The organism is Chitinophaga sp. SVR4-12A, assembly GCF_056754765.1.
The window spans coordinates 1,153,432-1,196,615 of the sequence record NZ_JBPGWP010000002.1 but is presented as its reverse complement, the minus strand read 5'-3'; the positions used below and the strand labels follow the sequence as shown (position 1 = coordinate 1,196,615).

At 46.7% G+C, this 43,184-nt stretch carries 29 protein-coding genes (1 of these 29 running past the window's edge); 15 read left to right on the top strand and 14 right to left on the bottom strand.

What is annotated here, in order from left to right; translation table 11 throughout:
* From ACR9Y8_RS31130 to ACR9Y8_RS31100, 7 genes are all read right to left on the bottom strand, one after another.
* A partial coding sequence (locus tag ACR9Y8_RS31130) for a hypothetical protein (protein ID WP_481217210.1) occupies nucleotides 1-456 on the bottom strand: 456 nt, incomplete at its 3' end.
* Between the two features lie 2,135 nt (nucleotides 457-2,591).
* On the bottom strand, nucleotides 2,592-3,530 hold the full coding sequence (locus ACR9Y8_RS31125; RefSeq protein WP_481217230.1) for an acyltransferase family protein: 939 nt from the start codon (nucleotides 3,528-3,530) through the stop codon (nucleotides 2,592-2,594).
* Nucleotides 3,531-3,890: 360 nt separating this feature from the next.
* On the bottom strand, nucleotides 3,891-4,199 hold the full coding sequence (locus tag ACR9Y8_RS31120) for a transposase (RefSeq protein WP_481217229.1): 309 nt from the start codon (nucleotides 4,197-4,199) through the stop codon (nucleotides 3,891-3,893).
* Between the two features lie 715 nt (nucleotides 4,200-4,914).
* Nucleotides 4,915-6,819, bottom strand: coding sequence for a hypothetical protein (locus tag ACR9Y8_RS31115; protein ID WP_481217209.1), 1,905 nt, complete (start codon nucleotides 6,817-6,819; stop codon nucleotides 4,915-4,917).
* Entirely contained in the window at nucleotides 6,710-9,268 is a 2,559-nt protein-coding gene (locus ACR9Y8_RS31110) for a hypothetical protein (protein ID WP_481217208.1), read from the bottom strand. The genes ACR9Y8_RS31115 and ACR9Y8_RS31110 overlap by 110 nt, the downstream gene beginning before the upstream one ends.
* Complete coding sequence (locus ACR9Y8_RS31105; protein WP_481217207.1) at nucleotides 9,249-10,301, bottom strand: MBL fold metallo-hydrolase; 1,053 nt, start codon at nucleotides 10,299-10,301, stop codon at nucleotides 9,249-9,251. Before ACR9Y8_RS31105 ends, ACR9Y8_RS31110 begins: the two co-directional genes overlap by 20 nt.
* 141 nt (nucleotides 10,302-10,442) lie before the next feature.
* Nucleotides 10,443-10,793: a hypothetical protein gene (locus tag ACR9Y8_RS31100; protein WP_481217206.1), complete on the bottom strand. Its 351-nt coding sequence runs from the start codon at nucleotides 10,791-10,793 to the stop codon at nucleotides 10,443-10,445.
* 184 nt (nucleotides 10,794-10,977) lie between these two features.
* On the opposite strand from ACR9Y8_RS31100, the gene ACR9Y8_RS31095 reads away from it, so the two are divergent.
* The 5 genes from ACR9Y8_RS31095 (at nucleotide 10,978) to ACR9Y8_RS31075 (ending at nucleotide 15,545) form a co-directional block, all read left to right on the top strand.
* Nucleotides 10,978-11,568, top strand: a complete 591-nt coding sequence (locus ACR9Y8_RS31095) for a hypothetical protein (protein ID WP_481217205.1) — start codon at nucleotides 10,978-10,980, stop codon at nucleotides 11,566-11,568.
* A gap of 249 nt (nucleotides 11,569-11,817) precedes the next feature.
* The gene (locus tag ACR9Y8_RS31090) at nucleotides 11,818-12,693 is read left to right on the top strand and encodes an STN domain-containing protein (protein ID WP_481217204.1); all 876 of its coding nucleotides are present in this window, start codon (nucleotides 11,818-11,820) and stop codon (nucleotides 12,691-12,693) included.
* A complete protein-coding gene (locus ACR9Y8_RS31085) occupies nucleotides 12,690-13,241 on the top strand; it encodes a TonB-dependent receptor plug domain-containing protein (protein WP_481217203.1) in 552 nt (183 codons plus the stop codon). The genes ACR9Y8_RS31090 and ACR9Y8_RS31085 overlap by 4 nt, the downstream gene beginning before the upstream one ends.
* Nucleotides 13,210-14,943: a SusC/RagA family TonB-linked outer membrane protein gene (locus ACR9Y8_RS31080; protein ID WP_481217202.1), complete on the top strand. Its 1,734-nt coding sequence runs from the start codon at nucleotides 13,210-13,212 to the stop codon at nucleotides 14,941-14,943. Before ACR9Y8_RS31085 ends, ACR9Y8_RS31080 begins: the two co-directional genes overlap by 32 nt.
* 341 nt (nucleotides 14,944-15,284) lie before the next feature.
* The gene (locus ACR9Y8_RS31075) at nucleotides 15,285-15,545 is read left to right on the top strand and encodes a hypothetical protein (protein ID WP_481217201.1); all 261 of its coding nucleotides are present in this window, start codon (nucleotides 15,285-15,287) and stop codon (nucleotides 15,543-15,545) included.
* A gap of 160 nt (nucleotides 15,546-15,705) precedes the next feature.
* On the opposite strand, the gene ACR9Y8_RS31070 is transcribed toward ACR9Y8_RS31075, so the two are convergent.
* The 6 genes from ACR9Y8_RS31070 to ACR9Y8_RS31045 all read right to left on the bottom strand — a co-directional run bounded on the left by ACR9Y8_RS31070 (nucleotide 15,706) and on the right by ACR9Y8_RS31045 (nucleotide 29,989).
* Entirely contained in the window at nucleotides 15,706-16,296 is a 591-nt protein-coding gene (locus tag ACR9Y8_RS31070; RefSeq protein ID WP_481217200.1) for a hypothetical protein, read from the bottom strand.
* A gap of 1,088 nt (nucleotides 16,297-17,384) precedes the next feature.
* Entirely contained in the window at nucleotides 17,385-17,840 is a 456-nt protein-coding gene (locus ACR9Y8_RS31065) for a hypothetical protein (RefSeq protein WP_481217199.1), read from the bottom strand.
* 241 nt (nucleotides 17,841-18,081) lie between these two features.
* A complete protein-coding gene (locus ACR9Y8_RS31060) occupies nucleotides 18,082-20,289 on the bottom strand; it encodes an alpha-amylase family protein (protein ID WP_481217198.1) in 2,208 nt (735 codons plus the stop codon).
* A gap of 82 nt (nucleotides 20,290-20,371) precedes the next feature.
* Nucleotides 20,372-24,562 (bottom strand): NACHT domain-containing protein, encoded by a 4,191-nt coding sequence (locus tag ACR9Y8_RS31055; RefSeq protein WP_481217197.1) that lies wholly within the window; start codon nucleotides 24,560-24,562, stop codon nucleotides 20,372-20,374.
* A gap of 79 nt (nucleotides 24,563-24,641) precedes the next feature.
* A complete protein-coding gene (locus ACR9Y8_RS31050; protein ID WP_481217196.1) occupies nucleotides 24,642-28,562 on the bottom strand; it encodes an SIR2 family protein in 3,921 nt (1,306 codons plus the stop codon).
* A gap of 269 nt (nucleotides 28,563-28,831) precedes the next feature.
* Nucleotides 28,832-29,989: a restriction endonuclease gene (locus ACR9Y8_RS31045; RefSeq protein WP_481217195.1), complete on the bottom strand. Its 1,158-nt coding sequence runs from the start codon at nucleotides 29,987-29,989 to the stop codon at nucleotides 28,832-28,834.
* A gap of 672 nt (nucleotides 29,990-30,661) precedes the next feature.
* On the opposite strand from ACR9Y8_RS31045, the gene ACR9Y8_RS31040 reads away from it, so the two are divergent.
* The 10 genes from ACR9Y8_RS31040 to ACR9Y8_RS30995 are packed head-to-tail and all read left to right on the top strand — an operon-like array spanning nucleotide 30,662 to nucleotide 43,117.
* The gene (locus ACR9Y8_RS31040) at nucleotides 30,662-32,881 is read left to right on the top strand and encodes a polysaccharide biosynthesis tyrosine autokinase (protein ID WP_481217194.1); all 2,220 of its coding nucleotides are present in this window, start codon (nucleotides 30,662-30,664) and stop codon (nucleotides 32,879-32,881) included.
* Between the two features lie 57 nt (nucleotides 32,882-32,938).
* Nucleotides 32,939-33,934, top strand: a complete 996-nt coding sequence (locus ACR9Y8_RS31035; RefSeq protein ID WP_481217193.1) for an SDR family oxidoreductase — start codon at nucleotides 32,939-32,941, stop codon at nucleotides 33,932-33,934.
* Between the two features lie 45 nt (nucleotides 33,935-33,979).
* Entirely contained in the window at nucleotides 33,980-35,410 is a 1,431-nt protein-coding gene (locus ACR9Y8_RS31030; RefSeq protein WP_481217192.1) for a lipopolysaccharide biosynthesis protein, read from the top strand.
* On the top strand, nucleotides 35,407-36,357 hold the full coding sequence (locus ACR9Y8_RS31025; RefSeq protein ID WP_481217191.1) for a glycosyltransferase: 951 nt from the start codon (nucleotides 35,407-35,409) through the stop codon (nucleotides 36,355-36,357). Before ACR9Y8_RS31030 ends, ACR9Y8_RS31025 begins: the two co-directional genes overlap by 4 nt.
* Before the next feature lie 3 nt (nucleotides 36,358-36,360).
* Nucleotides 36,361-37,410, top strand: a complete 1,050-nt coding sequence (locus tag ACR9Y8_RS31020) for a glycosyltransferase family 2 protein (protein ID WP_481217190.1) — start codon at nucleotides 36,361-36,363, stop codon at nucleotides 37,408-37,410.
* 2 nt (nucleotides 37,411-37,412) lie between these two features.
* A complete protein-coding gene (locus tag ACR9Y8_RS31015) occupies nucleotides 37,413-38,489 on the top strand; it encodes an EpsG family protein (RefSeq protein ID WP_481217189.1) in 1,077 nt (358 codons plus the stop codon).
* A gap of 1 nt (nucleotide 38,490) precedes the next feature.
* Nucleotides 38,491-39,345, top strand: a complete 855-nt coding sequence (locus ACR9Y8_RS31010) for a glycosyltransferase family 2 protein (RefSeq protein ID WP_481217188.1) — start codon at nucleotides 38,491-38,493, stop codon at nucleotides 39,343-39,345.
* Nucleotides 39,342-40,517, top strand: a complete 1,176-nt coding sequence (locus tag ACR9Y8_RS31005; protein WP_481217187.1) for a right-handed parallel beta-helix repeat-containing protein — start codon at nucleotides 39,342-39,344, stop codon at nucleotides 40,515-40,517. Before ACR9Y8_RS31010 ends, ACR9Y8_RS31005 begins: the two co-directional genes overlap by 4 nt.
* A gap of 29 nt (nucleotides 40,518-40,546) precedes the next feature.
* Nucleotides 40,547-41,923, top strand: coding sequence for a phenylacetate--CoA ligase family protein (locus ACR9Y8_RS31000; RefSeq protein WP_481217186.1), 1,377 nt, complete (start codon nucleotides 40,547-40,549; stop codon nucleotides 41,921-41,923).
* A gap of 15 nt (nucleotides 41,924-41,938) precedes the next feature.
* Nucleotides 41,939-43,117, top strand: coding sequence for a glycosyltransferase family 4 protein (locus ACR9Y8_RS30995; RefSeq protein WP_481217185.1), 1,179 nt, complete (start codon nucleotides 41,939-41,941; stop codon nucleotides 43,115-43,117).
* A 23-nt stretch (nucleotides 43,118-43,140) separates the two neighbouring features.
* Here the strand turns inward: ACR9Y8_RS30995 and ACR9Y8_RS30990 are convergent, their stop codons facing one another.
* Nucleotides 43,141-43,184, bottom strand: partial view of a hypothetical protein gene (locus tag ACR9Y8_RS30990; RefSeq protein ID WP_481217184.1) — the final stretch only. The gene runs 553 nt beyond the window's last position; 44 of the gene's 597 nt are visible here — the last part of the coding sequence; its start codon lies beyond the right edge, outside the window — the gene reads right to left on this strand; its stop codon occupies nucleotides 43,141-43,143.

Here is a 43,184-nt window from a genome sequence, read left to right as displayed (position 1 = left end):
CACACCACACACCACACACACCACCACACACACACACACACACACACACACACACCACACACACACACCCACACACACCACACACCACCACCACACACACACACACCACACACCACACACACACACACACCACACCACCACCACCACCACCACCACCACCACACACCACCACCACACCACACCACACCACACACACACACACACCACACACACACCCACCACCACACACACACACACCACCACACACCACCACCACCACCACCACCACCACCACCACCACACCACCACCACCAAACCACCACCACCACCACCACCACCCATGGCCACCACCACCACCACCACCACCACCACCACCATTACATACCACCACCACCACCACCACCACCACCACCACCACCACCACCCACCACCACCACCACCACACCACACCACACCACACCATACACACCATGGCACACACACACACACACACACAAAAACACACAAACAAACCATCCATACACACCTCCATTCACATTACCCCAATAGGCCAGAATCTACAGTATACACAACAAAGGATGACAGTCACCACAACAACACCAATCAAAACCACCACAAACACCCCTAAACACACAAACCACCACCTCCACAACACACACACACACCACCACACACACACACACACACACACACACACACACACACACACACACACACACCCACCCACAAAAGCAAGTTAGCTATTTGCTATTGCAGTAGTACAAACACATGGTGTTAAGATAGAACATCTTGAATTATTGGTACCAGTTATGACAAGTAGAAACTATTTGACACATTCCTAGCTACCCATTTTGGCTGTTGTCTTCTAAACATTCTAGGGGCAGGAAGGGTATAGTTGCTGCTATCAACAGCATAAATGCTTTACCTGGACACTATAACAAAAATGCTTAGCAAAACATAGAAAATCGGGGTTCGTAAAAAGCAGCCTCATCATATAGTTCCTGCTCACCAACTCCGATTTTCTTAAACTTACACAGCTCTTGAGACAGTCCCTTTACCTGCCTCCGCCGTCAGATCCTCGTAAACATTTCTGGCTACTGCTGCCTCAACTCGTCGTACTTGGCATAGAGTTTATCTAACGCATCCACTTCTTCCTCCTCCAAATCTTCTGGTGGCACTTCCTATTTATTTGTTTACAACCTATTCAAAAGCTGTTGCAAAAGGCTTAACTCGCCAATCTCCCCATTTAGCATTCCTAAAAAAACTTCCAAAACCTTCAAATAATTGATCTAGATCAATTTTTTTTAAAAAAACACCTCCTTAGATTTGCTAAATCATACTGAAAGCGGCTTTAAAAGTAGGATAATAGAGAATGTAACATGTTATCCTCAACATCATTTTATTAAAATGACTGATTCCACTAATCAGACTAAATAAGTAAACAGATCATTTATACCAAAATTAAAATAACCATAAAATGATCAATAAAGAACTATTCTATGAACTAAGCGGCATCGTCGCGCGAGACCCAATTACACGTGCCCCACGCCGCATCTAACCCGCAAACCAAACGCTAATACCTGCTATGTCCTGGCACGTGGTTTTATATTCGAAGTCTATTTTATTGAGGACGCCAAGGTTGTTTCCTGGTTCTGGGGCGATGCCGGACTTAGGGGGTGCCATCCCCCTGACGTCTCCCTACAGCACTTTAATAACAAGAGATAAAGCAAAAACTGGCACAATGACCTATGGTCACCTGTTCAAAACCTTAAGCAGAGTTCGAGGACTTCCGCAGGATGTACAGGGAGATCAGGGAGCCATATTCTAAGTCAAAAACAAATATTTGAACAGAAAAAAGGTGGAGTGGTGTAAAACGAAAAGATGTAGGAATAAAAAAAGCCAGAAGACCGTGAGTATCTTCAGGCTCGATAAAGCAAATTATGCATAAGTGATCCCCAGTTATCCTGCCATTTAGTCAATCCCCAATTCTTCATGCATTGCTTGCCATCCTTTTCCAAAGTCAATACTTTCTTATGCAGCTTTTCGCTTTTCTTCTGGTAAACATTGAATACAGGTTGGGTAGAATCTGAAGCCCTTTGTAATATTGTTTGCATTTAGGACATAGTTCCATTTTATTTATATCAAAGTTAAATGCACATTTTTCACAAGCAGTTATCGTATCTTCGAAGGCAAGATATTTAGACCTCCTTTCTTTCCAGTCTTTTCGTATGCCAGGACTTTTGTCCTACTTTAAAATCCTTCCAGTATTGTGCTTGTGCGAATTCTAAGCTAATTTCTCCACTCGCCAGCTTATCTTAGCACTATGACGTCATTATATGGCAACATAAAATTCTTGAGTTATTCGTTCTTAAACCTACTGTCAATTAGACTTGCTGCTAAACGTTTGAGGCTTGCCGCAGGGCTGAAATTCTTGCTGCCGCGCTGCTCGGCAACTGAAACCGATTAAAATTACTGAAGCTGAGAAGTTAACAACAAAACCCAAATAGAATTCGGTCAATCCGGATATTACTTGATAGTAGTACAACTGCCGATTGTTGTTCCGTCCGCCAGCCTTGCGGCAAACCTTTTGTTGTGCCGTCTCGTACTTTGCTTTACATATTCAAATTGACTCGCTTCACTAAGGGAATTCTTACGCCAATCAGCCCAGCAAGAATGTAGGAAAATACAACACTTAAAATGCAGGCCCTAATGTATTTAATAGCTGGTTTAAGCGTTAAAGATTCCAGGCAGCAGTAGTAACGCCAACTACAACAGCAGAATGGGAAATAATAAACGCCGTATCTATTTTCTCTTATTATTGATAAGATAAAATTTGTAAAGTTGAATTTTATCTTAAATAGCTGAAGGAAAAAGCCACAGAAACCAATACACAAAAAGGTTTGGGCAAATGAAAGAGAAACTGATTCCCATGTAATGCCCGAAACAAATTTATTAACTATAGGCGGATACTTTGAAAGAAGATAAATAATCACGCAAAAGTAAGTGGCTGCAATAAGTGAGATGGGAAACCATGTTATTGCCACTTTTTTGGAAAGATCATCAAGCCAATGCTTTCTGTATACTAATAATCCGATTGCATACATGAAAATGTAAGGAGTGATATTAGAAAACTCTATGCCAATAAAATTCTGGCCAAGTGGAAAAAATTGTCGCACTATGATTGTTAGACCACTGCATAGAAGAATAATCGTCAATATATTTACGTGTGTAGGGATATTATCTGATAGACATTTTGAAATAGAAAAATGAGGTTTTATGAATTTCCAATAGCAAATATATACTAACTCAAAAGTTATCAACACCAAAATAAACCACGCATGAGAAGTATACGGTTTAGTGTTTTGTTGTAACACATAACTAAACCATGACAATTGAGTTGTCCTATTATGGATTTCAATATAATATAAAATACTTGGGGCAAGAATAATCATTACAAATAACAACGGTACCACCAGGCGAATTAACCTTGATTTTATAAATTTGGATACCCCTTTTTTCTCTAATGAAGGAATTGTTAAAAAAGCGGAAATGAAAAGAAAAGGCTCATTGAAAATGATGCCTCAAGTCCAGTTAAGGCCGAAAGGAAAATTTGAATTGTGCCAGTTAGTTTTTCAGATGTAACATAGCACCAGCCGCCCATTGTCCCATAACCAATACTAACATGATGGAGTACAACCAGAACAGATAAGAATATCATAAGATTATCTAAATAATAAAGTCGCTTCATTTGCTACATTTAATTGGGTATTATAAATAAACGTCTTGATAAGGGATTTGTATGTTTTCGGCACAACGCTTGTATTGCGGTAACCTTTTTGCGACAATGCAGCTAAATTAGCTTTATTTGTGTAATAGTAATCGAAACATTTTTATGGAAAATAACAGCATTTTCATTCCTTTTGTACCAAAACTGACACAACCCTCTCAATTAGTTTTGCCCTAATGATATTCAATACGCTCATCTTTGGTTTTCCTTTTCCAATCTTTTGGTGGTACTTAGCCTTTAAGACTGGATCGAACCGAACAGCGCAAATGGCAGCCATTGTCAACAAAGTCTTTAGCTTTTTATTCGCAAGTGGGCTGACCAGCGTACGTCCTCTGATACTAGTGCCTGATTCATGCTTAAACGGCGCAACTCCGCAATAACATATCAATTTCCAGCTGGTATCCTGGTTTTGAACAGACGAAGAATTTGTGATCCCAGTTCCCCTATAGTAACATCGTGCTTTCCGAACATGCGAAATTCTATGACCTCGAATACAGCCACACCTTCAGATGTCTGAGGGAATATAAGGAAGATCGCGACTTCTATTATTTTATCAGGGCGCAGCATAAGCTGCGAATAGCGGAGCGGATATATGATATCCAATATCAAGGCCCTTTTAATAACTATATCAAGCTGAAACAAAGATACCCGGCCGTCTTTAATCACGCAAGTGAAGAGCACATAGCTTCTTTTCTCAATATAGCCCCCTGCGAATTGAGGCGGTTTATGCTCAAACGTCCGGTTGCCCTGTTTGGAGGGTAAAGGCGATCAGATTAGGACAATCTATAGTCAGTATGGTAACATCGCAGCATACTTCCAGGTAGAAGAACTAACTTAGCAGCGAGAAAAAGACCACCCCTGGCAGGGAGTCTATTCCGAGGGGTTGTACCAACAAGGTGCAACCTCTTTTTTTTTCATATATCCATCCAAGCAGCGGTTTAAATTGTCTACCCCACTGTTTCGTAATGTTTCACGATGGTATCATAACGGATCATGATCTCATCCACTACCGCCGGCACCACGGCGATGGCTGGATCTCGCCTGTTTAGGCTATGCCGTCAACCCAAAAAAGGTGTTTCAGAAATTTTTTATTAACGACCGCGTCCCGCCTTTTATATCCCCTTCTTCGAAATAGTAAAACCCATTGATCATATGGCTATTTTTGGGATTTTCTGCATCTCCTGAATAGTTGGAGGATAATATTTGCTTTTCCCCCATTGCCACCCAGCAAAGCCGAAGCTTGTTATCGGCAAGATAGCGCAGTAAAGGTCTTTCCTCACCAACAGGCAGGATGGCCCTTCTCCGTTAACAGATGGATCAATACAAGCCTTTTGCCCATCCCGGTCGGTGAATACTCCTTCTTCACGTGCAAATTTAAGTTGCAGGCCATCAAAAAGCCGGGCCGACGGCTTGTAAAATGAGATCGCCTGTATTTTGGAATGGTCCTGCTCTCTTTCCCAAAGGAACGACCGTACTGGCTGATGCAGGTCTGCAACATACTTCCCAGAGGCATGACTATGCAAGGTATAATTGCCGTTTCCTCCGTGGTAAGGCTGCTGAAAGAAACGATAGGCAGGCGACCAGTAATATTCTCTGCTGTAAAGCTCCGTATCTTGAGGAGGCTCCAGTAAACGCTCTTCAAAAAAGTTTACGGCAACGCACCAGGACCTAAACTGCCCAAACTGCTCATCAGCAATAAAGTATGCCTTGAGATCGGTATAAATGCGTTTAACAGGACTATTGTACGGGTCATCTCCCAATTTACGATCTTCAGTTGCGCTGATGTCTATTTTGAGGCATATCCATTCGGTTCCGTTTTCGTCCACCCGGACAAGCTGACGCTGTACAGGAACGATATCACCCTCGAATTTCATCCAGTCACCGTTGGGCATGTCCCAGTCCGGTTCATACTTAGCGACCCACCAGGGCTCGTAGTCCGGTGTACTTTCGTCTTTCATCCGGGTGTTCCTGATGACCATGCTTGGGTCTATATCTCTTACATCCGGCTGCCATGCGCCCTCATATTTGGTAATGCTTTTGGGATCCGCTGGATCATTCATCGTATGATGGTCAGCTACCCTGGCCAATATCTCATGGAAAGCGAGCCACTGGTATTTTTTTCCAATACGTTCTCCCGCTCCTCTTCCCCTTCCGGATGTCTGTTCAGCATCATACTTTCCATGCCGCTCCACATCGTACCCCAGCTCAAAAACGCGCTGTACGCCATAGTTACTTAACTGGTTGGGATTAACATTCCACTCAGCCAGCGTCCTCTGGAAAATATACCGGCCAAAGTCTCCGTACATCTTCATTGGTCTGCCATATTCAATTGTCATGGAATCAAGGATTCGGTTCTGGCAATAATAATACCTTGAGTGACCGTCCTTTAGTTCATAAGCCGCATCTATTTCATCATTTGTGGGACATTCGGAGATGGGGATACTATTATAAGGCGGCCGCGTCCTATTGACATCGAACGGCAGGATCAATCCCTGTTTCTCCGCAAAAGCGATTACACCCGCGGCATGGTCCCGAAGCAGCAGATTAGCATAAACCTGCGGTTGGTCGAATATCTCCTTATAAATATACACGCATAATTCGCTCAAAAAATCCAGTTTCGACGCTCTCAGCGTACAGCCATAAGCCACGCAAAACAATCTTTCGTACACATATGGATCATTAACCTGTTCAAATTTGCGAAGTAACACAACGATCAGATGTTCCCTCTGTTGTAGCAAACAAATAATGGCCTTTGTGGAACTGTCACGGATTGTGCGATGGGGGCTGACCAGGAACCAGGAAAGCGTTATCGCCGACAGCAGTATGCTTTCATCACTGATATTTTTCCTGGGCTCATCCTTCCATGCCCAGTCGATGATACGTTTAATACCCGAATTTTCCGAGTTATAATTATCGGTAAGCCATTCCAGGAAAGCGGCATCCCTATCTGGGAGGGATACCGGCATCAGTAGCTGATGGAGGTAGTCTGCATTGAACGGATGGCCAGGAACAGCTGAGATCAGCAATATATTGTCGAGAAAAGCAGCAACCATACCATGCTTTTTGAAGGCCACTTCCCGAAGATAGGTGAGCAAGGCGTTGTCGTTCCCTTTTTGGAAAGCTATTTCCCTTGCGCCAGGTAAAGCTTTTTATCAGCGCATCCGGGATAACATTGCAGCCTTTGAGATGAGAAACCAGCTCAAAGAACTCTATACCATATCGCTCCGGTACCTGGATACTTAGTGCCTCAATTAAGCCGCTGCGCTCCCGGCACTTTTCACAGTCCTCGAACAGCTTAAACAATTTGCCCCCCGGCTGAAAACAGGACTGAGGTGCATCACCAAGGTCCCTGATGAGAAATGCAGCAACGAGGTGGTCAAGAAATCGCTCGTATAAAAAGAAAACGCCTTCTTCCACACTTCCATCATCCCGGCTGAAAAGGTTCTTTGCCAATACCCCTTCATCTACCAGCAAGGATGTGAACAAGTGAGCATCCGGCACAACCCTTAGCTCCGGCAGATCCCTAAAAAAGTACACTGCCTTGTCATAGGGCATATAACTGGCGCCGTCCGCGTAAATCTCCCTTGCAAAAGCTTCAATACATTTCCGGACAATATTGATGTTGCCATCGTAATGCAGCTTATTTGCCAGCCGCGCATTGATACCTTCAAGAAAAAAATTAAGGATGACGGATATCCCCTCATAGCCCACCGGTATCTCGTGAAGGCCCTTGGCAGCAAGCCCGCTACAGAACAGCTTCAGAAAAAGTGGACTTCTGAACTCAGGGTGCAGTAACGGTATCCTGGGCTTCTTAATATTATAATTATCAAAAAAGTAATCAGATGCCTCATGCTCCAGCTCTGAAAAGCCATAATGGGTTAGGCTTTCTGCCAGTCCATCGTCATAAATAGACTGGTCAACCAGGAGGCGGTGATAGGAGGTCCTGACAGAAACAACGAGGCCCAGGCCGTCATACCTGGCCACTTTCTCGATAAAGCTCCTGAGGCGGCCCAACCAGGTCTCTTTCCCATTGCCTTCATTTATAGCATCAACGATGAGCAATATACGCTGGCCAAGTAAATGCGCTTTTACATTCAACTGCCCCAGGAACTCGTCCTCATTGACAGGCAGTTGATATTGGCGGTGAAGTACCTGGTACCAGGGGTTTTCATTGCCTACAAAATGCTGTCCGAGCAGCAGCAATGACTTTTGCCCGGCAGCGGCCCTTTTGGTAGCAACATCTCCCAACAGGTGACTTTTCCCAAACCCCGCCTCTCCTTTCATTATCAGGAAAGGATGGTTAGCAAGGGTACATGTCATAGAATCAATAAAACGGCTGAACGCGCCAATGGCATCCTGCAGCCTATAAAGATCGTTAATTGCATTATTATAAGGGGAAACCTCGTGCTTCGCGGCAGCTTTGCCTTTCTTTCTTTCTTCCTGCGCTGAATACAGCTTGTCCAGGCAGTCTTCAAGCATCGTTGTCATCTTATCACACCTTTCCCGCAGATCTTTAAAATCTATTGGGCTGAACCCAGTGTAAATTGAAGCCAGGTAAGCTTCCCTGAAACTCAATGCAAGCTCATCCAGCACGCGTTTCTGATGTGCTAAAAGATCCTGGTTAAAAGCAGCGTAAGCGCTGCGCTTGTGTTTGAAGATCCGTTCAAGGTATCCATCAAGTTCCTTTTTGAAAGCCGGGTTACGTGAAATACCATTGAATATTTTTCCGATTGGCAAATTGAAATTCAACTCCTTTGTATATCGTCTCCCTAATGCCGCTATCGCCGCAGCGAGGTGGCTATCGAACCAGCTGTCTGTAAAGAAATCCGGGTTATATTGATAGATATCCCTGGTAAGTATGTTAACCGGCAGGCCAAGCGCCGGCAGTACTTCTACACTGCAAAAAAGCAGTTGGCCATTATCGCCCGTGTCAGGAACTTCCTGCAATATACCTGCGCAAATGACATCTTCCCTGTCTGCCAGGAATAAGCCGGATCCCGAAAAGCCACCCATCCACTCTTTCCCGTGCGAAAAGTTGCTGTTCACAAGATGCGACTTATCAATTATACCAAGAAATTGCCAGGGAGACGCTTTGTATCTCTCAAGATAGCTGACGCCGGGTTTGTTAACCGGGTCCTCCTTTCTGCCATACCGGCCACGAAAAAAGAATGTAGGGCCCTTCCTGTCGGGCATTGCGGAGAAATAGGGAAGTATGAAGTCAGACAAAGCCCCCGCACACTGCAGCGTTAATAATACTATATCATATTCCTTGGAAAATGCCGTATCTTCATTGACCGAGAGAACGCAATGCCGGTTGCCCTTAAAATCTGTAACCACCCACTCTTCCTTCTTAAAATCCTGGTCAAGGTGCTGTCCATATATGTTATGAGCGGCGGTAAGAACGTATAGCGTCTTATTGATTGTAAAGATAACGCCTGATCCGATGAACTGTTCGGTCTTGTGAAGGCTTGCCGTGGTTTTCTTAACTTTCTCTGAAAGCATTTGATTCAGTAAAATTGAAGGTATTCCTATGTTCTACATGAAGGTTCCATGCGGTTTCCTCTTCCGGGCTTATAAACCCGGACCTGTCGAGATCATAGTTCAAATAGATATATAGTGGTTCCTTGTGGCTGCTTCTCGCATATGCTGCCAGCCTTACAATTGTTTCCCGGTCCGGGTGGTAGTATGGTCCTGTGCCATCCGTAGAAATAAGGTAGGACCTGCAGTCAAGGATTGAGAACAGATCTTTGGACGAATTATGGCGGCAGCCATGATGGCTGATCTTCACCAGGCCGACCGGCAGCTTCCTTTGTGGAGACCAGCCTAAACGCCTGAGCTCCTGGCAGACCAGGTCTGGATTGGCATCTCCCATAAACAACATCGTATGACCTGAAAAACGGGCAATAAATGCGATAGAGGAAGAGTTTACCAGGTCTTTCTTCCACTCATGCACAGTTTCTTTCGCATCGAGTATCTCCTGGTAGGAACGGCGCTGAACGCCGGGCTTACCCACCCTGCCGTTATCCGAGGCTTCTTTCAGGTACTGCTGGTAGAGATCATGTGCGGTCCATTCCCCCATAAGCGCCTGCAAGACCTCAGGAGCAGGAGATAATACCTGTATTGACAGCCCTCCTATATTGAGGATGTTATCGGGGGCGAAGCCACAAAATAGCCCCTTAGCTGTTAAACCCTTTTCATGCAGGCATTTGTCGAGCAGTATTCCGTGTTGCAGGCTTACTTTATCGCCGGCAGGTGGAGCAAGTACAAGAGCCGGAGTGTTCATATAAACGTCGAACCCTGCTTTCAGCCTTAGTTCCCCATCCCCGAGCAGTTTAAATAGCCCGCCCAGGTGGTCATAGTCAACATGGGTGATGATAACTGCATCTAAAGCACCGGTTTTTCTGAGATCGTCCTTAATATGACGATATGTGCCGCCGGTCCCGGCATCAAGCAGCAAATGGCGTTGATGGTCATCTTCTCTCCAGCTTAATAGAAAACTGTCACCTTTGCCAGCCGGATAGGATTTTAAGATCATGTACAGTAGCAAACTTTAAGGATTGCTAATTTACGCTATTGTTATGAACCGGGAAACCGGCGTTCTTCATTTAATATGCCGGAACGCTCATGGATTGTTGAGATACTGTAGCTGATACCAGTATCAGGGAGAAATTACATTTTAGGCGTTACCTTCCGGCGCCTCACTAAATAGCTCCGGCTGCTCCACTAACAATTCATTATACTCTTGATACAATTTGTCTAAAAAGGTATCTATGTCGTCCGGCTCTAAATGATACGCTTCATTCAACCATTTTGACCGTTCGGTCCGAAGGGTTTCCTTACCGGATTCCATAATGTAAACTTTGCGAGCTTCCGCTGGAAATCCAACCAGGTCCAGTACGATATCAAACAGGCCCATATTATCCAGGTCCTCGATCGAGATACCCGCATCTCCTAATCTATACCACACTGTTGTCAGCGTCACGTGCTCAGTCATTAGCTTCTTTATTATCGAATGATTGTGATGCATATAAGTGATAGTTTGAGGGTTAATGGAATTAACTTTAACGGGTTGTATGAAAATATATACGGAGATCCAGCCGATATGGATGCTGCATGACCAGGAATATTCAATATACGAAAAGCTGGTCCACCGGGATTTTACCCCTTTTTTTACTTATATTTAACTAATTAACACCCCAAAAAACATAAAAATGTATCCAGCAGGTTCTATTACTTTTCTCGTGAGTGAAAATCATAGCCAGGATGAAGAAATTTCCGATGAAATGGCTTACAAACTAGCCCAAAGCCTTTCCGATTATTTTACCTTCCAACTAGCAAAACACCATCTTGACGGAATCATTGCTGTCACGGGGATAAGGGTATACCGTGGATGTATCACAATAGTCCTTACCGTCAGTATGATAGCTGCAACAGCAGGAGGAGGAGTCTTACTTATTGAGCTCCTGAAAAATTATAAAGATGTACGAGAAGGGATCAATATGATCCTTAAAGACATGAAAAATTTGAAGATCTGGGTCAAAAAAGGAATTTTGAAGAAAAAGAATGCGGAGCCCCGGCAAAAGCCAGAGCCTTTTGAGATCATGTTTCAGCAAGCTATTGATCAGTATAATAGTGTTCCGCCGGAATTAAGGAAATTCTGGTCGGCAGGACAAGAGATAACAGTAATGAACAACAAAGGGGAGTATTGCAAATACACGATGGCAGTAAAAAGAGAAGACATCAAGCTGCCCGAAGAAACGCCTGTAATAGAAGAACACAAGAGCAAACCCCTGGCAGAATAATTATCAAAATAAAGCACCTTTAACGGTCCGATTCAGTTTGACGAGTGCATTACCGAAATTTCACTGCCCCACCCGGCTCTCCAACTCGTTTACAACTGATTAACTAATTAAATCGTACCTATTGTCTACATTTAATTGTTGTAAGAAGCACCAACATTATCACCGTGTAAGGTTTACGCTATAGCAAACATGCAGTAATATTTACCATTAGAGATGAAAAAGTGCAGCCAGGCCAAAACCACTATATGAATGCAACGCCTGTTCCCCAAGTTTAGCATTATACTTATTCTAATAGTCATCCCGAAAAGCGCGCTGTTAGGTCAATCACAGGCAACATCACCTGGGGAAAGGAGCATATCATGCACTGCCAATAATATCAGGATAAAGGACTTTTTTGAAATCGTCTGGCAACAAACCAGGCTGCAGGCCTTTTATAACGATGAACAGATCAATAGCTTCGAGCTTATTTCTGTCGATTTTAAAAACGTGCCGCTGGACCAGGTCTTAGCAGGCCTAATTGGTAAACGGGGATTTGGGTGGGTCTACCGGGAAGGGGCCTTTCTCATCATCCCAAGGAAGAAAAGTACAATAGATACCCTGAGCTCACTTATAATTGAGCCCACCAGGTCAGTATACGGTAAAGTGGTAGATGAAGATCAAAACCCGGTATATGGAGTTTCAGTGATCTGCGAATCAGCCAGTACATTAACAGACATACAGGGAAAATTCCTGCTCGCCAATGTGAGAAGAGGAGCTGTTCTACAGCTAAGGAAGCTGGGCTACAAGCCTGCGTTTCTCTGGTCGTATACTGATACGCCTACTATCCGCCTGTCCACATTTGTAGCGCCGCTCAAACCCGTACACGTTAACGGCATACGGCAGCGCCTCTCTACAGGCTCAGTGAATAGTGTAACGCATAAGGACCTGGATGACGAGCCCGCAAATAATGTGTTAAGCGCTTTACAGGGAAGAGTTCCCGGATTGTATATTAACCAGTTGACAGGTTTACCAGGCGGAGGCTATAACATCCGCCTGCGGGGTAAAAACAGTATAGAAAGCTCCTCTGATCCCTTGATCGTTGTAGATGGGTACCATTTCCGCTCGTATCATTCAACGACTATTTGATCAATAAAAATGAGGCGGAGCTTGGGGCCTACAGCGTTGCCAGTCCTTTAAACCTGCTGCCGATCAATGATATTGCCAGCATCGATATTCTAAAGGATGCTTCCGCCACCGCCTTATACGGAAGCCGCGGAACCAATGGCGTGATAGTGATCCATAGCAAGCGGCCAAAAGAATATGAGCAGAAACGAACCATCAATATTTACTCCGGCATTGGGAAAGCATCCCGCCTGATCAAATACCTGGACACTAAACAATATGTTCAGATGCGAAAGGAGGCTTTTAGAAATGATGGCATTGATCCCGGAAAAGATGACCCTGATCTGACGCTATGGGATACCACTTCAGCCTATACTGACTGGCAAAAGAGACTGATCGGGAACACCGCGCGGATCACAGAAGCCAGTATCGAAATGAAGGACGGAAATGCCCGGACCGGCTTCCGGCTAAGCGGCATGTACAGGAGGGAAAGTACCGTCTACCCGGATCCGAAAGTTCCAATACCAAAAAATAAGCGGTATGGGGCAGTGGTATTATCAATCGAAGAATAAAAAGCTGCATGCGGATCTTTCTGCCAGCTATGTGGAAGACCAAAACAGGTTACCCTCTAAGGATCTTACTTATTTTGTCACCCTGCCGCCCAATAGGCCCAAAACGCCCGCTACCTTTGTTGATCACGAGGGCTTAAATTTTTTACCCGACAACCCCGACGCCTACTTCCTACGGGAGTGCCTTGCTGCATCACGCAATACCCGGCCCGTTGTAAGCATTCGATATGAACCTGTAAAATCGATGGTCTTTGAGGCCAATCTGGGAGCAAACGACCTCCACCTGCAGGAGATAAAAACAGTACCGGAAGAGTCCAACGCGCCACAGGCCAACAGACCAAAAGGTACTTCTCTGTTTAACTATAGTGCCTATCATAATGCCCAGTTAAATGTACGGGGCGCCTGGGAAAAAGATTTCGGGAACGAAAATGTCAACATTTTAGCCGGCGTCAGTTTTCAAAAGGACCGGCAGCAACAAAAAAGCGTTTATAAATACGACTATCCGATTGGGAGTAACCTGGCAGACAGCTCATTAGCGCCCATGGGAATGACGATTACAGCGATCGACACCACGTTCTATTTCCGGTCTTATTACCTGCAGCTTGCGTTCAGGCATGCCGGGAAATATATCCTGAGCTTAGTAGCCAACCGGGACGGCTCCACCAGGCTGCCTGCTCCGGAACGCTATGCCACCTTTGGCTCGCTAAGCGCAGCCTGGATCTTTTCCCGTGAAAGGTGGTTGAATAAAAGCACAATATTAAGCTATGGCCGGGTTCGCGGCAGCTGGGGCGTATCGGGGAATGACCAGTATGTTATGAACATTGAGCGTGACACGTATATGGACAGGGGTAGCCTGCCTGCTTACACTTACAGCAAGGTGAAGACCCGGTTCTCACCAAGCTATACCTGGGAAAGGATCAGGAAATCGGAGCTCGCCCTGGACCTGGGATTTAAGGATGACAGGTACCAGCTCACCTTTTGCTATTATAACAATCAAAGCACAAACCAGTTAGTGACCGCCCGCTACCAGGTGCTGGGTGCAAGTTTGCCTGAAGGCCTGCAGGCGCTACGCTTCGATGCGCCATATGCCTATTTAGCCCAAAACGTTCGCGCCGTAGTGAGCAACACAGGTTTCGAGATAGAGCTGGAGGCAACACCCGTCAAAACGGAGCATCTTACCTGGACTGCTTCATTCAATATAAGTTTTCCCAGGAATAAGCTCAGATCATTTCCTGGTATTGACAGCTCCACTTATAAATATTACTACCAGGAGGGAATGTCAGTGGACATGCTCCGCAATTTCCATATGACAGGCGTCGATCCCCGGCTCGGCTATTATACTTTCACCTCGGCCTCCTTCGAGGGGCCGGGGAACAACGATAAGGTATATGGAAAAGAACTGGGAGCCGTTTATTTCGGAGGTTTACAGCATAGCTTAAACTTCCGCAGGTTTGAAGTGAGTATGCTCATTCGCTTTGTCAAACAGCGAAATTACGATTACTTATATGCCTTTGGAGACAAAGCGCCAGGCATGATGGCCAATCAGCCGGTGACGGTCCTGGACCGCTGGCAGAAAAAGAAGATCAGGCTACCGTACAACGCTTTACAGCTAGCGGCTCATCCCGTTCCGCCAGGGCCTATACATTTGCACTATTCGGTGATCAGCGGATCATCGAAACCAGTTTTGTCCGGCTGCAGTCCTTAAGCTTTGGGTATTATCTTCCAGAAAAATTATTAAAGCCTGTTCGGCTGAAGAGCTGCAAATTCTATTTACAGGGTTATAATTTATTTACACTAACCGGTTATCGTGGAAGAGACCCGGAAATAATTGCCGATTCAGAAACATACCCTACACTACGGATCACGACGCTTGGAATACAATTGTCATTTTGAGACCACCTTTAGTTTGCTGCTCCTTACCTATTTGCTCCTCCCGCACCTGCTGATGTATTTACTATCAGGCAGCCCTGCCTTTACACCGCTGTAATACAGTGGTTGCCCTGTATGCTTGATGCTTTTTATTTAATCACCCTAAATTTTAAGTCTATGAAAAAGTTCCGTTTTAATGTTGCCACTGCCATCGCCTGCCTGGCATTGGTATTTACGCTCTGCAGCGCTAACAGTAGGAGATTCGTCAACGCCCGCTACACACAAAGTAACCAGGGATCGTTTTGTAACACCCCTACTACCCTGCCATCTGTCTGCACACCGGCAGTAAACCTGCAGCTGTGCACCACGGCATTTGGTACGCTTTCCCGCACCTGGTACCAGGATGCATGCCAAACCCCCTATTACAGGCAGCCTTAAGCAGCGCCGGTGCCATCTCGCGAGGATAGCGCCCGGCCGCTTAAGACGCCCGGTTAACTTTGGTTTAATTCAAACAGGGTCCTGGTCGTTGGCTGTATATTGCCAGCGACCATGGCCCCTTAAGCGCGGTATTGCCGGGATTTCGCTTTTTTGCCAGATACTACCTGGCGCCTGCGGCTTTCCTGATATGGATCACTCCCGCGGCGTCCCTGTAATATTCAAGGCCGTTTATCGTCGTAAAGAATTTCAGGAAATTTTCCAACGACATGGCGGGGTCCAGTGTGCCGCTGCACGGGATGTTGGCAATCTCCACCTGGTCCAGCACTATGCTGCAATTGTATAAGTGCTGTGCTGAATCGATCACACGACGTATCTGCCACCCATAGAACCCGTGATTTAAGTGTTCAGGGGGTTGCGGTGCTTTTGGCTGGCGCAATAAAGCACAGGCGCCGGTAACAACGAGTGCGCCTATTATCAATATCAACCAATACGTCGTCTCGCTTCTTTTACGCTTTACGTTGAGATCTTTATAGCGCAGCTGCTTGTATTCATACCATTTTCTGCAATATTTGTCTTTTTTGATCTTTCTGGCGAGGTAGCGTTCATCATAGTCCGTAGCCACGCCGTCAATCTTCTGCTGCAGCACATTTACAAATTCCTCTTCAACCCGGGACAGCAGTTCTAAGATCTCCACTTGGGTATAGTTTGAAATATCTTTGTCGGGGCGCTTTTTCCAGAAGGCGATTTTCATATATGGCAATAATTATGAAAGTTTCCGTATAGGGTGTATGACAGAATATAACCGAGGGAAAAGAGCTTTTAAGATCTAAAGCTGCATGCAGGAATCTGCTGTAAAGGTAACGGGGTTGGCGCCGGCGCTCACAAATGCGATAGAGGTGTATACCATTCTCAAACTGCGTGTAGTCATATAATTATGTTATTTTTTTAACGCTAATGTAAAATTCCATTGCCACCTGTTTAGTTAATGATTCATTAACAGCCTATTATTTATAAAACATGCAATCCACAAGCAAAATCATTATACAGTTTCAATTAAAAACATAGGTTTATTAACGTTAGTATATTCGTGCTATCAATTCACTACAATATGAATCCCCTTAGCGATTATTAATGCGCCGCGCATGTTCCAAACGGTAACACTATTGCAATCGGTTGGCAGGCATGTATAAAGGCTGGTCGCTAATGAGCACTTAGATGTATAAGCTGCAGTAGCTGCCACTTTTGATCACAGCTATTTCAACTTAATAATCTGGCTGTCATGTAAAGCGTTTAATTTATCTATAACTGATAAGTACATGTAACGTACTACTCAAAAAGGTAGAATTTTTTTGTTGGTATGGGAGGAACAATCACTTATTCGAGCGCGTTAATGCCTGGCTAAGGCCCGGGTGGGAAAACCAATATAACACAAGGTAAAGCCGGCGAGCCTGTGTTGAAGAGAATCACAACAATATGCTGGCAACGGGCTGGTCCCGTAATACAGAATAATAACATTTTTGGTGCGGTATTCAAGGTAAACTGCACTTTTTTAAACACCAGCTTACCCCAAACAAGCGTACGTGTGCTCTTTAGCAGTTAACGTATCTATTACCCTAACGTTGGTATATCTTCCCTTCAACATGAACAGCGGAAATACATCCTTCACATAAAAAAACGCAAGAGCAATAGTTAGTATTTCTAAAGGTTTCATGCTATTAAAAAATTGGTCTTTTCGAACATTGTGTTGACCATATTACTTTAAGTTTCTGAACATCCGGATAGTCAGTTACATTGGCACCTGTCCCTGCATTAGTACTCTTCCCTGCCTGCTTTGCCCATTTAATCCGCTTCAAGCGGCAGATGGATCCGATCTAATATCAGTGTCTTGAAATCTTCGATCCGGGCCTTGTTTTCAGCCTTGCTGAAATCCTTGTTAATATCTTTCCAATTGCCTACATCTTCTCTTTTCTTAGCCGCCACAAAAGCAAGGTTTGTATATCCCACATACCGGCCTTTTCGAACCCATGTCAACATTATTTCATCCCTGTTTTTATTATAAAAATAAATATAATACCAATAGGAAGAGGAATCACGGCGCCCATCAGCAAATCTATAGCCTTCAGGAACCACTAACAAGCTATCGTGTGCCTTCAGCGATTCCAGCATATAGATTAACGAGTCCTCTGTAATCTTATACTTATACATTTGCGCATAGGGAAAGCTGCCGGCAGAAATTAAATTACATCCGTAAATCTGGGAAATAGCTATAAACAACAGGATAGCAAATTTTCTCATGACCAATTAGTTAATTGATGCTATTATTTGAGTGATAATGGTGTGTTATTCACTTCAATACTACTAAGGTAATAAAAGAGACCAGGTATACCAATTGAGTAATATTTAGGAATGTAGCCAGGCAATTCAGAAAAGGCAGTGTCAAGGAACAAGTAAAAAGCAAGAAAAGGTTCCTTTTTGCCATAGACTGTCCCAGGTCTTTGCTCCCGCGGCATAGTCAATTTGCCATTTTACAAATAATCTAATGCATCGTAATACTGACAAGAAATCCCGCTATTGTGTCCAGCTGCGCCTGGGATACGCTTAGCAACAAATGCTTGTCCACCCATTTCCAGTCATCATATACATACTGCCCCCTTACATTGTGCAGGATCACGCTATCCGGTTTCGTAGCACAAGGTAAAGCGAGCGTACCCGCACTGAAGGGAATGACAGCTAGTTTGCGGGATGCAGTGATAGATTGTGTATCCTGGGCAATAAGGCTCCAGCTACCGGACCACCGCAATGCCTGCCCGCTGGGCAGTGTTAACGTATCAGCAGCTTGTTCGTCCAGCACCAGGGCTGTGAGCTGCAATTGCTCTATCCTCCCCCAGCAACGTAGCCGAGGCGGTGCTTGCATATTGCCTGTAATACTATTACCCCACCAGGGCTCCCAGAACAGCGTACGGCGGTACCATTTATTAACAGCCAGGCGCCTGTTCAAATACCGCTCAGCAACAGGGGCGCCCCCTGGCCCTTCTACCGGCAGCACTGCTCCCGGTACGCCTAATATAACGGTATTGCGCAACACCGTTCCATCCTGTTCCCAATCATAACCGGAAGAGCCACTGATCGCCACGCCCTGCCGGGATAAGAGGGAAGCCCAGATGCTCCATTCCTGGTGGCCCTGCCGGATGTTGTACCAGAGATCTCCCTGGTCGTCCAGGGATACCATATCGGTAATGGGCACCCATAAAGGGCTGATCCCGTAATACAAAATGACAACGTTCGGGTCTATACGTTTCGCCGCATTGGCAATCAGGCGGATCAGCTCAAAGCAATAGCGCTCTCCCCGGTAGCGCGGGTTGCGGGGCACACCCATATCGGGGCTAGGAAGACCATAACCAAAATCCAGCTTGAGCAGATGCGGTTTAATGTTACGCATGATCCACTGTGTGCGGTTTTCCAGGAAAGCGCGTGCTCGTGGCGAGCTGATATCCAGGCAGTAATTGGCCGCTTCCGCCGGGTTAAAGCTCCAGCTGGTTTTGCAGGGCTGCCGCGCTTTATCCAACACCAGGTCTGCCGTATCAAGGCCAAGTGCCTTGGGGTCCTTTACCCAGCCAACAGTTTCCCAGAGCCCCACCTGCATGCCTTTTCCACGGATGTAAGCCAGGTCTTCATAAAAATGAGGAAAAAGTACAGTGTTGGGTTTGCCGCTGCCTTGCGAGGATTCCCAGGGATCATCCAGCACCAGGGTTTCATTGCCAGCCTGCTGCGCCAGATGAGCAATGGGTAGGATAGCATATTGTTGGTTGCGCCACATCCCCCAGGTATTCCAGGCGGCAGTTGCATAAAGTGTCTTTTCTTTTTCTTTAGCTGGAAAGGAGCGGTAATAAGCCTGGAAAGCAGCATAAGCAGTGCTGTCTATCGTGATGCGCCAGGAATCTTCCCATACCCGGGTTTTACCGGGCGGTGGTCCCCAGAGATCTTCGCGATAGAGGTATTGGAAGCAGCTGCGGGTAAATTGCAGCTTCAATGACAGTGCGCCATCCGGTACGCTGCCGGCGCCGATAGTGAGCCAGGCGCCGTCGTTACCCATTCCCGCAAATAATACAGGGCGCGGGAACCCTGCGCCATAGGGCGTTCCCATGGACGGCCCGAAGTTGCCGAGGGCGATAGACGCATTGCCCATATCCCATTTGCGGAAGTAGCTTTGTACGGTGCCAGCTTTTGCGCCGGGTATGCAGTACCCCATGGCTTGCCAGTCGGGGAAAAATGGCCGGTCCCATCCGGGTAGGGAGTTTGTTAGTTTGGCGGAGGGTAAGGAGGCGCCGAGGTACATCTCTATGATAGCAGGTGGGGTGGTATTCCATTCTACACGGAATGTTTTGATGCGGAGGCCCCATGGGGCTCTTTCTATTAGTAAACTACCTTTGCCGTACTTTCCTATTGTCAGGGCCAGGGTTAGGTGGTCTGATTCAATTATGGAAGCGGTGGGCAGTATGCTTGCCTTTACAAAACTATTCTCACCACTGGCATCACGCAGCCAGAAACTTGGTAAGAGGCTACCTTGCCAGGTGACAGCGCGGGATGGGGTATGTACCAGTTCGAGATGATCATTATCGAGGTCCCATCGTAATGATAAATTCCCTTTTTTATACTCCCATAAGGCAGCTTTACAGGGGTAGGAAAAGACTAGGAGGACAAGGAAAAGGGAAAGCAAGGCGGAAATAGAGCGTAGATGTGACATGGGATTAGCTTGTACATAAAGATATAAGTAATCTGCCAAAAGAACTTATTCTCAACATACTGTTGCAATTTACCACAACGCTCTATACTGTATAACTTCCATCCTTTTTAATGGAAAGCAAGATCCGCTTTATTTCATCAATAGATTTGCCCTCCAAATCGCTAATACGAAATGCCTCAACCGCTCGAAAAGTTAACCAAAACAAGTGCCGATGGTTAGGATAGCTATCCCTCAGCTCCTGTTCTTTCTCTAAAAGAAAGTCTTCCACCAGCGCTAAATCAGTCTCACTCTTTTGCGCAAACTTATAAAGCCAGCCATATAGGATGTCAGCAGCGGATTCCCTTCCTATAATACGTCCGTTGCGTTCAAGCAATAAATAAGCACATTCGGACAATTGGCTCAGCGCAAACCCGGTATCAACTACAGAAATGTTAACGTTCCCTGGAATTCGGTCCATATCTAGCTTACCATCGGCGAGTAAACGCGCCAGATATTTAAATGATTCTTTATACCCCAGGGTGCTCAGGTAAAAGGCAACTGACATTTTGATCTTTTCATTCGTTTGATCATGCTGAAAGCATTGCACCAACGATGGCCTTATATCGTTTGGATAGCTGCTAATGAGTTTACTAACAAACTCCAGGTACTCATGGCTGTTATAGTCTGTGATTGTATCAAATACATCCAGCAAATCTTCCTTGTTCCCTCCCAACTCAAGGTAAATCCTCGCAATGGAATGCCGGGAAGGAACCACTTGCGGCCCTTTCTTCATCATCTCTAATAAGAAGGGGCAGGCGGCATAGATCTTCAAATGCCTGCATATACCAATATGCGTTGCAAGTATTCTGCTGGAACTGATACCACGCTGCATGTTGCCTAGTACTCGGGCACCAAATACTAGCTTCTGCGCTTGATCCAATTTCTCTAAAATCAAATGCGCCAATTGTCTTCTTTGACGACCATAAAAAGAATCCAAGTTATAAAGACCGGTGGAAGTGTCCAACCACACCATATCCATGAGGATATCAACCGGTGTATCGAACTGATACTTTAAAAAAAGTTCTCCCAAATACCTTTCGCTGCACGAGAAGATTTCTTTAATGTTACCATCTGGGCCTACCGTTTCTCTATAGCAATTCTCAAACCTCGCGTTTACCAAATTACGTTCATACAACTGCCGTGCTACCTGTTCTAAGGCAATCTCCTCAGCTTCCGATCGACGCCTGTGTCCTAATATAACGTGCAATTGAAACCGTTCGAAATTTGCAGGTTCATCCGCTACTTTCAAAACATCTGCCAAGTACGCCCGGTGGTCAATCCTTAACCGATTGCGTAAAACAGCAAATAAATACTCCGATGCAGTTTTCCTACGGATGTCAGGTGCATTCCATTCGACATATATGTCACTTCCCGGAATACTGTCATGTCCGTATGCACTGAAAAAGTCCACTATTCCCTGTCGCAAGTTCTCGCCAGACTGGATAAAGCGTAGATCATTTTTATACATTCGCTCCTGGTACTCGCGAATACTCAGCGTTTCTGGTGTATCCAGTGTTCCGAAAAGTCTTCCATCCCACGTAGCATTGGCAGCTTGTTGAAACTTCTCAGCCAGCTCCTTATTCCCGCTTTCATAAAGGGACTTACAAATAGCAATCAAAGCGGCAGGAGGAGCATCCCGCTCCTCAAATTCAAACAACAGGTAGTCAATTGAGTCCTCAGTTATCAATGGGGCCAATACCCAGGCATGATCAAATAACATCTCTCTAATAAGCAGTCGGACGGCCCACCACCTAGCATTTCCTGCTTCAAAAAACAGGTCGACCTCACGGTACTCCTTATACAGCACGTGTCGTACTAACGCCTTTAGAAAATGAACAACCGGAATAACGATCAGCGGGGCTGTTTCAAATATCTTAGCGGCATTTCTAAATACTGTCTCCAGTAGATGCTGCTTGCCCATGGAGTGTATGTAGGAGAGTAAAAAACTTTCTTCTGTCGCAGCTTTCAAGAACAGGGCGAGATTGCCTGCTGTCTTTGTATTCAAAATGCCTGCTTCAAACGAAAGCTCTGAACCTATAACAGAAATTTGGTTATTGTGTCTGGCTAAAAAGGGTAATCCCTCGAGAAAATAGGAAAAGAAGCGGTCTACGCGATCTTTAGCCACAATAAGTTGATAAACGCCGTCACGATACCGATGATCATCGTTGAAACGGGAAAACCTTGTCACCTTTTCAATCAATGCATCATTTCCCAGGCGATGTACGGCAAGCAGCTCCAGTATCTCGCTCATACAGTAAGCATTTTCACAGGTTTCAAGTGCTGTGCCGAAAGCCGAAAGTATTCTTTCCCCCTGTTCTGGGGAAATCATCGTTCTTTTTAGAACACCTACCGCAGTAATACTTATCGGGTTGAGACCCGCATCGTCATTAAGACCATCAATAAAAAGCTCAATTGCCTTAGGCACAGATTGAATGAAAGATGCGATCGTACTTTCATCTATAGCAAGCGGTTGAAGATCGTATTGCTTATACCGGTTCAATAACCGTTTTACAATATCCAATTTTAGACGTCGGCCAAATCGGCTGTGTTCGGTACGGACTAACAGTTCTATATTATCCTCTTCAATTAGGTTAATCAAGCGGTTTATAAAGTCGTCATTATCCGCCAAATAGAGCAGTGAACCAATCGTGCCCAACCAACGGGTTTTGAACTTCCTGCGTTTCGTTCCCACGGTGACAAACCCTAACATGTCCTCAAACGGCAGTCCTGACAAAACCGAAGCAGCCAGATGCTCTTGAAAAATTGCGTTGGTAAAAGCCCATTTGTCACTATCCGTGATTACTACGCTACTGTGTTGCAGTAACTCGATTTCGTCTATGGTAAATAGTTTTTGAACGTCCCCAGCATGCATGGCATTCGTCCCTCCCAATTGCATGGCGAAAGCGAAGGATTTGGCCGCTTCCTTAAACTGATAAGACCTTTTATGAACAGGATGACCGTGCGAGAGCATCCTATTATTGTTGTGAATGAACGATCGCTCAATAACGTATTCAATTACGGCAAATTTTGATTGTGGGCGCTCGCTTGGCGACAGCCGGAATTGCTCAATCAACTGCATGAGATAAAATGGCTCAAGTAGTAGAAAACTAAGGTCGGTATCGGCGATGTATTTTTTGAATTCGTGATACTTGTTGTCCAGGCTCTTTTTTAGGAAAATCTCAATCTGGTCAGTGGTCAATGGTTCAAGCTCGAAGAGCCGAAGAATGTCTTTAAACGTTTCCTGCACATTGTAGTCATAAAAAAAATTCTTTCGACAGCTTACAATCACATTTGCATAGGGATTTCGCTTACAAAACGCAGCAATCTCCCGTGTCGCATTGCTAAACCAATCCGTTTGTACTTCATCTAATCCATCGATAATAATAATCAGGTCACGGGCAGGCACTTCACGCCATGTGCCAAATTGAGTGCTGAGCATCTCCTCGATAGCCGTTTGAGCCTGGCTCTTAAGCTCAATTAACAGGCAAACGTATGGTCGGGAGATCTGCTCCAGTTCATAGCCAGACTGATGAAGCAAGACGCTCTTCCCTTGGTGCGCATCCCCCAGTAAACAGATATGCTTAACTTGATCCCTGTGGGGCCCATCAAATAAGCTGACCAAATCGAAACTCTCGTTTCCCCTGTCAGCTCTGCCCCAACCGATCCCGCTTCCCTGAGCCCGTTCGCTGAATTGTCGAACTGTGCGGGAAAGGAAACTCGGCACGGGCATCCTTTTCGGAAAAGAAAAAGGTCTAGCCTGGTGATAGCAATGATCATTGGCTGCTTTTTGCCCAAAAAATTTCTGTACCAGCGCGTACTGTGACTTTAGTTTTTGGTCCAGGTCGTTGATGTCCCAATACCAAAATAATATGCCATGCTTTTCCCTCAATGCTCCACTCAAAGCATCAAGGAATTTTCGAAGGTTTTTGGTTTGTAAGTCTGCAGTTGTACTGAGAATAAATTTGGAAGTGCTTGCTGCAAAATCTTTCTGCAGGAAAAGTGTAACAATGCTTTCCAACTGAGATAGGCTGAGTGTTCGCACATGCTTTACCTGCAAACAAATGATACTACCATCGTCCAGAATAGCACTTTTTATGTCGATCCCTTCCTGATCATTTCCTTGCTTCAGGTAGAGCGAAAAATCTGCTTGGGGAATCTCCCGCTTGATTAGCTCCAATGTGATCTCTTCTAAGGCTTTCCAGTCAATTCTCGGCCATGAAAGGGAATAGACCATCTAGAATACTTTATTATCTAATATACGAATAATCGTAATCTATTGTACGCGAGCTTTTTGCTGCAAATAAACAATACCTTTAATCCTGCAGCAATTCCTTTCGCTTTACCTTTTCTTTTAAATTATACCTAACATTGTTAAACCGGCTGCTATCCAGCAATGACAAAAAGTAAGCAACATCCTCATGCTCATTTCCCCAGTACTGTAGCACGACGGCTAGCCTGACCAATAGCTCCTCGACAATAGCCACTGCCAGATCTGTCGGGTAGGCCGATCTATAAAGACTTAAAACTGCCAACAACTCGCCCTGCAAGCCTTTAAAGAAGTCATTTTCCTTAAATGCCTCACACCATCGTACCAGGTACTCCATACATAAAATGATCCCGGGGTGCCGCTTTAATTGAATTTTAGAGATGATCAGGCGGATATGCAGCTGATGTACATCAAAATTCTCCTTATCATATAGATCCCTTGCCAACTCGCCGATTGCAGCATTGATGTCTCTCTTTTCGTCAGACGTTAGCCCCGACATAATGTGCCGTACGCTACCTTCCTCAAAAGATAGCTTCTCAACTTGCCTGCTGATTCGCTGAAAGTCAGCTTGTTCGGCTAAGAACCGGCTTTCCGCGTCGAGAAACCAGTGCATCTCCTGCAACAGTGGGAAAAAGTGTTCAATCCTATCCCTGCTAAAGTCCTTTAATTCATCGAGTACCGATTTTAGCCTATGATAGATCTCCAGGACATCACCTGCTGTAAAAGCAAGTCCATTATTACTGCCCTTGGCTCTTCTAAGTCTCCTGAGCCTTATAAAATCATTACCGGAGGACCAGCTTTTTCTCCCGTCTTCGTTAATGGAAATACCGGTTCTCCATAGTTGCGGGCTCTTTAGCAGGCTGTCAAGGATCTTCCTTTGCAGGAATGTATGGCCCCGGCTGTAATAAACCGCTATAGACCATATATTGGGGTTCTTGATCCGCGAATAATCCAATTCCAAGAGCTCATCCACTACTGATGCAATGTCCTCTTTATTTAAGAACGTATGTATATTTCCCAGGATGAACAGATAATCCGGGTTCTCCGGGATCAATGCGATCAGCCGCTGCACAATTGCTGCTGCTTCACCTTTCAGCCCACTTGACCTTAGATGCTTGTGAAAGGGGTTATTCGCCAATAGGTATAAATACTCGGTTGCATTTTCCAACGATTTTTCGCCCTCGAGTGAGGCCATGATACAATCCTTTACTATCGTAGCCATAACATCAGTATCCTGGCAATAACGAATCGCAGACGCTATAAAATCTACATTATCATGCCTTCCCCATTTAAACAAGCTCCCTTTCGTTTTCCTTGCTTCCCACACGACTGAGAAAAATGGCTGCCACTTGTCCGGCTCGAGTATAATTATAAACTCTGCCAGGAACAGTAGTATGTTATCCTTATACCAGGAAGGTGTACTGTTATCAAAATAAGCCCTGGCCAAGCGCTCGAATATGCCCGGCGCCTTCTCCAGGAGGCTGGCCTCATATGCATAGTCCTGCCCGATTCTTTTGATAAATTTTGGATTATTATATTGGAAAGAGAAATATAACACAGGGATAGGAAACTGGTTAAAGGTCTGCTTAAAGACAGCATAAGTTTCAGTCTCTGCTTTAAAATGTATTGGCTGCATGGCGAACGGGAATCCGGTTTCCATCATCATACCCAACAATTTAAGGCTCGACATTCTTTTACTACCACTGCTGAAATGAACAGACCTGCCAATAGTGTCATCCGTTTCGTAGGGCGCTATCTTCTCTTGCGCCTCGCGCAGCAGCGAAAAAACCATATCAGGGATTTCATAAATAGACGCCAATCCTTGCTGTTTCAACCGGGTCTCCTTTTCAAATAACTGTTTGTCATCACGGGCGCCACTGAGCATCCTTTTCATCTGCAGGGCATACAAGCTTTCCTGGATAAGACTGAATGTTTGGGCAGACAGGTACTTTTGCCCGGCTTCCCTATCCAAGACGCCCCAATATCCGGCAAGGGCAATAGAATTATCTTTAGTAGCGAAACCTTCTTCCAGCCGCTTCCGCAATTTTCCGAAATTGAATGTAACAGCCGCCTCCATTACAAGCAGAAGCATTTTCTCCGCTTCGTATTGTTTTACTCCCAATTGCTGGCACTTATCGTGAATCTCCTGGCATAAGCCCTCATCCCCTTTCCAGATAGCATCCTTTAACGCCAGCTTCAAAAACTCGTAATAAATGTCAGCAGACAGCTCCCGGGCCTCGGCTTGCAGTTGCTGAAAGCGTTCTTCTGCTATGATAGCGGAATACGGAATGAATGTATCCTCCAGCAGTAAAGCGCTTAGTCCTAAAAAGCGTCTTTTATGGTTGCGGCCGGCTTTTTTCGCTTCTTCGTACAGTACATCGACCAAGCTCACAAAATCGATCCTGCTCCTATCATTTAAATAATTAGCCGGTACCCGGTTGAATTGCTTCAGCGCTTTCAACTCATTGTATTGCAAACAAAGCTCCCAAACACCCTCCGTGTCTATATCCCCACTATCACTACGAAGCTGATCGATATACTGCTCATACTTTTGTCTGGCTAATAATTCATAAGAGATCTGCGGTATATCTGTAACGGGTATATCGCTTAGATAATCCAGCAGCCTGGAGAGCAGCTCCCGGGTATTATCGGCATCAATGGCACTGCCGGACACCTTCTCCAGGAAATGGACGCAGCTCGGATGACTAAGCGGGATATGCACAATCCGGTGATTCTTATAAAACTGTTGTTTGTGGCTGTCCGCGGGGGCCTTTGCCCTCGCATCAATCAGGTAAATTTTCGTTTCTTGCTTTTTCTCATCCGGATCCCGCATCACTACCGTCCGGATCCAGGATACCCAGGCCAGGAAATTGGGATCATCCCCTGAAAAGCCGATCAGGCAAAACTGACCCTGTAGCAGGGAAATCCGCATCAGCTGCGTAAAGGCTTCGTGCCGTTGCGGATAATGGACATAATCTTCCGTGGATATGATGTACCGCTTATCGTATTCATTGTCAAAGGAAAAAGGAGCATCTGTATCCTCTGGCAAAGAACCGTGCAGCTTAATAATATTCCTGTTCCTTTTTATCGCCAGTTCGGAGGAATGTTTTACAATGTTATAGCATTCATTGATAGCTTCCTCCAGGTTCCCCTTTTTTTCCACCAGGTTCTCAATCCTTCTATTGGCTGTTATGATCTCAAACCGGAGTTGGTTTTTCTGCGCGGTATTATCTGGCGGCATAGCGCCGGAAATGCCACTATCGGGTGCAGGATCGTCTTGAAAGTCAATGTATGGCTGTTGTGCCGCATACAGCTGGTTTTGCCCGTCCAGCTCCAATGCCTCCAGGGCAGTCTTGTTCTCTAAAACTTGTTTTTGTAAGGTTTGTATCTCTTTCCCATAGCTTCTTAACTGCTGATCCAATTCTTTAGAGACCTTCTCATCAATGCAGAATTCAAGCAGGTTATCGTAGTTCGTCGTATATATATTGTTCCAGGGAAGCTTGATCAATTTGGAATGCATCTCCAGGTCTGCTTCACTGATGGGTGCTTTCTTAGTTTCACCATCCTCCTTATACCGCAAAAAAATATTTCCATCCTCCCGAACGGCCATGGGAGTGTTTTCTTCAATATAAAGATCTACAGTTTCCCTATATCCCATTTTCTGGATATAATTCGATACCACTTGCAAATAGCCGGTTTGCTCAATATATTGGTTTACCTGGTCTTTTAGATAAGCTTGATATTTCCGGCTCGTTTTATTGGCCTTCCTTCCCATTAATCGTTCATAGTCCAACGCATACGAGGTTTCGTTCATCCTAACCACCATCTTTTCGAGCAGCTGCCACCAGCTGGGAAACAAGGTGTGATGCACATTTTTGCTAAACCCTGCTCCAACGAGTACGGATACATTTCTATTCTTCAGTTTTTGTTGCAGCTCTTTGAGCGCCTTTGGGTATTCGTTTTCCATCTGTGAATGAGTAGATCATGTGGCTACAGTGTATACTTGTCAGACAACTGATAGCGTAATGGTTATTTAAGTATAAGATCAATTTCATTGCCTGGTACGGGCAAATAATGGGTTTTGCAATAATGATATGGGTAAAATGGAGAGTACGGTGAATGCCGCAAGGGTTAAAGATACGTTTATTTATTATTTAGGCAAATGTGGCCATGTAAAGATAACTACACTCCTTATCGGGGTGCAGAAAACGTCATTCAATGATTCCCTACGACCGCCTATGATCTTATCTTCTTCTTATAAGCCTTGTCGATCCATTGCCGAATGGACTCATAGTCCTTTAGCTCAAGTTGCCACTTATACAACTCCGCCAATTCCCAAGCGCCACGTGTAAAGCTTGCAGTGGTTGCCAGACAGGATTTTGTAGCTTTATGGAAATCATGATTAAATAGCACGTTTTTAACTACGTCCACACCTATCTTATTGTCCCACCGCTTTGCCTGAAGCAGGTACTTATGACAGCCAAATTCCCCGTTCTTAGTGAAAGCGATAATATCAATACCGCCGTCTTTGGTACCCTGCATCAGATCTATTTCGTAACCAAATGTCTCCAGTATATCTGCCAGCAATTTTTCAAAGTGCCGCCAATGCATGGATTTCAAAAGATCTGGATTCTTTAAAAGGGCCTCATAAAGCGCGATATCGATCAGGGAAAGTGGTTTAAAGATGGAAGCGGCTGAAGGCAGGCCAATGTCATAGAATATGTCCATTTCCCCTTTGGGACCACTAATTCTGGCATGCGTAATTTCCTGTTTTGAAATTTTGCACACCTCCTGAAGTTGCGGATTTGCAGCATTCTTTGCATGCCTGATATCCAATATCATTGCTGTTGCCTGGAGATCATCCTGGTCGCTTTTATAATGAAACACTCCTCCCCGGCCTAGCCCTTCATTGACAGTAAATCCCAATCGGGAACAGGACCTTGCAGCAATTGGCGAAGTAAGCACATGCAATTGATCAATATTCAAAGTAAAAGCCACTGCAACGCCCATTTTAATCAGCTCCCATGAGCCCACACCCCAACCGGCCACTTCCTTACTATTCCATAAGGCGTAAAGTTCCGCAGATTTATCCGGTATTTTCTGCTTGATATCAGGATCGAAACCCTGCAAAGCTCTTATCAACGGCAGTTCAACATCTCTGGAAAAAATGGATATCTTCGCTCCTGCCACTATTCTGGCATGCTCGTCTTCTACACACAAAAGTGTCATTTCGTGGTCGGGCAGGGTAAGCGGTACGGCCCTGTCTTTACCAAAATAGGCTGCCAATATCCGCTGGTGACCTTCATGAAACTTTTCAAATATTTCGGGGTTATTTGAAGATCTGTAGACGGTAAACTTTAACCGGGGCCTATTACCATGACTAACGTGCTCCATTGGGTTGAATTGTAAGTTACTTGGGAATTTAAATTTCTGCTATTTTACGCAATTAACAAGCAACAGTATTTTCACCCCAGGGAGTTGGCATTTTCAATAAACTAAGTACAATTGGACTCCTCCAACCCACAACCCACAATTTATTGTTGGAAATTAAAAAAATACTTACCTTGCCTTCCAACGAAACTATTAACCAGCTAAACGCCATTACCGACACGTTTTAGCGCTCCTTTTCCGAACCACCTGCTTACACAATCCGCTACTTTTTTGACCATCCTTCGTTAGTGTATCTTTTGCGCAAAGCTTATATGTGAATCAACCGGGCACATACGCTAACCCCTTTCTGATGTAGTGCAAACCAAATAACTTATGAAGGTCCAATGCCCCTTCAAACCTTGAGTGTTCAGTCCCTGATAAACAAACATCCGATCAATAACGGCAAAACGAAGCTAGGTCTACGATCTGACACAGGGACAATTTAATTTATTCAATTTTGATCTGCCGCTGTTCTTAAGCGGCCATGACATTGCTATAATAACCAAAACGATGCATTGATCTAAAAACACATAGTTCGCCCTTTTTTCAAAGTAACCAATGATAGCAATATCTTGGATACCCCTTTTTTGCCCAGCATCTCCGCATATGTATTTTAAAGAGGATAACGCACTCAGCGTGCGAAAAGTAGTTCACCGGCTTCGTGTCGGCTGGTACTGGTTCCTGGTCTTTATGATAGCAGGGCTGGCCACCGCATGGGCATACCTCAGCTTTGCCGTACCCGTATATAACATCAATGCCAAGATCCTGGTAAAGGACCAGCAAAAGGGCGGCGGCATGCCGCGAAGCAGTATATCCAAACAACTATCGCTTTTCAACGCCACCGGCAATGTAGACAATGAAGTGGAGATACTCTGCTCCCGGTCCTTAATGGAGAAAGTAGTAAGAGCGCTGCAGCTGAATGTAACATACTGGACGAAAGACGGCATGGAAACCCGTGAGCGTTATGAAAATATGCCTTTTTCCCTGCACTGGATCACCCAACGAAATCCACTCAGCGCTAGCAGTTACGAGATGGAGATCACCGGAGATAACAAATTTGTGCTTTCCCATAAAGACATCCGCAGAACAGCCGCCTGGGGCGATACCCTGCATTTGCCTGAGGGCGTGTTGTATCTCTTGCGCAATCCAGCCTACCCCGCCGGGAACAACCACTACCGGGTACAGATCCTGACTATTGATCAAACAGTATCCGCCTTCCAGAAAATGCTCACGGTCATCATCCCCAATAACCAGGTGAGCACCATAGCATTGTCGCTTACCGCAACGATCCCCGCAAAAGGAGAAAAGATCTTAAACAAGCTGATTGAAGCCTATCTCGAAACCAGCATAGATGTAAAGAACAGGATGGCCGACAGTACCATCGGCTTCCTGAATAAACGACTGCAGCTTGTTATAAAAGAACTGTCAGGCGTAGAAGAAAATATCCAGCGCTTTAAAACATCCAACGAGCTGGCAGACCTCGGTATGCAAACGCATGTGCTGCTCTCCGGCGCCAACGATTTTACTAAACGGCTTGCCAATCACGAAATGCGGCTCAGCGTGCTGGATGACATCAGCCAATATATTGACGACGAAAAGAACCGCCAACACCTGGTGCCTTCCTCGCTATTCGTACAGGATCCCATCTTTACAGCCATCGTTGATAAACACAACCTGCTGCAGCTGGAACGGGAACGGCTGTTAATGACCACTACCACGTCCAATCCCCTCATCACCAGTATCGATCTGCAGCTGGCCGGGTTGCGCAAAAACATCCAGGCAAACCTGGCCTCGCTGAAACAAAACATCAGGGTCAGCATCCAGGAGCTGCAACAGCAAAGCAAAGGACTGAACAGGGAGATCAATACGATCCCGGCAAAAGAACGCATCATACTGGACTATTCCAGGCAACAGGCCATTCAACAGGAGCTCTACCTCTTCCTCCTGGAAAAAAGAGAAGAATCAGCCATTGCAAGATCCTCCCATCTGGCTAATGCCCGCATCATTGATGCTGCCAAAAGCGAGGCCCTGCCCTTTCAACCCCAGCCCATGCTGGTATTGCTGGCGGGCGGCCTGCTCGGCCTGGGCCTGCCCGCATTGGGATACTTTCTGAAAAGCCTGGTAAATACACGGGTGCTGCGCAGGGAAGATGTGACTGAAGACACACTGCTGCCTGTGCTGGGAGAGATCGGCCACATGCATACAAAAGGACTAATAGTAGTAAAGGAGCATGCAACAACGCCTGTGGAAGAACAGTTCAGGTCTATCCGCACCAACCTGCAGTTTTTATTGTCCGGCGCACAGCAAAAAACCATCCTGCTCACCTCCAGTATGAGCGGTGAAGGGAAATCTTTTGTAGCCGTCAACCTGGCAATAGTCCTGGCGCTTTCAGGAAAGAAAGTGGTGCTGATGGAAATGGACCTGCGCAAACCAAAGATCGCCGAAAAGCTGCAGCTCGGCACCAACACCGGCTTCAGTACCTATGCGATCGGCCAGACATCGCTCGATGACCTGGTCAAACCTTCCGGCATCTGTGAGAATTGCTATATCGTACCTTCCGGCCCCATTCCTCCCAACCCCGCAGAGCTGCTGCTGCTCGGCAAAGTGGATACGCTGTTCACCCGTTTGCGTGATCAATTCGATTACATTATCATCGACACCGCCCCCATTGGGATGGTCACCGATGCGCAGCTGCTGGCGCGGTGGACAGACACCACCCTCTACTTAGTACGGCAAAGATATACCTTCAAACAACAGCTGGAGATTCCCAAGGAGCTGCTCCTGCACAACAAGCTGCCTAAGCTGAACCTGATCCTGAATGACAACAAAATGCAGTATAGTTATGATGACGGATAGGACTACCAGTTAAAGCATAACATCACCCCAATTTTTCATTTAAAAATACGTTCTCACATGTACGAAATACCTTATCATTCAGCTGATCTATCCACCTGCTCGTTCCTGGTAACCGGCGGCGCAGGTTTTATCGGTTCCAATATCGTTGAATATCTCCTGAAATATGGAGCAGGGAAAGTACGCGTGCTCGACAACTTTTCCACCGGCCTGCGGAGTAATATCGAACTGTACGAAACACACCCGGCCTTTGAACTGCTGGAAGGCGATATCCGCAATATGGACGACTGCAGGAAAGCCATGGAAGGCATGGATTATGTAACGCACCAGGCGGCCCTGGGCTCTGTTCCACGCTCCCTGCATGATCCGGTCACCACCAACGAAGTGAACATCTGCGGTTTCCTGAATGTGCTCCTGGCCGCCAGGGAAGCAAGGGTGAAACGCCTGGTCTATGCCGCCAGCTCCAGTACCTATGGCGATCACCCCGAACTGCCTAAAACAGAAGAAAAGATAGGCAATCCCCTCTCTCCGTACGCGGTGACAAAATATGCCAACGAATTGTATGCCGGTGTATTTTCCCGCGTATATGGCCTTCACAGCATCGGCCTGCGCTATTTTAATGTGTTTGGTCCGCGGCAGCATCCTAAAGGGCCTTATGCTGCGGTGATACCTTTGTTTATAGAATCCGCGCTGAAACAGGAGCCTGCCTGGATCAACGGCAATGGCGAGACCACCCGGGATTTTACCTTCGTGGAGAATGCAGTACAAGCCAATATCAAAGCCATGCTGCTACCGGAAATGTCGCGGCATAAGGTGATCAATATCGCCTGTGGTGAACGAACTTCATTGAACCAGCTGTGGCAGTATATCACCGGCCTGCTGGGCATCGATCTTCCTCCGCTGTACAGGCAGGAGCGTGAAGGAGACATCCTGCACAGCCTTGCCAACATATCCGACGCCCGCCGAACAATTGGATATCAGCCGCTCTTCTCCGTACAGGAAGGCCTGCTGGAAGCGGTGAAATGGTACCAATCCCAGTTGATCTGGCAACTCTAACAACCGCCTGCGAACAGCAATAATATGAGCTTAAAAAAGAAAACAATGGCAGGGCTTTTCTGGACATTCAGCCAGAAATTTTGCGTACAGCTGATCAACTTCATTGTACAGATCATCCTGGCGCGCCTCCTGGCCCCTGCCGATTTTGGCATCATCGGCATGATCACCGTCTTTATGGCCATCGGCAATTCACTGATGGATGGCGGGCTGACCTCCTCCCTGATCAGGACACCCGATGCAGACCAGCGCGACTATTCCACGGTGTTTTATATGAACATTGCCGGCAGCCTGCTCATATATGTGATACTGTTCATCACAGCCCCCCTGATCGCGCAGTTTTATAAACAGGACATCCTCACTGCCGTGATCAGGATCTATACCTTGTCTTTCGTGATCCGCGCCTTCGTAGCCGTGCAAACCACGCGGCTCACAAAGGAGATGAACTTTAAAATGCAGATGCTGATCCAGGTGCCTTCTGTAATAGCCGGCGGACTTACCGGCATTTCCCTCGCCTACTTTGGCGCGGGCATCTGGAGCCTGGTCTGGATGAACCTGGTGCAGGTATTCCTGTTCACCGTACAGCACTGGATCTACACAGGATGGAAACCCTCGCTGCTCTTTGACAGCCAGCGGATGAAACATCATTTTAATTTCGGCTACAAACTTACTTTATCGGGCCTGCTCAATACCATTTACCAGAACCTGTATAACCTGATCATCGGCAAGTACTTTTCGCCCACCATCCTGGGCTATTACACAAGGGCGCAAACCCTGCAGATGTTCCCGCTCTTAAATATTTCAACGGCGCTGAATAATGTGACCTATCCCCTCTTCTCTTCCATTCAGCACGACAATGCCAGGCTGAAATCGGTATACAAACGCCTGATGCAGCAGGTGGTGTTCCTGGTAACGCCGCTCATGCTCTTGCTGGCGATCATTGCCACACCGCTTTTCAGCCTGCTCTTAACGGATAAATGGCTGCCGGCCGTGCCTTATTTCAGGATCCTCTGTGCAGCAGGTATTTTATATCCCCTGCATGTATATAATCTCAACGTGCTGAATGTGAAAGGCAGAAGCGACCTGTTCTTCCGGCTGGAGATCATCAAGAAATTATTCATCACCGCAGGCATTGCCTGTGCCATTCCCTTCGGCATCTACGGCCTGCTGTATTTCCAGGTGATCTCCTCCGTGTTCTCCTTTGTGGTGAACACCTACTATAGCGGAACCATGATCAGCTACCCGGCCATGGAACAGTTAAAGGATGTGCTGCCCATCTTTCTGCTGGCAGCGCTTACCGCCTGCTTTGCATGGGCCCTGGATACGATAGTGATGCGCAGCTATCCCCTGCGGGATCTGCAAAGGATCATCCTGGTAGCCGGCGCGTATTATACGGTTTACCTGGGCGCAGGCTACATAGCGAAGATCGCGGCCATCACAGAGATCAAACAATTAGTGTTGAAAAAAACCGGATTATGACAACAGCTCAACAGCAAACACCCATGGTGTCTGTTACCTGCATCACCTACAATCATGAACGCTTTATCAGGGAAGCCATAGAAAGCTTCCTGATGCAGGAAACCACTTTTCCCTTTGAAATCATCATCGGGGAAGACTGTTCTACCGACGGTACCCGGGCTATCGTGGAAGCATACTGCCGTAAATATCCCGATCGTATCCGGATGGTGACGGCTGAGCATAACGTTGGCGCGCGTTTAAATGGCATTCGCACCCGCGAGCTGGCAAGGGGCAAATATATTGCCATCTGTGAAGGAGACGATTACTGGACAGATCCGCTGAAGCTGCAAAAACAGGTGGATTTCCTGGAAGCAAACCCCGCCTACGTCATGTCTTTTCATGACTGCAGCATCGTGGACGAGAACGGCCAGCTACTGAAGCACTCTAAACTCGAACGGAACCGCAACAGGGACCTCACTGAAAAGGAGATCATCTTCGGTACATTGATGCCCACCAATACGGTGCTTTTCCGGAATGGCATTATCAAACAGTATCCGCCGGAGTTCCTGAAGGTGTTGAATGGAGATGCCTTCCTCTTCGCCATGCTGGGTGAGCACGGCAAAGCGCATTACGCGGCAGATGTGAAGCCGGCCGTATACCGGGTGCACAACGGCGGCGTATGGAGCACGCGCTTAAATGCCTCTAAATTATCGAACAGGATCTTTACCTATCAACAGCTGCTGCGGGTGATCGCTGATGAGCACAAAGATGTAGTAAAGGAACGGCTCTTTCTCACCAAGCTGCAATTCAGCCTGGCGCAGAAAGGACTGCTCGCCAAGATCCGGCAGTACCTGTCTGCCTACCGGTATTTTTCCCTGCGCCGCCGCGCGCTCAGGAGCTTTTTCACAGGGAACGCCTACCTGCTCATTCGCTCAGGAAAGCATTTGATCTATCAATCACGGAAATAGCTGATGGAAAAGATCTCAGTCATCTGTCCCCTTTACAACAAGCAACGGTATATCAAAGATACCCTTGACTCCGTGCGGCAGCAATGCTGGGCGAACTGGGAGCTATTGATCATAGACGATGGCTCAACGGATGGCTCATTTGAGTATACAAAGGCATTACTCGGCGAAGGCGATCCAAATATCCGGCTGCTGAAAAGGGCGGACTTTACCCCGAAACGCGGCGCGTCTGCCTGCCGCAATGTAGGGATCCACCAGGCCACAGGCGATTTTATCCTGTTCCTGGACAGTGACGATCTGCTGGCGCCGGGCGCCCTGGAGAACAGGCTGCGCGCCATCCGGAAGTACCCGGGCTATGCTTTCTACGTTTTTAACGAAGCTTATTTTATTGATGATCCGACAGTATTATACCAGCGTACCCTGCGGGACCTTAGCAGCCGCCTGGGATACCGGCTAAGCGCGAATAAAAAAAGGTTCTTCCTGAAGAAGTTCCTGCGCTATGAGCTGCCCTGGACCATCTCCAACCCCTTGTGGCGAAGAGAGGTGCTGGTACAGATGGAAGGCTTCCTGGAAGAGCTGCAGCGCCTCCAGGATCCCGAGCTGCACACCCGCATACTGCTGGAAGAAACGATCAGCTTCAAAATGCTGAAGTATGAGCTGCCTCCCGACGTGTATATCAGGGCACACCCCGACAGAAGGCACAGTAGCAATATGGAGCATTTTAATACGCATGTAGACTCCATCCGGCAGTATATCAGCTATTTCAGCCGCTACCTGCAGGCACGGGGAAGAGCAAACGATCTGCGCTACCTGAAAGGATATTTGCTCTCGGCAGAGCAGACAGGCAATTGCTATCTCAGCACCGCGGCCCAGGCAGAGCGGGCCCAGTTCCTGCAAACGCTGAGCGGGCTGTATAGGGATCAATCTATCGGCCCGCTGGTGAATGACACCTATCGAGGCATGGTGGCCGTGCTGCGCCTCACAGGCAGCCGCAGGATCTGTCAGCAGCTGAAGATCCCGGCGGTATTGATCAGGCTATATAAATATTTTATCTAGGTATGGAAACTTTTTTATTACGATACGATCTGCTCTATGGCGCCGCAGCTTTCCTGGTATTGCTGATGGCCCTGAAGCTGGACATTAAAGCACAGTGGGACCGCTCACTGGATAATGTTTGTGCTTTCATTATTGTAGTTGGTTTTGTGCTCCTGTTTGGATTGAGAGATATCGATATCGGGGCCGATACCTGGAACTACGTGATGATCTTCGAGAATATTAACAGCGTGGGCAGCCTTACCGCGGTGATCGCGCTGGTAAAAGGCGACCTGCTGTTTTACATCTTCACCTATGTCTGTTCATCTTATATCGGCAACAGCCAATGCTACCTCACACTGATAGCGATCCTATATATAGTGCCGGTTACCCTGTTCTGTTATAAGGTAACGTCTTCCAGGAGGTCCTTACTGCTGCTGGCATTTATCAGCTTCTTCTTCTTCCAGTCGATGGGCATCAACGTGATCCGTAACGGCGTGTCGCTGGCATTTATGCTCTATGCTTTGGTGCTGAACGAACCATCAGAACGGAAAAAGAAAATATTTTGCATCGTGGTGGCCTGCTCTTTCCATCTATCGGCTGTACTGCTGCTTTGCAGCAGCCTGTTCACCAGGTATATTAAAAAGAGCTGGCCCTATTACACAATTCTGCTGCTGGCATCACTCCTCTCCGTGGCAGGATATGGGATCAATAATTTACCCATTGTTTCCGATGTGCTGAACTTTGACAGGATCACGCATTATGAGGCTGATGCTGGCGGCGAATATACCGTTGGTTTCCGGCCGGAGTTCTTTGCTTTCAATATCGCTTTTGTGGTGTTCGCGGAGTTCTTCCGCCAGCGTTTACAGGATCCCTTGTATACAAAGATCTCGAGGCTGTTTATGCTGCTGACCGCATTCTTCTTTTTGTGCTTCAACCTGAGCTATTCAGACCGCTTTGGCCTGCTGTCCTGGGTATTTATCCCATTGATACTGTATTATCCTTTTGCAACATACCGGATCACCAAACAGCTGCAGCACATCCTGTTCATGCTGATCCTGTTTGGTTTCCGCTTATTTTCTGTCATTTATTTTTCTAAATAATATGCCGCCACTGGTTAGCATTGGAATGCCTGTTTACAACTGTGCAGCAACGATCGAGAACTGCATCAAATCTGTTTTGCTGCAAACCTACACGAATTGGGAATTGCTGATCGTGGATGATGGATCAAGCGATCATACGGTCATGCTCATACGCAAATTTAAAGATCCGCGGATCCGCTTTATTGATGGCAGGGAGAACCGGGGCCTCCCCTTTCGCTTAAACCAGCTGATCGATCTGGCGAAAGGGCAGTTCTTTTGCCGCATGGATGGGGATGATATCTGTTTCCCCGACAGGATCGAACAACAGCTGGATTTTCTGCAGCAACACCCGGAGGTGAATGTAGTGGGCGCTGCTGCCCTGGCCATTGACGGCCATGATCGCCCCTTGTCTTTAAGACAGCTGGCCACGGCGCATCAGGACATTGTGCGCAGCCTGTATAAAGGCTTTCCGCTGATGCATTCCACGCTCATGGGCAGCATGGAATGGTTCAGGAAGTACCGGTACCGGGAAGTGAGGCGGGCAGAGGACCAGGACCTGTACCTGCGATCCTATCAACATTCCCGCTTCGCGAACCTGGAAAGTGTGCTCATTGCCTACCGGGACACAGATTACTCCTATCGCAAATCACATGAAGGGCGCCGGAATTATTATCAACGGGTATCCGGCGTATATATCCGGGAAGGGAATTACAAGGGAATGGCAGCAGCCACCTTCCGCTACCTGCTGAAAGAAACGATCTATTTCCTGGACTCCCGTGTGTTTAAGAGCAGTATCGTCAGGCGCAACAGGAACCGCAGGGCTGTTCCCGCTGCGCTCAGGGACCGTTTTAACCAATTATTATACCGCCTGAAATGAAGCACTTTGTTATTGCTGCTATCCTGGTGATGCAGCTGGCTGCACTTTTAGGGGGCCATCATACACAGCCTTCGGCCTTCCGCTACCGGGCTATTCCCAAAGAATACCTGGACAGACAGCGGCCCGATTCGTTCAGGCCGCGCATCGATCAGCTGCTGCAGACGGCCAGGAACCTGGAAGAGCTCTTACCGCAGGGATATGTAAAAGACGGCTCTGTGGATTACACGCAATACCTGCAAGCGGGGCTAGACCAATACCGGGATGTACGATTCCCTGCGTTCCCAGTGTTGATCAACCCACAGGGCTTACGTGTGAGCAGCAATAGTACCCTGGTGTTTCCGCCAGGCGCAGCTTTACTGTTACAGCCTAATAACCTCGAAAGATATGATATGATAAAAGTGATCGATGCTGATAATGTGGAAATATATAACGCGGTATTGACAGGCGACCGGAAACAGCATAGCGGCAAGACAGGTGAATGGGGAACAGGCATTGCCATCCGTTCCGCTGTGAATGTGTTGATCGTTCACCCCATGATCTCTGACTGCTGGGGCGATGGAATAGGTATAGGGCAGTCCAGCATTAAGAACCGGGTGTCCGGCAACATCAACATTTATGACGCCGTGTTAGACAACAACCGCCGTAACGGGATCACCATCGCCAGTGTAAACGGCTGCCGGCTGGTAAGGCCGATAGCGGCCAATTCTAACGGCACCATGCCCATGACCGGCATTCACATTGAGCCGAATGGGAACTATAATACTATTGAAAATATCGCCATTGCAGATGCGCTGACATTTAACAACGCAAACGCAGGCATCGCCATTAATGTGCTCACGCTGGCAGGGAAGGCGGATCAGCAATGTGATATCTCCATTGATCAGCACCGGGATGAAGGATCCCGGATCGGCTTTTATTTCAGCGGCGTGCGTACGCCAAAGGAAGGGAGCCCGGTGAAAGGTTTGATCCAGGTGAGCAGGGCCAACTGGAACAACAATAGCAGGCCCTTTGATCTTGGCCAATCCTTTGACTATGCACCGGGGCTCAAACTGAGCGGGATCTCGGTAAATAACAACAAGCTCAAAGCGGCGGCCGGGCGGCCGGCAAACAGGCAATTACAAAATATGCTGCAACGGATACAGACCCAAAGCAAAATAAAGCTGGAAGATTAATACGGCAAACACCTCAAAACAACATAGCTATGTGCGCTTTAAAAAGAAGGATCTACCAGGGGATGCCCCATGTATTGCAAAACTGTATGGTGACGCTTTTCAACCTTATAGAGTACCGGAGACGGCACGGCGGACAATACAAAGAATGGCTGGAATATTTCCGCTGGGCGCAGCAGTTGTCCCACATTGAGCTGGAACAAAAACAATTACAAATGCTCGAAGCTTTTGTCAATTATGCCAGGCAGCATTCGCCTTACTACCAGCGGGTATTCCAACAGATCGGCTTACCGGATAACTGGTGCATGAACGACTTTTATACGATCCCGGTATTGACGAAAGAGGAGCTGTATCAGCACCGGCAGGAGATCTTTACGGTTACAGCCGCCGAAGGCTGGACTGCAAGAACGGGTGGCACAACCGGCGCCTCACTCGAAGTAAGATACGATCTGCAGGACCTGCAGACACGCTTCGCCATGCTGGACCTGTTCCGTGCAAAATATGGCTACACGCTGGGACAAAAGGTGGGCTGGTTTAGCGGAAAGAATATCCTGACTAAGCGGGACATTCAACATCAGCGTTACTGGAAATACGACTGGCTGCATAAGATCAGGTACTATTCTACCTGGCATATCAATCGCGATACGGTGAAATATTATATTGAAGACCTCAACCGCTTCCGGCCAATGTATATATCCGGCTATCCATCCAGTATCTATGAAGTGGCGAAATGCGCGATCGAGGAAAATCTCCAATTGCAGTACCGGCTAAAGGCTATTTTCCCCACTGCAGAAACTTTGCTGGACGAATATAGAAAGGTGGCCGAGCCTTTCTTTGGCTGCAGGATGCAGAACCAGTATGCATCATCCGAAGGCGCGCCGTTTATCCTCGAATGCGAAAAGGGCCACCTGCACCTGGAGCTCTTAAGCGGTTATTTCGAAGTGTTGGATGAGCATGGCAGAAGTGCAGAGGAGGGCGAGCTGGTGGTCACCTCCTTTACCACGCACGGAACGCCGCTGATACGCTATGCCATTAGAGACCGGGTAACCTTAAGTGACGAACGCTGTGATTGCGGCAATGCGAACCCGCTGGTAAAAAGGATTGAAGGCCGTGCGAGTGAATGCATTATTTCCAGTGAACGGGGAAGAATTAACCAGGTCAATATTGCGAATTGCGCCAAGCCGGTAAATGGGATCGTGAAGTTCCAGGTAACACAGTTAAGGAAGGATGAGATCATTGTCAGGGTCGTGAAGAATGAGGCCTATACGCCAAATGAGGAAAGCGTGTTCCTGCAGGAGCTGCGGTCCAGGTTGGGGGCGAGTGTCAGGATAACGTTTAATTATGTGGATGATATTCCGAGGGACAAAAGCGGTAAATACCGGATCGTGAAACAGGAAATAGCTGACTGATAAACGCCTGATGGTATGACAAAACCTAAACTCATCCGGATAGCGACGGTCCCCATTTCTTTGCATAAATTATTATCCAACCAGTTAAAGTATATGTCTGCCCACTACGAGGTGATCGCAGTATCTTCCGGTGGTAAATACCTGGAGGAAGTGGGCATCTCCCAGGGCATCCGCACCAAGGCGGTGACCATGACCCGGAAGATCACGCCATTAGCAGATCTGCGGGCCTTGTGGCAACTCTATCGTTTCATTCGCCGTGAAAAGCCATTGATCGTACATACGCACACGCCAAAGGCTGGCTTGCTGGGCATGCTGGCCGCATGGATCGCAGGCGTACCCGTGCGTTTGCATACGGTGGCGGGCTTGCCGCTGCTGGAAACCAGCGGGTTTAAGCGGAAGCTGCTGGCAACGGTGGAGAAGATCACCTATGCGGCGGCTACAGGGGTGTATTCTAATTCATATGCCATGAAGGGAATTATTTGTAAGCAGGGCTATTGCCGGGAGACAAAGCTGAAGGTGATCGGCAACGGTAGCTCCAATGGCATTGATACCAGCGCATTTGATCCTGCTTTGTTTGATGCGGAGACAAAGAAAAAACTTCGGGCTACATTGAACATCAGCGAGGAGGATAGGGTGTTTTGCTTTATCGGCCGCCTGGTGCCGGATAAAGGGATCCGTGAATTGATAGATGCTTTTGTTGCGCTCTCTGCGGCGAACAGCCGGGCGAAGCTGCTGGTGGTAGGGCCTTTTGAAAGGCACCTGGCGCCGTTAGCGCAAAAGACGATGGCGGTAATACAGTCGCATCCGCAGATCCGTTTTGTAGGCTACCAGGAGCAGGTGGCTGCTTACCTGGCGATCAGTCACATCTTCGTTTTTCCGAGCTACCGGGAAGGGTTCCCAAATGTGGTGATGCAGGCCGGAGCTATGGGATTGCCGTGTATAGTGACGGATATTAATGGGTGTAATGAGATCATTACGGATGGGTGTAATGGGGTGATTATTCCGCCTAAACATACGGGAGCGCTGCAAAAGGCGATGTGGTTTTTGCTGGAGGAGGAAGAGGTAAGAGAGCAGATGGCGGCGCAATGCAGGGAGATGATAAAATCAAGGTATGAGCAGAGGGCGTTGTGGGGAAAGTTGGTGAATGAGTATGAGGATTGTGTGGGGAGGGTGAAGAGTAGTATATCGCACTGAAAAATAGACAAATACAAAAGCATTTATACGGCATCAATTCTATCAAGAATCACATTCATGTGATCTA

Coding starts and splice junctions, on each gene's coding strand:
- ACR9Y8_RS31090 (WP_481217204.1), top strand. CDS start 11,818: ATGCAACGCCTGTTCCCCAAGTTTAGCATTATACTTATTCTAATAGTC.
- ACR9Y8_RS30995 (WP_481217185.1), top strand. CDS start 41,939: ATGACAAAACCTAAACTCATCCGGATAGCGACGGTCCCCATTTCTTTG.
- ACR9Y8_RS31000 (WP_481217186.1), top strand. CDS start 40,547: ATGTGCGCTTTAAAAAGAAGGATCTACCAGGGGATGCCCCATGTATTG.
- ACR9Y8_RS31035 (WP_481217193.1), top strand. CDS start 32,939: ATGTACGAAATACCTTATCATTCAGCTGATCTATCCACCTGCTCGTTC.
- ACR9Y8_RS31055 (WP_481217197.1), bottom strand. CDS start 24,562: ATGGTCTATTCCCTTTCATGGCCGAGAATTGACTGGAAAGCCTTAGAA.
- ACR9Y8_RS31045 (WP_481217195.1), bottom strand. CDS start 29,989: ATGGAGCACGTTAGTCATGGTAATAGGCCCCGGTTAAAGTTTACCGTC.
- ACR9Y8_RS31075 (WP_481217201.1), top strand. CDS start 15,285: ATGAAAAAGTTCCGTTTTAATGTTGCCACTGCCATCGCCTGCCTGGCA.
- ACR9Y8_RS31095 (WP_481217205.1), top strand. CDS start 10,978: ATGTATCCAGCAGGTTCTATTACTTTTCTCGTGAGTGAAAATCATAGC.
- ACR9Y8_RS31115 (WP_481217209.1), bottom strand. CDS start 6,819: ATGGTTGCTGCTTTTCTCGACAATATATTGCTGATCTCAGCTGTTCCT.
- ACR9Y8_RS31005 (WP_481217187.1), top strand. CDS start 39,342: ATGAAGCACTTTGTTATTGCTGCTATCCTGGTGATGCAGCTGGCTGCA.
- ACR9Y8_RS31105 (WP_481217207.1), bottom strand. CDS start 10,301: ATGATCTTAAAATCCTATCCGGCTGGCAAAGGTGACAGTTTTCTATTA.
- ACR9Y8_RS31050 (WP_481217196.1), bottom strand. CDS start 28,562: ATGGAAAACGAATACCCAAAGGCGCTCAAAGAGCTGCAACAAAAACTG.
- ACR9Y8_RS31030 (WP_481217192.1), top strand. CDS start 33,980: ATGGCAGGGCTTTTCTGGACATTCAGCCAGAAATTTTGCGTACAGCTG.
- ACR9Y8_RS31065 (WP_481217199.1), bottom strand. CDS start 17,840: ATGAGAAAATTTGCTATCCTGTTGTTTATAGCTATTTCCCAGATTTAC.
- ACR9Y8_RS31100 (WP_481217206.1), bottom strand. CDS start 10,793: ATGCATCACAATCATTCGATAATAAAGAAGCTAATGACTGAGCACGTG.
- ACR9Y8_RS31060 (WP_481217198.1), bottom strand. CDS start 20,289: ATGTCACATCTACGCTCTATTTCCGCCTTGCTTTCCCTTTTCCTTGTC.
- ACR9Y8_RS31015 (WP_481217189.1), top strand. CDS start 37,413: ATGGAAACTTTTTTATTACGATACGATCTGCTCTATGGCGCCGCAGCT.
- ACR9Y8_RS31070 (WP_481217200.1), bottom strand. CDS start 16,296: ATGAAAATCGCCTTCTGGAAAAAGCGCCCCGACAAAGATATTTCAAAC.
- ACR9Y8_RS31010 (WP_481217188.1), top strand. CDS start 38,491: ATGCCGCCACTGGTTAGCATTGGAATGCCTGTTTACAACTGTGCAGCA.
- ACR9Y8_RS31110 (WP_481217208.1), bottom strand. CDS start 9,268: ATGCTTTCAGAGAAAGTTAAGAAAACCACGGCAAGCCTTCACAAGACC.
- ACR9Y8_RS31080 (WP_481217202.1), top strand. CDS start 13,210: ATGGGGCAGTGGTATTATCAATCGAAGAATAAAAAGCTGCATGCGGAT.
- ACR9Y8_RS31020 (WP_481217190.1), top strand. CDS start 36,361: ATGGAAAAGATCTCAGTCATCTGTCCCCTTTACAACAAGCAACGGTAT.
- ACR9Y8_RS31025 (WP_481217191.1), top strand. CDS start 35,407: ATGACAACAGCTCAACAGCAAACACCCATGGTGTCTGTTACCTGCATC.